General features: G+C 70.6%; 52 protein-coding genes, 1 tRNA gene and 1 pseudogene (1 of these 54 running past the window's edge). 23 read left to right on the top strand and 31 right to left on the bottom strand.

The window, feature by feature from the left end; all coding sequences use genetic code 11:
- Positions 1-353 carry the 5' portion of a transcriptional regulator gene (locus tag OG948_RS12270; protein WP_406296162.1) on the bottom strand. 94 nt of this gene lie to the left of the window's left edge, so the window shows 353 of its 447 coding nt (coding positions 1-353); it begins with the start codon at positions 351-353; its stop codon lies off the left edge, out of view.
- Between the two features lie 267 nt (positions 354-620).
- Here OG948_RS12270 and OG948_RS12275 point away from each other — a divergent pair, with 267 nt between their 5' ends.
- The 18 genes from OG948_RS12275 to OG948_RS12360 all read left to right on the top strand — a co-directional run bounded on the left by OG948_RS12275 (position 621) and on the right by OG948_RS12360 (position 13,837).
- Entirely contained in the window at positions 621-929 is a 309-nt protein-coding gene (locus OG948_RS12275; RefSeq protein WP_406296163.1) for a hypothetical protein, read from the top strand.
- Positions 926-1,714 (top strand): hypothetical protein, encoded by a 789-nt coding sequence (locus tag OG948_RS12280; RefSeq protein WP_406296164.1) that lies wholly within the window; start codon positions 926-928, stop codon positions 1,712-1,714. Before OG948_RS12275 ends, OG948_RS12280 begins: the two co-directional genes overlap by 4 nt.
- Positions 1,711-1,935 (top strand): hypothetical protein, encoded by a 225-nt coding sequence (locus OG948_RS12285; protein WP_406296166.1) that lies wholly within the window; start codon positions 1,711-1,713, stop codon positions 1,933-1,935. Before OG948_RS12280 ends, OG948_RS12285 begins: the two co-directional genes overlap by 4 nt.
- A gap of 468 nt (positions 1,936-2,403) precedes the next feature.
- Positions 2,404-2,811: a hypothetical protein gene (locus tag OG948_RS12290; RefSeq protein ID WP_406296167.1), complete on the top strand. Its 408-nt coding sequence runs from the start codon at positions 2,404-2,406 to the stop codon at positions 2,809-2,811.
- A 94-nt stretch (positions 2,812-2,905) separates the two neighbouring features.
- Positions 2,906-3,487 (top strand): phage tail protein, encoded by a 582-nt coding sequence (locus OG948_RS12295; protein WP_406296169.1) that lies wholly within the window; start codon positions 2,906-2,908, stop codon positions 3,485-3,487.
- 88 nt (positions 3,488-3,575) lie between these two features.
- On the top strand, positions 3,576-3,866 hold the full coding sequence (locus OG948_RS12300) for a hypothetical protein (protein ID WP_406296171.1): 291 nt from the start codon (positions 3,576-3,578) through the stop codon (positions 3,864-3,866).
- Positions 3,867-3,982: 116 nt separating this feature from the next.
- Complete coding sequence (locus OG948_RS12305) at positions 3,983-4,273, top strand: hypothetical protein (RefSeq protein WP_406296173.1); 291 nt, start codon at positions 3,983-3,985, stop codon at positions 4,271-4,273.
- 25 nt (positions 4,274-4,298) lie between these two features.
- Entirely contained in the window at positions 4,299-4,814 is a 516-nt protein-coding gene (locus tag OG948_RS12310; RefSeq protein WP_406296174.1) for a hypothetical protein, read from the top strand.
- Positions 4,815-4,827: 13 nt separating this feature from the next.
- Positions 4,828-6,108 carry a hypothetical protein gene (locus OG948_RS12315; RefSeq protein ID WP_406296176.1) on the top strand — a complete coding sequence of 427 codons (1,281 nt, stop codon included), beginning with the start codon at positions 4,828-4,830 and terminating at the stop codon, positions 6,106-6,108.
- Positions 6,105-7,001 carry a phage tail protein gene (locus OG948_RS12320; protein WP_406296178.1) on the top strand — a complete coding sequence of 299 codons (897 nt, stop codon included), beginning with the start codon at positions 6,105-6,107 and terminating at the stop codon, positions 6,999-7,001. The genes OG948_RS12315 and OG948_RS12320 overlap by 4 nt, the downstream gene beginning before the upstream one ends.
- Positions 7,002-7,099: 98 nt before the next feature.
- Positions 7,100-8,176, top strand: coding sequence for a hypothetical protein (locus OG948_RS12325; RefSeq protein WP_406296180.1), 1,077 nt, complete (start codon positions 7,100-7,102; stop codon positions 8,174-8,176).
- A complete protein-coding gene (locus OG948_RS12330; protein ID WP_406296182.1) occupies positions 8,173-9,084 on the top strand; it encodes a phage distal tail protein in 912 nt (303 codons plus the stop codon). The genes OG948_RS12325 and OG948_RS12330 overlap by 4 nt, the downstream gene beginning before the upstream one ends.
- A gap of 159 nt (positions 9,085-9,243) precedes the next feature.
- Positions 9,244-10,323, top strand: a complete 1,080-nt coding sequence (locus OG948_RS12335; protein WP_406296184.1) for a hypothetical protein — start codon at positions 9,244-9,246, stop codon at positions 10,321-10,323.
- The gene (locus OG948_RS12340) at positions 10,320-11,426 is read left to right on the top strand and encodes a hypothetical protein (protein WP_406296186.1); all 1,107 of its coding nucleotides are present in this window, start codon (positions 10,320-10,322) and stop codon (positions 11,424-11,426) included. Before OG948_RS12335 ends, OG948_RS12340 begins: the two co-directional genes overlap by 4 nt.
- Positions 11,426-12,160, top strand: coding sequence for a hypothetical protein (locus OG948_RS12345; protein WP_406296188.1), 735 nt, complete (start codon positions 11,426-11,428; stop codon positions 12,158-12,160). Before OG948_RS12340 ends, OG948_RS12345 begins: the two co-directional genes overlap by 1 nt.
- Before the next feature lie 302 nt (positions 12,161-12,462).
- On the top strand, positions 12,463-13,248 hold the full coding sequence (locus OG948_RS12350) for a peptidoglycan-binding protein (protein ID WP_406296190.1): 786 nt from the start codon (positions 12,463-12,465) through the stop codon (positions 13,246-13,248).
- An 11-nt stretch (positions 13,249-13,259) separates the two neighbouring features.
- The gene (locus OG948_RS12355) at positions 13,260-13,571 is read left to right on the top strand and encodes a hypothetical protein (protein ID WP_406296192.1); all 312 of its coding nucleotides are present in this window, start codon (positions 13,260-13,262) and stop codon (positions 13,569-13,571) included.
- A complete protein-coding gene (locus OG948_RS12360) occupies positions 13,568-13,837 on the top strand; it encodes a hypothetical protein (RefSeq protein WP_406296194.1) in 270 nt (89 codons plus the stop codon). Before OG948_RS12355 ends, OG948_RS12360 begins: the two co-directional genes overlap by 4 nt.
- Positions 13,838-13,959: 122 nt before the next feature.
- Here OG948_RS12360 and OG948_RS12365 read toward each other — a convergent pair whose 3' ends face one another.
- Together OG948_RS12365 and OG948_RS12370 are read right to left on the bottom strand one after the other, a co-directional pair.
- Complete coding sequence (locus OG948_RS12365; RefSeq protein ID WP_406296196.1) at positions 13,960-15,360, bottom strand: TerD family protein; 1,401 nt, start codon at positions 15,358-15,360, stop codon at positions 13,960-13,962.
- Between the two features lie 138 nt (positions 15,361-15,498).
- Positions 15,499-15,648, bottom strand: a complete 150-nt coding sequence (locus OG948_RS12370; protein WP_406296197.1) for a hypothetical protein — start codon at positions 15,646-15,648, stop codon at positions 15,499-15,501.
- A 159-nt stretch (positions 15,649-15,807) separates the two neighbouring features.
- Here OG948_RS12370 and OG948_RS12375 point away from each other — a divergent pair, with 159 nt between their 5' ends.
- Positions 15,808-16,878: a M48 family metallopeptidase gene (locus OG948_RS12375; RefSeq protein ID WP_406296198.1), complete on the top strand. Its 1,071-nt coding sequence runs from the start codon at positions 15,808-15,810 to the stop codon at positions 16,876-16,878.
- A 7-nt stretch (positions 16,879-16,885) separates the two neighbouring features.
- Here the strand turns inward: OG948_RS12375 and OG948_RS12380 are convergent, their stop codons facing one another.
- From OG948_RS12380 to OG948_RS12390, 3 genes are all read right to left on the bottom strand, one after another.
- Complete coding sequence (locus tag OG948_RS12380; protein ID WP_406296199.1) at positions 16,886-17,935, bottom strand: hypothetical protein; 1,050 nt, start codon at positions 17,933-17,935, stop codon at positions 16,886-16,888.
- A 65-nt stretch (positions 17,936-18,000) separates the two neighbouring features.
- Entirely contained in the window at positions 18,001-18,663 is a 663-nt protein-coding gene (locus OG948_RS12385; RefSeq protein ID WP_406296201.1) for a hypothetical protein, read from the bottom strand.
- 204 nt (positions 18,664-18,867) lie between these two features.
- Positions 18,868-20,130, bottom strand: coding sequence for a glutamate-5-semialdehyde dehydrogenase (locus OG948_RS12390; RefSeq protein WP_406296203.1), 1,263 nt, complete (start codon positions 20,128-20,130; stop codon positions 18,868-18,870).
- 127 nt (positions 20,131-20,257) lie between these two features.
- On the opposite strand from OG948_RS12390, the gene OG948_RS12395 reads away from it, so the two are divergent.
- Complete coding sequence (locus OG948_RS12395) at positions 20,258-21,808, top strand: fatty acyl-CoA synthetase (RefSeq protein ID WP_406296205.1); 1,551 nt, start codon at positions 20,258-20,260, stop codon at positions 21,806-21,808.
- Between the two features lie 256 nt (positions 21,809-22,064).
- Here the strand turns inward: OG948_RS12395 and OG948_RS12400 are convergent, their stop codons facing one another.
- The 10 genes from OG948_RS12400 to OG948_RS12445 form a co-directional block, all read right to left on the bottom strand.
- Positions 22,065-23,804, bottom strand: a complete 1,740-nt coding sequence (locus tag OG948_RS12400; RefSeq protein WP_406296206.1) for an ABC transporter ATP-binding protein — start codon at positions 23,802-23,804, stop codon at positions 22,065-22,067.
- Positions 23,801-25,513 carry an ABC transporter transmembrane domain-containing protein gene (locus OG948_RS12405; RefSeq protein ID WP_406296208.1) on the bottom strand — a complete coding sequence of 571 codons (1,713 nt, stop codon included), beginning with the start codon at positions 25,511-25,513 and terminating at the stop codon, positions 23,801-23,803. The genes OG948_RS12400 and OG948_RS12405 overlap by 4 nt, the downstream gene beginning before the upstream one ends.
- Before the next feature lie 151 nt (positions 25,514-25,664).
- On the bottom strand, positions 25,665-25,994 hold the full coding sequence (locus OG948_RS12410) for a hypothetical protein (RefSeq protein WP_406296210.1): 330 nt from the start codon (positions 25,992-25,994) through the stop codon (positions 25,665-25,667).
- A gap of 117 nt (positions 25,995-26,111) precedes the next feature.
- The gene (gene proB, locus OG948_RS12415) at positions 26,112-27,215 is read right to left on the bottom strand and encodes a glutamate 5-kinase (protein ID WP_406300241.1); all 1,104 of its coding nucleotides are present in this window, start codon (positions 27,213-27,215) and stop codon (positions 26,112-26,114) included.
- Positions 27,216-27,333: 118 nt separating this feature from the next.
- Positions 27,334-28,776 (bottom strand): GTPase ObgE, encoded by a 1,443-nt coding sequence (gene obgE, locus OG948_RS12420; protein WP_395862898.1) that lies wholly within the window; start codon positions 28,774-28,776, stop codon positions 27,334-27,336.
- Positions 28,777-28,887: 111 nt separating this feature from the next.
- Positions 28,888-29,142: a 50S ribosomal protein L27 gene (gene rpmA / locus OG948_RS12425; protein ID WP_020550744.1), complete on the bottom strand. Its 255-nt coding sequence runs from the start codon at positions 29,140-29,142 to the stop codon at positions 28,888-28,890.
- Positions 29,143-29,153: 11 nt separating this feature from the next.
- Positions 29,154-29,468 carry a 50S ribosomal protein L21 gene (gene rplU, locus OG948_RS12430; RefSeq protein WP_406296212.1) on the bottom strand — a complete coding sequence of 105 codons (315 nt, stop codon included), beginning with the start codon at positions 29,466-29,468 and terminating at the stop codon, positions 29,154-29,156.
- A 209-nt stretch (positions 29,469-29,677) separates the two neighbouring features.
- Positions 29,678-33,226, bottom strand: a complete 3,549-nt coding sequence (locus OG948_RS12435; protein ID WP_406296214.1) for an Rne/Rng family ribonuclease — start codon at positions 33,224-33,226, stop codon at positions 29,678-29,680.
- 203 nt (positions 33,227-33,429) lie between these two features.
- On the bottom strand, positions 33,430-34,302 hold the full coding sequence (locus OG948_RS12440; RefSeq protein WP_406300242.1) for a TIGR03936 family radical SAM-associated protein: 873 nt from the start codon (positions 34,300-34,302) through the stop codon (positions 33,430-33,432).
- 71 nt (positions 34,303-34,373) lie between these two features.
- Entirely contained in the window at positions 34,374-35,192 is an 819-nt protein-coding gene (locus tag OG948_RS12445) for a hypothetical protein (RefSeq protein ID WP_406296215.1), read from the bottom strand.
- A 257-nt stretch (positions 35,193-35,449) separates the two neighbouring features.
- Between OG948_RS12445 and OG948_RS12450 the strand changes: the two genes are divergently transcribed.
- Positions 35,450-36,079: a hypothetical protein gene (locus OG948_RS12450; RefSeq protein WP_406296217.1), complete on the top strand. Its 630-nt coding sequence runs from the start codon at positions 35,450-35,452 to the stop codon at positions 36,077-36,079.
- Between the two features lie 122 nt (positions 36,080-36,201).
- On the opposite strand, the gene OG948_RS12455 is transcribed toward OG948_RS12450, so the two are convergent.
- From OG948_RS12455 to OG948_RS12500, 10 genes and pseudogenes are all read right to left on the bottom strand, one after another.
- On the bottom strand, positions 36,202-38,142 hold the full coding sequence (locus tag OG948_RS12455; protein ID WP_406296219.1) for a TIGR03960 family B12-binding radical SAM protein: 1,941 nt from the start codon (positions 38,140-38,142) through the stop codon (positions 36,202-36,204).
- A 143-nt stretch (positions 38,143-38,285) separates the two neighbouring features.
- Positions 38,286-39,536: a rod shape-determining protein RodA gene (rodA, locus tag OG948_RS12460; protein WP_406296221.1), complete on the bottom strand. Its 1,251-nt coding sequence runs from the start codon at positions 39,534-39,536 to the stop codon at positions 38,286-38,288.
- Positions 39,533-41,767, bottom strand: a complete 2,235-nt coding sequence (gene mrdA / locus OG948_RS12465) for a penicillin-binding protein 2 (protein ID WP_406300243.1) — start codon at positions 41,765-41,767, stop codon at positions 39,533-39,535. Before mrdA ends, rodA begins: the two co-directional genes overlap by 4 nt.
- 49 nt (positions 41,768-41,816) lie before the next feature.
- Positions 41,817-42,323 (bottom strand): annotated as a pseudogene (gene mreD, locus OG948_RS12470) (rod shape-determining protein MreD); the annotation flags it as partial.
- A gap of 4 nt (positions 42,324-42,327) precedes the next feature.
- Entirely contained in the window at positions 42,328-43,377 is a 1,050-nt protein-coding gene (mreC, locus tag OG948_RS12475) for a rod shape-determining protein MreC (protein WP_406296223.1), read from the bottom strand.
- A 123-nt stretch (positions 43,378-43,500) separates the two neighbouring features.
- Positions 43,501-44,520, bottom strand: a complete 1,020-nt coding sequence (locus tag OG948_RS12480) for a rod shape-determining protein (RefSeq protein ID WP_026218256.1) — start codon at positions 44,518-44,520, stop codon at positions 43,501-43,503.
- Between the two features lie 452 nt (positions 44,521-44,972).
- Entirely contained in the window at positions 44,973-45,383 is a 411-nt protein-coding gene (gene ndk / locus OG948_RS12485; RefSeq protein ID WP_020550731.1) for a nucleoside-diphosphate kinase, read from the bottom strand.
- A 119-nt stretch (positions 45,384-45,502) separates the two neighbouring features.
- Positions 45,503-45,838: a DUF4233 domain-containing protein gene (locus tag OG948_RS12490; protein WP_406296225.1), complete on the bottom strand. Its 336-nt coding sequence runs from the start codon at positions 45,836-45,838 to the stop codon at positions 45,503-45,505.
- A 2-nt stretch (positions 45,839-45,840) separates the two neighbouring features.
- Positions 45,841-47,370 carry a bifunctional folylpolyglutamate synthase/dihydrofolate synthase gene (locus OG948_RS12495; RefSeq protein WP_406300244.1) on the bottom strand — a complete coding sequence of 510 codons (1,530 nt, stop codon included), beginning with the start codon at positions 47,368-47,370 and terminating at the stop codon, positions 45,841-45,843.
- Positions 47,367-50,000 carry a valine--tRNA ligase gene (locus OG948_RS12500; RefSeq protein ID WP_406296226.1) on the bottom strand — a complete coding sequence of 878 codons (2,634 nt, stop codon included), beginning with the start codon at positions 49,998-50,000 and terminating at the stop codon, positions 47,367-47,369. The genes OG948_RS12495 and OG948_RS12500 overlap by 4 nt, the downstream gene beginning before the upstream one ends.
- Positions 50,001-50,331: 331 nt before the next feature.
- On the opposite strand from OG948_RS12500, the gene OG948_RS12505 reads away from it, so the two are divergent.
- Both OG948_RS12505 and OG948_RS12510 read left to right on the top strand, forming a co-directional pair.
- Complete coding sequence (locus OG948_RS12505; RefSeq protein ID WP_406296228.1) at positions 50,332-51,057, top strand: hypothetical protein; 726 nt, start codon at positions 50,332-50,334, stop codon at positions 51,055-51,057.
- Positions 51,058-51,185: 128 nt separating this feature from the next.
- Entirely contained in the window at positions 51,186-51,848 is a 663-nt protein-coding gene (locus OG948_RS12510) for a hypothetical protein (protein ID WP_406296230.1), read from the top strand.
- An 86-nt stretch (positions 51,849-51,934) separates the two neighbouring features.
- On the opposite strand, the gene clpX is transcribed toward OG948_RS12510, so the two are convergent.
- The 5 genes from clpX to OG948_RS12535 all read right to left on the bottom strand — a co-directional run bounded on the left by clpX (position 51,935) and on the right by OG948_RS12535 (position 57,642).
- Positions 51,935-53,215, bottom strand: a complete 1,281-nt coding sequence (gene clpX, locus OG948_RS12515; RefSeq protein WP_360304477.1) for an ATP-dependent Clp protease ATP-binding subunit ClpX — start codon at positions 53,213-53,215, stop codon at positions 51,935-51,937.
- 152 nt (positions 53,216-53,367) lie between these two features.
- Positions 53,368-54,030, bottom strand: a complete 663-nt coding sequence (locus tag OG948_RS12520) for an ATP-dependent Clp protease proteolytic subunit (RefSeq protein WP_395862922.1) — start codon at positions 54,028-54,030, stop codon at positions 53,368-53,370.
- A 141-nt stretch (positions 54,031-54,171) separates the two neighbouring features.
- Complete coding sequence (locus tag OG948_RS12525) at positions 54,172-54,813, bottom strand: ATP-dependent Clp protease proteolytic subunit (protein ID WP_371863129.1); 642 nt, start codon at positions 54,811-54,813, stop codon at positions 54,172-54,174.
- 1,213 nt (positions 54,814-56,026) lie between these two features.
- Complete coding sequence (gene tig, locus OG948_RS12530; protein WP_406296233.1) at positions 56,027-57,451, bottom strand: trigger factor; 1,425 nt, start codon at positions 57,449-57,451, stop codon at positions 56,027-56,029.
- A 115-nt stretch (positions 57,452-57,566) separates the two neighbouring features.
- A tRNA-Pro gene (locus OG948_RS12535) sits at positions 57,567-57,642 on the bottom strand.
- Positions 57,643-57,671 lie beyond the last annotated feature (29 nt).

Consider the following 57,671-nt stretch of genomic DNA (forward strand, 5'->3'; position numbering starts at 1 on the left):
TCCGGTACCCCCAATAGTTCCGCCGCCTCGGCAGCGGACATGTTCCCGGCGGTCACTCTACGCGGACGCGCCGACGGGACCGTTGGTACCGGAAGGTCTTCCTCCGCCATCCGCCCGGAATGAATCAGCATGTCCCGCATGCCCACGCCCAATGCCGGGGCCAGGGCACGCATGGTCACGATGTCCGGCATGCTCTTTCGCTGCAACAGCCGTGTGATCGCGGCCCGATGAACGCCGGCTTCTGCGGCAAGTCTGGTCCTGCCTCCTCCTCGGGGGCTCTCGATGTCGTATCCGCGGGCGCGCATCAGATCCTCGATCCACTGCGCGAAGGACTCGATGTCCCTCTCATCCATGTCGGCTCTCCCCTCCGGACGCGCCGAGAATAACGCGCGCACACGCATCAACCAATGCGACGTGCGCCGGCGCAACATACCCACAACAGCACGGATTGCCGCAGATTGGCGCCAACTCCCGCCAAACGAGCGGAGTTTTTAATGGAACAAGAGGCAACGAGCAGCATCACACGCCACTTTGTTGCGACCGCGCACGCAATCACCTAGCGTTTTGGCGCGTCACACCACGGCTCACGCGTTCTCCCCGAACACGCCGTCAGGAGCGCCATGCCCATCCGCAGGAAGCCTTCGCCGGCGGCCCTCGCGCCGCTCCCCGATCCGACCGAGGACAGTCGCGACTGGCGTCTGTCCGCAGCCTGTATCGGCCTGCCGGAACACGCCGTTCTGGGCACCGACCGCACCGCGGCGCTGCCCGCGCTCGCCGCGTGCGAACACTGTCCGATAATCGCCCCCTGCCTCGCCATCGTCGACCCCGAGCACACCTGGTTCGACGGTGTCAGCGGTGGCCGGCTGTGGCGCAACGGACGTGAGGTCGCCGTCCGTTCCCGCATCGACACCCTCGAGGAGCAGTCGTGAACGTCACCTTGGCCCTGGACCACGCCACCGCGCTGACGCCGGCCGACCCCAACCGCGCGGCCCGCCGGGACACCCGCCGGGCGCATCGGTTCCTGACCGTGCTGCGGGATCGTTTCCCGAGCCTGGCACACGAGTTGCCGGCGGGCAGAAGGACGGCCGGAACCGGTACGGCCGCACCTCCGGGCGCCGCCGCGCTGGAGCGGCAGGCCGCTCGCGTGCTCGCGGATCGGGCCGGCGCCTACTGGAACGAGCGACGAGGGCTGTCCGGTACCGCACCGATGGCGGCCCCGGTGAACCTCTACGTCTCGGACACCATCCGCGACATCACCGACGGCGTCCTCGAACTGGAGGACGCCGTACGGGCGAAACTCGGCCTGCCTCGCGCCCGGGGTGCCGCGGTACCGACCCGGCTGGAGCGACTGTCGACGTGCCTCGACCGGATCGCCGAGCACCCGGTGCTGGCCCGACACGTGGCCGACGAGGCCCGTCGCATGGCGCGCCGCTGCCTCGGCGCACTGGGCGAGGCCGAGTCGCTGGTGCGGGTCCCCGGTCGTTGCCCGCACTGCGCGTCGGTGTCGCTGCGGGTCGCCCCGTTCGTGGGAGTGGTGTTGTGCGTGAATCCCGGCTGCCACTGCGACCTGCCCGAATGTGCGTGCGCCGCCGACGACGCCTATCGGCATCAGTGGACCGAGGGGCAATGGGCCGGCCGCGACGGCGCCCTTCCCGACGACGAGCCCGTGCGGGCCGCGTTCGACGGGCCACACAACGGGCCGGCCGTGCGATGACCGACCCGGCGCGCCGTCCGGCGCTGCCCGCCTCGGCGCTGCTGACCACCGCGATGGCGGCGATCGAGGCCGGCGTGGTGCCGGCGACCGTCCGCAAGTGGGTGCAACTCGGCCACCTGGCCCCGGCCGGCAAGTCGAGTCGCACACTGCTCTTCCACCTGGAGGACGTGTTCGCCGCCGAGCGCGCGGCCCGAGGCGGGCAGCGAGCCGGCGGGCCCTGACCGACGCCGACTCCTTCCCTTCCTCCCTCCTGCGCAACTCCCCCGTACGGCCCTGTGGACGCTTTTGTCCACAGGGCCGTACGCGTGTGTCGGGAAGGTGGGTGTGCGCGGCCGGCGGGCGGGAGTACGTGGATCGGGCGACCGGGCGGGCGGGCCTCCGGGGCCGATCCGGGGTGGTCCGAGAGCGGCTCCGAGGGCGCTCGGGCCAAGGCCTGGGAGGCTGATCTCACTTGCGTGGCCCGCGAGTTGCGGGATCGGCGAGGGTCGATCACACTTGGTGCAGCGGCGGAGCTGTGCCCGAGACGACGGGCCGGGCTTCCGCCGCTTTCGCGTGCGGGCCATCGCCCGCCGGGCCACCCCCTCCTCCCCTCCGGGGTGGCCCATGTGCCCTGGCCCGCACGTTCCATCCCCGTTGCGACGGATTCCGCCGTTCCCACCGCGCGGGACCACACAGGAAGGAGTTCCCATGTGAGCGACCCACCGATCGTCTTCCCCGATATCGAACGGCTCCTCGTCGACTACCTGAAGAACCGCCCGGAACTCGCGGGCGCCACGGTCGACAACCGCCCACCGCCGGGCTTCGACGGCACCCAGCAAGTCGTGCTGATCTCCCGGGTCGGCGGCGTCTGGATCGACGACCGGCACCTGGACGCCCCACTGGTCGACATCGAGGTGTACGGACCGACCAAGACGGCCGCCCACGGGGTCGCGCTGGCGGCTCGTACCTGCCTGCACCAGGCCCGATCCGCCGCGCATGCCGGCGCGGTGGTCACCGACGTGGTGGAGGAGGACGGGCCGCGCTGGTTGCCCGACTACAACCACCCGACGGGCAATCGCTACCTCAGCACCATCCGGCTGTCGATCCGGCCGAGCTGAGCCCCACCGCGACACCGCACCACCGATCGCACACCACACCGCACTTTGGGCCCCTCACCGCGAGGGGCCTTCTTCGTATCCGGAGGCAACACACATGTCTGGTCTGAACCCGAACGAGATCCGCGTCGCCGGCACCGGGCGTGTCCTGGTCGCCAAGCTCGGCAGCACGGTCCCCGCCGACACCACCGCCGGCTGGGGCGCGAGCTGGGTCGACCTGGGCTACACCTCGACCGACGGCATCAAGTTCACCAAGAAGGACAAGATCGACCCGGTGGACACCTGGCAGTCGGTCAGCGCGGCCCGCTTCGTCTACTCGGACCGCGACCTCACCCTGAAGTTCGCGCTCATGCAGCTCAACGAGGACACCCTGCCGTTCTTCTTCGGCGGCGACCACGTCACCGAGACCTCGGCCGGCTCGAAGGTCTACAAGTACGAGGTCGGCTCGACCCCCAAGGTCGACGAGCGCATGCTCGGCATCGAGTTCGCCGACGGCGACGCGATCAAGTACCGCTTCGTGATCCACCGGGGCCAGGTCACCGAGACCGACGAGCTCGCGCTGACCCGCACCGCCGCGATCAAGCTCGGCGTCACCTTCACGGCGCTCGCCAAGGACGACACGGCGCCGCTGGCCACCCTCCTGATGTCGGACCCGGCGTACACCACCGCCGCGGTCTGACCCCCATGCGGGGCGCCGGGACCCTCTCCCCTCCCGGCGCCCCGCGCCCCCGCCACGCCTGTCCCCACTCTCATCCCCAGGAGCACCCATGTCCGGATTCGACGTCGACGCCGCCCGCGCCCAGCGCCTGGAAGCCCACGGCCGCCAATGGCGGTTCGAGGTCGGCGACAGCGAGTACACGCTCCCGACCGAACTGCCGCGCAGGCAACTGAAGGCGCTCCAAGCGCTCGACGACAACGACATCGACGGCCTGCTCGCGCTCCTGCTCGGCGAGGAGCAATACGCGCGCTTCGCCGACGAGGACGTCACCATGCAGGACGTCGCGGCCATCCTGGGCGCCTACGGCAGCGAGACGGGGATGGGCCTGGGGGAAGGCTGAGCCTCGCCGCGTTCGTCGAAGAACACGCCGAGGCCCTCGAAGCCGATCTCCTGCGCCACTACGCCACCGACCTCCTCGACTGGCACCGAGGCACCCTCTCCTCCCGACGGCTCGGGGTGCTGATCCGCCACCTTCCCGCCGGCGACTCGGCGGTACTGCGCGCGTTGCACGGCGAAGGCGCCGATTGGTCCGTCACGGATCACCTACTGGCCAACGCGGTCGACTATCTCGCCGCAGCAAACTGGATGTTCGCGACGGTCAACAGCGACCCGGATGCGGCAGCGATCGACTTTCCGGACCCGACACCGCGTCCCGGAGCCGGCACTCCTGTATCCGCATCCGCATCGATTACCGAGCCGGATCCGTCCGAGGACCACCGCATCCGTTTGTTCTTCGGTGATTCCTGAAGTCTCCTCACTATAAGGAGTCGATGTGCCCGTCGAGAACGATATAGAGAATATCAAGCGCGATCTGAGCGCGCTGACGGCAATCCTTTCAAAGAAGGAGGACACTGCCTCGGTCGCTAATCTGCGGGAGCGGATCGGCACCATCGAGCAAGCACAAAGCGAGAAGATGCAGGCCTACGATTACAAGGGGGAAATGGGTGGCGCAAAAACAGATCTCGCCCTTCTGAACAGTGCCGGCGCGGCAACGAAAATGGAGGCCACCGGTCTCGCGGTCAACGCGTCCGCCTTCAAACTCGACTTCGGCATCGACATCATGGACGAGTTGGAGAAACGTCGATTGCGTTTGCTGCAACTCGACCCGGAGGGACTCGCCCAAAGAAGCAGAGACGCCCATTCTCTTGCCGGAATGGCATTCGACATGGCACAGGATGCAAAGAAAGTTGTCGACGACCTCCGGACGGTGGCCAGATCGGCTGCGGCGAGTACAGGGAACCTGACGACCACGATGACCGAACTCATCAATGTGCTTCGGACGACCTGACGAGGACTGACGCATGATCATTCAGTTGAACGATGCCGCCAAGGGCATGGAACGTCTCCGTGATTCGGCTGCGCGCGCGGGGAGCACACTCGGGGGCCTCAAAGGCAATGTCAGCAGTGCCTCGTCCGCAGTAGGGACCATCAAGAACGCCGCGAGCCAGGCCACCCCCGGCATCGAACGTCTCAATTCGTCCGCAAACAAGCTCGGCAGGACGGTTGGCAGTTTCAAGAACAACGGGAAACAAGCCGCAAGCGGCATCGACGGCATCAAGAAATCCGCCGCCGGCGCCGACAGTGCCGTCACCAAGGCCTCGAGCCAGTCGAACCGCTTCAGAGAGGCCCTGGACAAACTCAAGAAGAAAGCCGGTGAGGTCAAGGACTCGCTGAAGAACGTCCAGGACAGGACGGATGACACCGCCAAGTCGATGGGCAAGGCGAACAAGAACGCCAGCGACGGCGGCGGAATGTTCAACCGACTCAAGAGCGGACTGGTCGGAGCCGAGGGTGCGCAAAAGGGCTTGAATGGCGCAATGAAGGCGAACTTGTTCGGCTTGCTGATGACGATCCTGGCACCGTTCATCGCCAAGATCGTCGAAATGGTGATGCAGTCCAAGACGGCCCGCGAAGTGATGTCCAAGGTATTCGAGGTCATCGCGTCGGTCATCAAATCGTCCATCAGCACCGCCAAATCGGTGATCGAAGGGCTGAGCGACCTGCCGAGAAAGTTCGGCGAGTGGTTCGGAAATGCCAAACGCGCCGTCACCGATAAATTCAACGAAACAGTTGATTTCCTCACCGGTTTCCCGCGCAAGGTCACCGATGCCCTCGGTGACCTCGGCCGACTGCTTTTCGGCAAGGGCACGGACATTGTCCAGGGTTTGATCGACGGTATCCAGCACAAGTTCTCCGAGGTGGGCGACCTGGCGGGACGTCTCGCCGGCAGCATCAAGGACAAGCTCGCCGACGTCCTGAAAATCTGGTCGCCGTCGCGCGTCATGCGCGACATGGGCGTGAACATCGGCGAGGGCCTGGTACTCGGCATCGAGGCGACCCAGTCGCCCGTCGACAACGCCATGGGCCAACTCGTGACCGTGCCCGACGGAGGCAAGCTACGCGACGCGGTGCGTCGGGTCGGCTCGGCCATGACGGCGTCGACGGATTCGCCAGGGAACATCGCCGGCAATGCCGCCGGCTCCGGCGGCGGCTTCCACATCGAGAACTACTTCGAGTCGAACAGTGGCAGCGCTCGCCAGACGGCCGAGCAGTTGATGTTCCTGGCCAAGGCGCGCGGATGACCGGGACAGGCATTGCTCCCGGATCGCTCATCACCGCTGAAGGCCAGGTGCAGTGGGGCGAGTTGTTGATCGGGCCGGGGACCCCGTTGCACCTCGCGGCGGAGGGGCTCACCGGCTGGTTCGACCTGCCCGAGTTGGACAGTTCCGACGCGCCCCGACCGTGGCAGCACGGCTCCTGGACGGGAGCACGCTGGGCGCAGCCGCGCGTCATCGGCGCGAGTGTGTGGCTGCTCGGCGAGGATCGGGACGACACCGCCCGTGCGCTCGACCTGTTCGCGCGGGCCACCGCCCCCGGCCGGGACGAGCAGTGGCTCGCCGTCCGGATCCACGGCCGAACCCACATCGCCAAGGCCCGGTTGCACCAGCGCGCGCTTCCCGCCGATCGCCAACTGGTCGTCGGCAACGTCGCGAAGGCCGCCGTCCAGTGGATCTGCGCGGACCCGCACCGCTACGAACTCGCCGAACAATCGGCCACCACCCCGTTGCCCCGGCGCGGCGCCGGCATGACGTATCCGCTGAACTATCCGCTCGTCTACGGCGGCACCACCGTCACCGGATCCGTCCTGGCGGTGAACTCCGGCAACACCCCGGCCTGGTCCGCGATCACGATCACCGGGCCGGTCCGACAACCGCGGCTGGTCAATCGCACCACCGGGCTGACGCTGGAGTACGACCTGATCCTCGGTCCGGGCGAGCGCTTGGCCGTCGACACGAGCGAGGGCACCGTCGTACTCGCCGATGACCGCTCGTCGCGGCTGCACACCGCCACCTCGCGCAGCATTCCCGAACAGTCCTGGGTGCTCGCACCCGGAGACAACCTGATCGACTTCCGCGCCGCCGACGCCGAGCCCGCCGCGCGCCTCGACCTCGCCTGGCGCTCCGCCTTTCTCTAGATCCGCGGGGACCGAAACCGGGCCGTTCCGGCCCATCCACCCGCCGTGCGCGATCCGGCAGTGCCCTTCCGCTCGCGGCCCGTCCTCCAGGAGGACACATGGCAGTACGTGTACGCGCAGGACGACTCACCAGCGGCATGACGGCGGAGGACCACCGGCTGGCCGCGGGCGTCTTCATGTCCCCCGAACCACAGTTCCCGATCTCGGCCCGAGGCGGCTGCGTGCCCGGTGGTCTGGACCTGAGCCGCGGTACGCCGATGAGCGCGCGCGTCTCGCCCGGACAGGCCTGGATCCGCGGCGAACACGCCGCCGCCCAGGGCGGATACGCGGTCACCGTCGACGCCGCGACCGAACTGACCTTCGGCAACGGCGACCCGCTGTTGCCCCGCGTCGACCTCGTGGTGCTGCGGGTGTTCGACCACACGTACGACGCGTCCGGTCGGACCGAGGCCGTGCTGGACGTGCTCGCCGGCACGCCCGCCGCGACCCCCGTGCCACCGGCCGTGCCCAAGACCTGCGAGGTGCTCCACCAGGTGGCGATCCCTGCCGGCGTATCCGCGGGCACCGGCGGCATCGCCTGGGAGACCGCCGTCACCTCCAAGCGGCGCCACACCGTGGGCCTGGGCGGCATCCTGCCCGCCGCGGGCGTCGGGAACGGTGCCTACGTGGGCCAATACCGCGACAACGCGGGCGTGTTGGAGCGTTGGAGCGACAACGGCTGGGTCGCCTACCAGGCCCCGGAGCCGCCGTTCATCCGGCTGGGGGTTGCCGACAAGCCGGTCTTCCCGGCCTCCGCCGAGGTCATGCTGCCGTGGCAGCAGATCGTGGCGGGCAACACCGCGGGCGCGGGCATGTGGTCGCCCGCGCAACCGACCCGGATCCTGCTCCCGTCCCCCGGTGTCTACGCCGTCGCCGGCCAGTGGAACTGGCCCGGCGCGATGGGGGCAAACGAGGGTCGGATCTGGTCCGTGCAAAGCCCCGCGGGTCCCGGCGTCGTCGCCAATACGATCCGCGGCAGCTCGGGCAACTCGACGAGCGTCGCGTCCGGCACGGTGGTGGCCAAGACCGCCGGGACCTTCCTGGAGTTTCGCGCCCACGGCGGAGCTGGGGGCTACGCCCTGAACTCCGGCGAGGTCTCCGTGTGGAAGATCGGCAACGCGGTGGGGTCGGCATGAGTACCACCGCCGCCACCGAGATCCACCCCGGCTCGCTGATCACCGGCGACGGCCAGGTGCAGTTCGCCGGCCTGCTGTTCGGCCCTGGTACCCCGTTCCGGATCGCGAGCGAAGGCCTGGGCGGCTGGGAGGAGTTGCCCGCGATCGACACGGGCGACGCCGCCCGTCCGGCCGGCCACGGCTCGTGGCCGGGCGCGCTGTGGGCCGGGCCGCGCACGATCACCGCGCAGGTGTGGGTGATGCCCGACCCCGGCGCCGGCGCGGACGAGATCCGCGAGCACGTACGCGCCCTGCGGCGGGCCACCGCCGTCGACCACCGGGAGCAGTGGCTGGCCGTCCGGCTGCACGGCGAGACGCTCGCGTGCAAGGCCCGGGTCCTGCAGCGGGTCGTCCCGACGGATCAGCGGTTCGTCGGCCAGGGCGTCGCGAAGGCCACCGTCCAGTGGCAGGCCACCGACCCGCGGCGCTACGAGCCCGAGGAGCAACTGCTGGGCACCGAACTGCCCAGTCGCGAGAACGGCCTGACCTGGCCACTCGTCTGGCCGCTGGCCTGGGGTCGGGCCGGCTCCACGGGGGATCTGACGGTCACCCATCACGGCAGTGCGCCGATCGCCCCGCTGATCACCTTCCGCGGACCGTGCGATCGACCGAGCCTGCGCCTTCCCGCCACCGGCGTCGCGCTGTCCTACGACATCGAACTCGCGCAGGGAGACGAACTGACCGTCGACACCTCCGACGGATCGGTACTTCTGAACGGGACCGCCTCGCGCAAGGAAACGGCCGAGTCGGGCAGCGCGCCCGAGGAGCTGTTCACCTTCGACCCCGGGGACACGCTGCTCTCCTTCCGCGCCGCGTCCGGCGGCCCGGGAGCCCGTGCCGAAGTGCGCTGGCGCACCGCGCACTGGTGAGCCCGACCCGACCGTCCCGCACCGGAACCTTGTCCGAATCCAGCTCGAAACAGCTCGAATCAGCCTGAATCAAGCCCGAATCGAGGTCGATTCAAGCTCGATTCAAGCTCGAATCAAGCTCGACTCCCACTCGAATCACGCTCGAACCCGGAGACCGTCATGACAGTACGCAGTGCCTGGTTGCTCGAAAGCGGGCAGACGCGCGAGGACACGCGCCTCGCCCCGCTCGGCGCCATGACCCCCGCCGACGCGCTGACCAGCCGATCGGGCGTCCTCCCCGGCGGCACCCCGTTCGCCGCGAGCGGCGCCTCGGCGATGCAGCTTCGGATCACCCCCGGCCGCGCGATCGTCCAGGGCACCGCCCTGCAGGGCGCCTACCCCGTCGCCCTGAGCGAGGCCGAGACCCTGACCTTCGCCGACGGCGACCCGCAGTTCGGCCGGATCGACCTGGTCGTACTGCGGGTCAAGGACAAGGTGTACGACGCCTCGGCGGTCAGCGGCGCGGCTCTGGAGATCATCAAGGGCACGCCGACGGCCACCCCGGCGGCGCCCGCCGTACCGGCCACGGCGCTGCCGCTGTGGCGCGTGCGCGTCCCGACCAAGGCGTCCGCCGGCACCGGCGGGATCACCTGGGCGAGCGCCCTGGACGACCTGCGCACCTACACCGTGGCCGTCGGCGGCATCCTGCCCGCGAGCGACCTCGCGGACGGCGGGCACGTCGGCCAGGTCCGGGTGTCCGCCGGCCGCCTCCAGCAATGGACCGGAGCCGCCTGGCAGGAGTTCGACCTGCCCGGCACGATCGCCCCGAGCACGTGGGGGGCCTGGAGCGAGGTCACCCCGGCCTGGCGGTCGACCGACGGCACAGCCTCGATCGGCAACGGCAAGCTGAAACTGCGCTATGCCCGGATCGGCCGCACCGTCTTCGGCAACCTGCGACTGACCATCGGCAGCGGGACGAACCCGGGTACCGGGTCCGCCGGTTGGTTCTGGAAGCTGCCGATCCCGCCCTACCCCGCGCCGGAGACCGCCGACTTCGCCGCCGGATCGGCCAGTGCCTTCCGCAGTGGGGTCGCGGCGTACACGGGCGTCGCGCAGATCACGCACGCGACCGGCGAGGTGTACGTCGAGAAGGACAGCCACGGTTTCGTCTGGGGCAATCTCGGCGACGTGCCCTTCCCGAACGGCCCCAGGGCCGGCGACTTCCTGACCATCTCGTTCTGCTACGAGGCCGCTTCGTGAGTCCGACCTACCGCGCCCTGTTCTGCGATCTGCGTTCCGACCAGGTCATCGACGCCCTGCCGCTGACCGGCCTGACCTTCGACGACTACATCGGCAAGCCCGGATCGCTCTCCGGCACGATCCCGGTCCCGAACGAGGAGTTGGCCCGGCGGGCGCTGAAGGTGGTGCCCGCCCGGACCGCGGTGTGGCTCGAACGCGACGGCGACATCTGGTGGGGCGGCATCGTGTGGACCGCGACCCGCACCGGCCCCGCGCGCGGCGGCCCGGCCGGGCTGGAGATCCAGGCGGCCACGTGGGACAGCTATCTCGATCACCGGATCGTGTTCGAGACGCAGACCTTCACCGACCGGGACCAGTTCGACGTCGTGCGCGACGTCGTCACGTGGGCCCAGACCCAGGCGGGCGGCCACCTCGACATCGTGCTCGACTGGTCGAAGCTCAGCGGGGTCCGTCGCGATCTCAAGATCGATCACCACGACCTGCCCCGGGTGGGCGAGTTGCTGACTCGCTTCGCCGAGATGGACGACGGGTTCGAGTGGCGGATGGCCAGTTACCGCGATCCGACCACGGGACGTCGGATCAAGGAACTGCAACTGGGCCACCCCCGCATCGTCGGCGGCTCCGCCGACATCGTGCTGGACTTCCCGGGCTCGGTGCTGTCCTACAGCTATCCCGAGGACGGCACCGGACGGGCCACCCACTGGCAGTCCCGGGGAGCTTCCCTCAACGAGAACCAGGCCGAGGTCTCCTACCCGCAGATGTCCGAACTGCACACCGTGCCCGACGGCATCGGCGCGGGCTGGCCCCGGCTGGACGGTTCGTCGGACCACTCGACCGTGGAGAACTCCGTCACGCTCGAGGCACACGCGATCGCCGACCTGAACCGGGCCTGGACCCAGCACACGATCCCCGAGGTGACCGTACGGCTCGACGGCCGGATCACCCCGGCCCTCCTCGGCGCGCGCGTGCGCCTGCGCGTGCGCGACGTCTGGTATCCGGGCGGATTCGACCGCGGCTACCGCATCGTCGGCATGTCCGTGACCCCACCCGACCGCGGTCAGGCCGAGACCGCTCGGCTGTTCCTGGAAGAAGAGGTCGGCTGATGGCGGCTATTCCGCAGGATCTCCTGGACCGACTGCGCACGCTGGAGAACCAGGTGCGCGAACTGGCCGGCCGGGCCAACATCCGACCGGCCATGAACAAGGTGTTCAACGGGGACTTCACCATCGGCGAGGGCGGCCGGCTGATGGTCGGCAGCCAAGGCCCGGATCCCATCCTGTGGTCCGGCTGGATCGTGCCGAGGCATCCGGACGGCAGCCCGCAGCGTGGCACCTTCCTGGCCCGCGAGAAGGGCGGCGTCGCCTTGGCCCTGTTCACCGGCGGCGACTCTCCGCAGGATCTCGTGCTGTTCGACACGCGCGGTTACCACGTGGTCAAGACGACGGAGGCGGGCCTGGGCCGGCCCTATCTGCCGGTGCCGATGAAGGCGTCGTTTCCCGGGGGTTGGGATCGTTGGCCATTCGTGTCCGGGACCACGCAGAAGACGCTGGTGACGGGCCTGTTCTACAAGCAGCAGCCGCAGATCTCGGTGGCCGCGCAGGCGTCGACCGACACCGACGGCACCTTCGGTGAAATCCGGGTCCTGCTCGACGGCGTGGCCCAGGGTTCGGCCCAACCGGTGAAGTTCTACGCGGACGAATACCGGTTCGGCCCCTTCGACCTGCCCGGCGGGCACATGTCGGAGGTACGCGTCGAACTCGTCGGTCGCATGACCGGCAGCACCGGCGCCCTCCGCGCGGACGTCATCGGCGCCTGGACCCACGAGAAGCTGACCTAGGAGTACGTCGTGTCCGAACTCCCGCCGGCCGCACCCCGATCGACGACCCCCCTGTTGCCCGTGCCACCGGCACCGGATCCCGAGCGTGAACCGCCGACGCACGCGCCGTACGACCCGGGGCCGAGCTCCGCGCGTTCCGCCGAAGCCGACCCCAACGCCTCCGCCGGGTCGGCTTCCCCCTCCGGCGACACCGGCCTCGCCGCGCGTGTGGAGGCGGCCGGCACGCCCTGACCCGATCGACGTTCCCACCCCGACCCGCGGCCCCGTGTCCGCGGGTTTTTCGTTGCCCGAGGAGGGCACCCATGCAACTCGTCCCCCGCGCCCAATGGGGCGCCCGCTCCTATCGCACCCCCAACGGGGCGACCCCCTACCGCGCCGCCCGACTGGGCGTCAAGGTGCACTACCTGGGCACCGCCTACACGTTCGGCGAGCACGAGAGCTGCGCCGGCTACGTGCGGCGGCTGCAGGATTCGCACATGGACGGCAACGGCTGGTCCGACATCGGCTACAGCTTCGTCGTCTGCGAGCACGGCCGAGTGTTCGAAGGGCGCGGCCTGGAACGACGCAACTCCGCGAACGGGACCACGTCCCTGAACGAACGGCACTACGCCGTGTGCGCGCTGGTCGGATCCTCCGGATCGACCACGCCCACCGACGCGCAACTGCACGGGCTGCGCGACGCGATCGAGCACTGCCGGGCGCACGGCCCGGCAGGCGACGAGATCAAGGGCCACCGTGACGGCTACGCGACCGACTGCCCCGGCGGCCCGCTCTCCGCGTGGGTGGGTCGGGGCGCGCCTCGGCCGGGCGAGGACATCCCGCCGCCGCCCACCGGCGGGGTGCCGTCCTTCCCCGGGCGATCCGCGTTCCGGCTGGACGTCGCGAACCCGGCGGTGACCGAACTCGACCGCCGGCTGATCACGAAGGGTTTCACCCGCCACAACGACGGCGACGGCTACCAGCCCGGCCCCGTCTTCACCGAGTACACCCGGCGCAACGTCGCCGACTTCCAGCGGGCCCAGGGCTGGACCGGATCGGACGCGGACGGATACCCCGGGCCGGAATCCTGGCGCCGGCTGTGGAGCTGAGAGGGCAGGCCATGAAGGAATCGACCACCCGAACCCTGCGCACGCTCGTCCAGGGCGCGGTGGCGCTCGCCGCGGCGGCCCCGATGTTGCTGACCGCCGCCGGGGTCCCCGAACACACGGCGGGCGTCGCGATCTTTCTCGCGGTGGCCGGCGCGATCACCCGGATCATGGCGCTCCCGATGATCGACACGCTGCTGCCGGGCTGGTTGCGCTCGCGCGATCCCGGCCCGGACGCGGACCCCGCCCCGGATCCCTCGTCCGGTCCAATCGGCATCCGGACCGCTGGGCCGACACCGGGGACCGACTCCCGGGAGGCTTCGTGACGGTACATCAACCGAGTGACGGCACCACGACCGTCGCGCTCGAACTCGTGGAACTGCGGCGCAGCGTGGACGTCGGGTTCGCGACCACTCGCGGCGATCTGGCGCTGCTGCTGCAACGCGCCGATCAGACGGACAAGGTCGTCGCGGAGCACGACGACCGCATCGCCGCCCTGGAACGGGCCCGGTGGCCGCTGCCGTCACTGGCCGCGATGAGCGGGCTGGCCGGTCTGGGTGTCGCGCTGTGGCAGGCGTCCGGCAAGTCCTGAGCGGGCGGGCGACCATGCCCGGGTCGCCCGTCTCCGGAATCGGAGACGGGCGGCCCGGGCTTTCGGCGGTTGGGGGGTGAGCCGGTTCGGGGTCGGGGGCTCGGCGTGTCGCGAAGGAGCGCTCAGTCGAGGACCGGGGTCAGCGTCCAGTCGCCGTCGGCCTCGAGTTCGATCAGGCAGGGGCCCTTGGGCAGGATCGACTCGCCCTCGTAGTCGCCGATCGCGTTGGCCAGGGTGCCGAGATAGGACTCGTCGCCGCCGTGGTCGGCGAAGGTGCCGACGATGAAGTTTCCGGTACCCCGATGCGTCATCGCGAGCACCGTGCGCGGACCGGCCCAGCGCACCGTCTCCGGGCCGGTGCCGGTCAGCCTCTCGGTCAGCGGCCGGGCGGCGTCCGGGCCGAACAGCCGCACGGTCCACGCGCCGTCGGCCTCGATCTTCAGGCGCGAGGTGCGGCTGCTGCGTTCGTCCACCAACGCCCGACCCCGGTAGGCGCCGATCGCGTTGGCCAGCAGTTTGTCCGTCTCAAGGTCGGCGTCCAGCGTCCACACCACGAAGTTGTCGGTGCCGCGTCCCTCGAGCTCGACCAGGAAGGGACCGGCCTCGACCGGGCGGGTGATCGACAGGACCTTGTCGCCGCGTCCCTCGTAGACACCGGCGGGCGGGGTCTCGCCGGTGGCGGGCGCCGGCAACGGCTCGGGGGCGGGCGCCGGTTCGTGCTCCGCCGAGGAGGGCGCGGCCGGTTCGTCGACCGCTTCGACCACCGCTTCGGCCACCGGCTCGGAAGCGATCGACGCGACCGGCTCCGGTTCCGCTCCCGCCGCCGCGGCGTCGCCGGGCCGCACGTCCTCGGGCCGCACGTCCTCGGGCGGGGCATCGGCGGGCTTCGCGTCCTCGGGCTCCCGGTCCTCGGGCGTCGCCTCCCCGGGCGCCGCGCCCTCGGGCCCCGGATCGCCGACGGGCGGGTGTACCGCCGCGTCCGTCGCCGGCTCCACCGCCTCCACCACGTCCTCGTGCGCCATCACCGCGGCCACGATCAGCGTCTGTTCGGGATCCGCGCCCAGATCGCGCACGAGTTGGTCCACGCCCGCCTCGTAGCCCTGGCCCACCGCGCCGAAGCGCCAGCCGTCCCGCCGGTAGATCTCGGCCAGGATCAGCGCACGTTCGCGGGTCAGCTCCGCGACCGGCAGCACGAAGCGTCCGATCTCGCCGTCCGCGCCGAGCAGCCGAAGCAGCGACCCGGCGCCGAACCCCGGCGCCTGCGCACCGACCGCGAACACCAGGCGGTCCACCGCGTCGTCCACGGCGGACAGGTCCACATGGAACTCGGCCGTCCCGGTGCCCCCGGCCACCAGCGCGACCGCACTGATCAGCGAGGCCGGCCGGGCCGTACAGACCACGTCCAGGTCCGCCGTGCCCAGGCTGAAGCAGTACGCGGCCAGGCCCTCGCCCGACACGTCGAACTCCACCCTGATGGCCGAATCGTCCAGCCTCGTCTTTTCGCCCATCGCGAATGTGCGCATCGGGTCCTCCCCCAGCCTCCCCTGACCTGGCGTCACCTTAACGCGCACGGCAAACCGCCGGGACGGCAACGGCCGGCTCGGCGATCACGGGAGGTATCGGTGATCCGGACCCCGGGATCCGGATCGGACGACAGGTGCTCAGCGGTCCTTGTTGAACCGCGTCACCACGAACAGCAGAATCAGGAGCACGGCCAGCGCACCGATGCCGGCACCCACCGGGCTCAGGTTTTCGTGCTTGCCGCTCTCGTTGGCCAGCGTGGTGAGGACGGTCGTCGCGTGCGGGGTCATCCGTGGTCAGCCCTTGCGTAGTTTTTGCCGACGTGTGCGCACGACATCGTACGGGCGCCGAGAGCGGGTCGCGCGGCCAGGTTCCGGGGACGACCCTCGGCCCGGGGCGGCGGACGCGCCTAGTCTGGGGGCAGATTGGTCGAGGCTAGGGGGCTGGGTATGCCGGACGACAAGACGATCGAGACCTTCGAGGGGCGCAGGCGATTCCCCGGAATCTCCTCCCGGGCGTACGAACATCCCGCCGACCGCACCGCCCTGGTGGCGATGCGCCGGCTGAGCGGGTTCGACACGGTGCTCAAGCAGATGTCGGGCATGGTGTCCGAACGGGCCATCCGACTCGCCTTCCTCGCAGGCTCGGTGCGCGCGGGCGAGCAGCAGTTCCGCCGGTTGCACGAGATGGTCCGCGAGTCCGCGTACATCCTGGACCTGCCCGGCGTGCCCGAGTTGTACATCACCCAGGACCCGCAGCCGAACGCGATGGCGATCGGCATGGACAAGCCGTTCATCGTGGTCACCTCGGGCCTGGTCGAGTTGCTCGACGACGACGAGATGCGCACCGTGATCGGGCACGAGACCGGGCACATCCTGTCCGGGCACGCGGTGTACCGCACGATGTTGCTGATCCTGACCCGGTTCGCCTCCGCGCTGTCCGGGATTCCGCTCGGCTCGCTGGGCGTGCACGCGATCATCACCGCGTTGCAGGAGTGGTTCCGCAAGTCCGAACTGTCCTGCGACCGTGCGGGTCTGCTGGTCGGGCAGGACCCCGAGGTGTCGATGCGCGCGCTGATGAAGGTGGCCGGCGGCTCGCAGCTGCACGAGATGAGCACGGACGCGTTCCTGGAGCAGGCCGCCGAGTACGAGGGCGCCGGCGACCTGCGCGACAGTGTGCTCAAGTTGATGAACCTGCTGGGCCGTTCGCACCCGTTCCCGGTGGTCCGGGTTGCCGCGCTGCGCAAGTGGGCGGACGGCGAGGAGTACGCGCGAATACTCGCGGGCGAGTACCCGCGTCGTGCGGACGACCCGAACGCGTCGGTGCGCGAGGAGGCCAAGGCCTCGGCGAACGCCTACCGCGAGTCGGTACGCACCACCACGGACCCGCTGTTCGGCCTGCTCCGCGACCTCGCCGACGGCGCTGCGGACGCGGGCGGCAAGCTGCGCGACAAGTTCACCGGCCGCCGCGAGGAACCGGGCGCGGCCTCGGCGAACAACAGTGGTGGCGGCGGCGCCTGATCATCCGTCAGGGCAGCCCGACCAGCCGGGCGCATGTGCCGGCCGGGGCCGAGCGGAACGGATCCACCCGCTCGGCCGCCGGCGGCGCGTCGGTCGGCGCCGGACCGGTGAACGCGGGCCGGAACCACAGCGAACCGTCCACGTCACAACCCTGCGGGCCGGCCACGGTCAGGATCCGCCGCACCTGGAGCAGGCCGTCGCGCAACATCGACTCGTCCAGGTGGAAGTCCCACACCCGGTGCAGCACGAAGCGGGTCCACCCCGGGCCACCGACCTGGGCCACCGCGTAGACGAACACCACGTCGGCGGTGACCACCAGATCCGCGCGCGCGTGTTCGGCGGCGGCGAGCGTGCCCTTGACCCGTATCGGCGCGTCCACAACCTTGACCGCGGTCGGATCGAATCGGGTGATCCACCCGGTGGGCGCGAACGTGTCGTCGTCGCGCGGGGCGATCAGCGCCGCGCCGAGCTGATCGCGCTGCTCGGCGCGCAGCAGCGGCAGCGCGGCCCACGGCCGACCGCCCGCGAGCACGGTCGGGTCGAGTTGGGTGCCCACCACGAACTCGCGGACCAGGTTCAGGGCCTGTCCCACCCGCGTGGCCGAGAAGTGCGCCGTCGCGCGGGGTTCGCCGACCACGATCCCGGCCGCGCCCTGCGCCCAACTCGCGGCCGGGCCGGCCGACATCGGGTCGGCGGGCAGCGGACCCGGCGCGTAACCCACCGGCGGCAGCAGCGCGACCCGATGCAGCACCGCCGGACCGATCTCCAACCGCGGCCCGGGCACGGCGGCCCGCCGTGCGCCCAGAAAGCTCGCGCCGCCGATCACCGACAACACGAGTAACGCACCCAGAGCGCCGCGCAGCGTGCGCACCCGCACGCCGAACACCCGACGCTGCCGGTGTGGTCGCTTGCCCCCGTGGATCCGCTCGCGTGCCGACGGCTCGTGCAGTCCCGCCGCGCGCACGAAGGTCGCGTCGAAGACGACGGCGCTGAACTCGTCCTCGCCGTCGGGCCCACCCCGGTTCGGGCCTTCGGGGGGCACTCCCCGTCCGGACATACTCCCAGCTTAGGTCGCCCGCGAGCGGGTGCATACGTACCCGGAGAAGGGGTTGCGACCGGGGCTCAGCCGGGCCCCGAACGGGCCGCGGCGGGCACCGAGGGCACCGGTGCGGACCTGTCCGCGGCGCCGGAGTCACCGGGCGGAACGGTGATCCGCACCTGTGACGTGTCCTGTCCGGGCAGCGGCGCGAACACCGGGTTGTTGTCCGTCGTCGCGCTCCGGCCCGAGTCCACCGACGGTTGCCGGGGAGCGGTGGGGCCCTGTGAGGATCCGCTGCGGTAGACGGCGGTCACCGCCATCGCCACCACGCCGACGCCCATCAGCAGGGCCAGCACCCAGGCCACTCCGCGCCGCCAGCGTGCGCCCCGCGCCCGGGCCCACGGCTCGCCCGCGAACCAGGTCGGCACGTGCGGCAACATCGGGCCGGGGTCGGAGGAGGAGACGGTGCGGGCCCGCCACGGGTCCTCGCCGTCGGGTGGATACGTCCCGTCGTCGAACCAGTCGGAACGCTCGGCCTGTTCGGCCTTCTTGTCGGTCCGCTCGGGCGCGGCCGGTGTGGGTGTCGGCGCAGGATCGACCGCCGCACCACGCTCGTTCGCCGAGGGCTCGTGCACGCGGGCGGCGCGCACGAACGACTCGTCGAAGACGACGGAGGAGAGCTCGTCCTCCGAGAACTCGGGAAAGTCTGGGCCGTCCGGGAACTCTGGCCCTGGTGATTCGGGCACTCCTAGACAGTATTACCGCAGGCACCCCGATGGATACCGAATCATCGGACCGGTCGGCGGCCCGAGGACGATCGAAGTCGCCCCGGGCCTGCCGATCCCGGATCGGGGAGCGCACCCGACCGTCGCCGCGGCGACAACTCGGGAGCGCACGTGACCGTGGCCGGCGACCGCTCGGGAGCGCCTGTGGCCGTCGCCGGCGACCACTCAGGAGCGCACGTGGCCGTCGCCGGTGACCACGTACTTCGTGCTGGTCAGCTCGGGCAGGCCCATCGGGCCGCGCGCGTGCAGCTTCTGTGTGGAGATGCCGATCTCCGCGCCGAAGCCGAACTGGCCGCCGTCGGTGAACCGGGTCGACGCGTTGACCATGACCGCGGTCGAGTCGACCAGGCTGACGAACTCGCGGGCCGCGGCCTGCGACGTGGTGACGATCGCCTCGGTGTGCCCGGAGCTGTGCCGGCGGATGTGCGCGACCGCGTCGTGCAGCGAGGGCACCACGGCGGCGGCGATGTCGTACGACAGGTATTCGGTGTCCCAGTCGGCGTCGACGGCGGGCACCACGTCGGCCGAGTACCCCTGCACCGCGGCGTCGCCGTGCACGGTGACGCCGGCGTCCTCGAGGGCGGCCAGCGCGAGCGGCACGAACGCGTCCGCCACGTCCCGGTGCACCAACAGCGTCTCGGCCGAGTTGCACACGCTGACCCGGTGCGCCTTGGAGTTGACCAGGATGTTCACCGCCATCTCCAGGTCCGTCTGCGCGTCGACGTAGACGTGGCAGTTGCCCACGCCGGTCTCGATCACCGGCACGGTGGAGCCCTCGACCACGGTCCGGATCAGGCCGGCCCCGCCGCGCGGGATCAGCACGTCCACCAGGCCGCGCGCGGTCATCAGTTCCTTCACCGAGTCGTGCGTCTCGCCCGGCACCAACTGGATCGCGTCGGCGGGCAGCCCGGCCGCGACGATCGCGTCCCGCATCACCGCGACGATCGCGGTGTTCGACCGGTAGGCGGACGAGGAGCCGCGCAGGAGCACCGCGTTGCCCGACTTCAGGCACAGCGCGGCGCCGTCCACGGTGACGTTGGGGCGGGCCTCGTAGATGATCCCGACCACGCCGAGCGGCACCCGCACCTGGCGCAGCTCGAGACCGTTGGGCAGGGTCGAGCCGCGCAGCACCTCGCCGACCGGGTCCGGCAGGCCGACCACGTCGCGCACGTCGGAGGCGATCGCGGCGATCCGCTCGTCGGTCAGGGTCAACCGGTCGATCATCGCCTCGCCGGTGCCGTTGGCCCGGGCCCGCTCGACGTCCTCGGTGTTGGCGACCACGATCTCGGCCGAGCGGGCCACGAGCGCGTCGGCGAGCGCGAGCAGCGCGTCGTCCTTGGCCCGGCGGGTCAGTGGCGCGAGGACGGCGGCGGCCTCCCGGGCGCGACGGGCGGTGTCGAGGACTGCGGAGGCTTCGCTGCTGGTCATACCGGCAAGCCTACCTAGGCGCATCGATGATCAACACGAGGATTTCAGCGGTCGAGACGCTTCCGCCCGGCGGCCGTGCCGGACACAATGACGCCTTCACGTGCTGCACAGAGGCAAGGAGCCATCCGTGACCGCTGTACAGGCCCGCCGGCACGGCGTCGCCGACCTGCTCGCGCGAACCGCCGCCCGCCTCCCGCATCGGCTCGCGATCGTGGCGGGCGAGCTGCGCCAGACCTACGCCGAATTCGACGACACCGTCTCGAAGGCCGCCGGAGCGCTCGCCGCGCGCGGCATCGGCAAGGGCGACCGGGTGGTCCTGCTCGCCCGCAACTCGCACGGCTTCGCGGTCGCGTACTTCGCGCTGGCCCGGCTCGGCGCGATCTCGGTCCCGGTCAACTTCATGCTCACCGCGCCCGAGGTCGGCTACGTCCTGGAGCACGCGGGCGCGACCGCCGTTCTGGCCGGCCCCGAGCTGACCGACACCGCCGACGCCGCGTTGGCCGGCCGCGACGCGCTGCGCGTGGTGTTCGGTCCGGCGGCCCCGGGCTGGGAACCGTTCGCGGCACTGCTCGCCGAGGGCGGCCCGGTGCCGGAGCTCGAACTGGACGACGACGATCCGGTGCAGATCATGTACACCTCCGGCACCGAGTCCCGCCCCAAGGGCGCGGTGATGACCAGCCGCAATCTGATCGCCCAGTACGCGACCGCGATCATCGACGGCGGGATGGCCGCCGACGATGTGGAGATCCACGCGCTGCCGCTCTACCACTGCGCTCAACTGCACTGCTTCCTGACCCCGGACGTCTACCTCGGCGCGACCTCGATCATCCTGCCCGCGCCGGATCCGGCCACGCTGCTCGCCACCGTCGAACGCGAGCGGGTGACCAAGCTGTTCTGCCCGCCGACCGTGTGGATCGCGCTGCTGCGACACTCCGACTTCGACACGCGCGACCTGTCCAGCCTGCGCAAGGGCTACTACGGCGCGGCCGCGATGCCGGTCGAGGTGCTGGCGGAACTGCGGCGCCGGCTACCCGAGTTGCGGCTGTACAACTTCTACGGCCAGACCGAGATGTCGCCGGTCGCCACCATCCTGGGCCCGGACGAGCAGGAGCGGAAGGCCGGATCGGCCGGGCGCGCGGGGCTGAACGTACAGACCATCGTGGTCGACGAACAGGACCGGCCGGTGCCGCCCGGCGAGGTCGGCGAGATCGTGCACCGGGGCCCGCACACCATGCTGGGCTACTGGAACGACCCCGAGCGTACCGCCGAGGCCTTCCGCGGCGGCTGGTTCCACAGCGGCGACCTCGGCGTACTCGACGACGAGGGCTACCTCACCGTCGTCGACCGCAAAAAGGACATGGTCAAGACCGGCGGCGAAAACGTGGCGGGCCGCGAAGTGGAAGAAACCATCCACACCCACCCCGCCGTAGCCGAAGCCGCGGTCTTCGGCGTCCCCCACCCCTACTGGATCGAAGCCGTAACCGCCGTAGTGGTCCCCCGCCCCGGCGAAGCGATCACCCAAGACCAGGTGATCACCCACTGCAAAGCCCACCTGGCAGGCTTCAAGGTCCCCAAATACGTGGTAATCGCCGAGTCCCTCCCCAAAAACCCAAGCGGCAAAATCCTCAAACGCCAACTCCGCGAACAACACGCAACCCTGTCCACCACCAACCCCTGACCCACCCCACAAACACCACCGAAGCACCCAGCCACTAAGCCCGGCCGGCGTTTGAGGCCAAGCAGCCCGTGCGGCGCTTGAGCACACCAGCCCGGCCGGCGTTTGAGGCCAAGCAGCCCGTGCGGCGCTTGAGCACACCAGCCCGGCCGGCGCTTGAGGCCAAGTAGCCCGGCCGGCGCATGAGGCCACCCAGCCCGTGCGGCGCATGAGCACACCAGCCCGGCCGGCGCATGAGGCCAACCCAGCCCAAACCGGCTCACCCATGCCAAGAGCGCCAAAGCGCAGCATACGCACCGTCCGCCGCGATCAACTCCCGGTGACTCCCCAGCTCGGTGATCCGCCCGCCCTCCACCACCGCAACCCGATCCGCGTCATGCGCCGTATACAACCGGTGCGCGATGGCAATCACCGTCCGCCCCGAGATCACCGCGCCCAACGACCGCTCCAGATGCCGCGCCGCCCGAGGATCGATCAGCGAGGTCGCCTCATCCAGCACCAACGTGTGCGGATCGGCCAACACCAACCGGGCCAGCGCCAACTGTTGCGCCTGCGGCGCGGTCAACTCATGCCCCTTCGGCCCGACTTCGGTGTCCACCCCGGCCGGCAACCCCGCCACCCAGTCCGCGTCGACCGCACGCAACGCGGCCACCACCTCGTCGTCGGAGGCGGTCTCGCGGGCCAACAGCAGGTTGTCCCGCAACGTGCCCCGGAACACGTGGTGCTCCTGCGTCACCAACGCGACCCGGCCGCGCAGTTCGTCCAGCGGCAGGCCCACCAGCGGCACCCCGCCCACCCGGACGTCGCCGGAGGTCGGCGCGTTGACCCCGGCCAACAACCGGCCCAGCGTGGACTTCCCGGCCCCGCTGGGCCCCACCACCGCGATCCGCTCGCCGGGCTCGATGGTCAGGTCGATCCCGTGCAGCACCTCACGGCCCGCCGAGTACGCGAACCGCACGTCGCGCGCGGTCAGCGTCTCGTCCACCGGCTTCGTGTCGGTGGGTTCGCGATCCGTGGGCACGTCCGCCACGCCCAGCAGCCGGGCCAGCGAGGCCGCCGAGATCTGCACCTCGTCCAGCCAGTTCAGCAACTCGTCCATCGGGCCGATGATCAGTTGCACGTACAGCACCGCGGTCGCCACCTCGCCGAGCGAGGCCCACCCGTGCAGGTACGCCCAGCCGCCGAAGGCCGTGGTGGCCACCACCGGCAACACGTAGCCGAAGTCGACCGCCGGGAACCAGATCGTGCGCAACCACAGCGTGTACCGCTCGGCCGCGTACGCCTGCGCGACGTCCTCGTCACCACGCCGCCGGCGCCGGTCGGCCAGCCGCAGCGCCTCGACCGTGCGCGCACCCTCGACCGTCTCCGCGAGCGAGTCGGTCACCTGCGCCCACGCCGCGTTCTCGCGCAGGTAGCCGGCCGGCGCGCGGCGCAGATACCAGTACGTGACCGGGATCAGCAGCGGCACCGTGATCAGTAGCGGCAGCACCAGCAGCGGGTTGAGCAGCAACAACCCCACCAGGGTCAGCACGATCGTCACCGCCGCGACCAGCACCGACGGCACCGCCCGCCGCGCGGACCGCGACATCGCGGCCACGTCCCGGTTGGCCCGCCCGAGCAGGTCGCCGGAGCCGGCCCGCTCGACGGTGGACAGCGGCAGGTCCAGGATGCGGTCCACGAACTCCTCGCGCACCTGCGCGAGCAGCCCCTCGCCGAGCCGCGCCGCGGCCACCGCGGCCTGCCGCACGATCAGGACCTGGAGCAACAGCGCGCCGGCTATGCCCAAGCCCAGCAGGTCGATCGTGCGGGTCGGGCTGTCCGCGCGGACCTTCTCGATCAACACCCCGAGCAGCCGGGGCGCGACCAGACCGGCCACCGCGGCGAGCGCGTAGAACAGCACGGTCAGGATCAGATCCCGACGCCGCTCGCGCAGCAGCCGCACCGCGTGCCGGCCCACCTCGGCGGCCGGCGCGATCGGCAGCAGTTCCCGCGCGCTCACGCGTCCTCCAACTCTTCGTCGTCGACCCGGGTGACCAGTGCGGCGTACCTCGGTTCGCCGGCCAGCAGTTCACGATGCGGACCGACCGCCATGACCTTCCCGTCCTCCATATAGGCGACCTCGTCCAGCGTGTCCAGGACGAGCGGGCTGGTGGTCGCGACCACCGTGGTGCGACCGCGGCGATGGGCGGCGAGCCGGTCCGCGATCCGCGCCTCGGTGTGCGCGTCCACCGCGCTGGTCGGCTCGATCAGCACCAGCGTCTGCGGATCCGCGACCAACACCCGTACCAGCCGCAGGCGTTGCACCTGGCCGCCGGAGAACTCCCGGCCGCGCGCCGCGATCTCGGTGTCCAACCCCTCATCCAGCGCGTCGATCACGTCCTCGGCGCAGGCCACCCGCACCGCCGCCGCGAGATCACCCGTTTCGCCGTCGCCCGGCGTCAGTTCGCGACGCAACGGACCGGAGAACAGGCCCGCGTCGTGGTGCGCGACCAGGATCCGCGCACGCACGTCGGCGAGCGCGAGGTCGGCCAGCGGCACGTCCCCGTAGAGCACGTCGGCGTCCTTGTAGCGGCCGAGCCGATCGGCGAGCGCCGGCGCGTCCTGCGGGTCCTCGCAGGCGATGCCCAGCAGCGCGCCGGGCCGGACCACCAGGCCCGAGCGCCGGTCCACCAGGTCGCCGGGCGGCGGCCACGCGACGGGTTCGGCGGCGTCGCTCACGCCCGGTTCCAGGGCCAGCACACGAGTGACCCGCCGGGCCGCGACATGGCCGCGCACGATCCGGTCGGCGGCCTCGGTGAGGGTGGAGAGCGGCACGGTCAGGAACGCCGCGTAGCCGTAGAAGGACACCATCTGACCGACCGTCAGTCGACCGTCCAGCGCGAACCGGGCGGCCAGCCAGGTGCCGAACGCGACGAAGAAACCGGGCACCAGGAACTGCGCCGCCTCCAGCAGGGATTCGACCCGGGCGGTACGCACGCCGGCCACCCGCAATTGTTGCGACTCGCGCCGGTAGCGGGCGCCGAAGGTGCGCTCGCCGCCGATCCCGCGCAGCACCCGCAGGCCGGAGGCGATGTCCACGGCCCGATCGGCCAGGCCGGTCTGCAGCTCGCGGTAGTCGTTCTGACGTCGGTGCAGCGGACGCAGCAGCAGCGAGACCAGGCCCATCAGCAGCGGCACGCCGATCAGCACGAGCAGGCCCAGCGGCACCGACATGTTCAGCAGCACCACCGCGACCACGCCGAGCGTGACCACCGACGCGCAGCCGCGGGCGGTGATGTCCAGCATCGAGCCGATCGCGTCCACGTCCGAGGTGCCCACGCCGACCACCTCGCCGGAGGCGATCCGGCGTTGGAGCGCGGCACCGAGCCGGGACGCGTGCCGGGTCACCAGTTGGATCGTACGAAACGCGCCGTCCAGGAAGTTGGCGACCGCGTTGCGGTGGCGCATGATCCCGGTGAAGCCGATCAGGACCGCGATGCCCAACAGCGCGCCGGACCACCCGAGCAGTCCCCGCTCGTCGCGCTCCTCGATCGCGTCGATCGCACGGCCGACCGCGGCGGGCATCAGCGCCTGCGCGACCATCCACACCGACGCCCACAGGATGCCCATGGTGATCGTCCGGCGACAACGAGCGGCGAGCCAGATCAGGAATCGGCCCGCCGACCGGATATCGGGATCGCCGGGGTCGGCGACGGGAAACTTACGCATTGTCCCGCGACGCTAACGCGCGAGAGTTTTTCGGGCCACGCATTATTCACCGACACCCACGCCGGCGCGCGGCCCGCGACGGCCCGAAACCGGCCCGGGACGAGATCCGGCCCCGCCGCCGGACGCAGGCCGAACGCGGCCGGTACCGGCGCTAGAAGGGCTGCACCCGGCCCGGTTGCACCGGCAGCGGAGCCGGCGCGCCGGCCCGCGTCTGGTACGTCTGGCGGTCCACCACCTCCAGGCCGATCAGCTCCCAGGGCGGCAGTCCCGCGCTCTGTCGATGCTCGCCCCACAGCCGCATCGCGATCGCCGCCGCGTCGTGCAGGTTGGGCGCCTCCTCCCAGTACCGCACCTCCGCGTGGTCGGCCGCGTAGCGTCCGGCGAGCAGGAACGGGTGCTCGTGGGCGAGCCGTTCCAGCGCCCGCCGCACGTCCTCGGGATCACCCGGCTTGCCGGCGAGGGTGAGCGTAATGTGCCACATGCGGCCCGCGCCGTCGTCGGCCTCCGCCCTCGTGTTGGGCTGTCCCCAGGGGCGGTCCCCACGCTCCGGCACGGCCGGCCTCCCGTCGGCGAGCTGCTGATCTTCCGTGGTCGTCGCTCAGCGGCGCAGCAGCACCAGATCGTCGCGATGGACGACCTCGCGCTCGTAGGCCGGACCCAACTCCCGGGCCAACTCTCGGGTCGATCGCCCGAACAGGCCCGGCAGTTCCTTCGCATCAAAGTTGACCAGTCCGCGGGCCACGATGTGACCGTTTTCGTCAACCAGGTCCACCGGATCGCCGGCGACGAAACCGCCCTGGACACCGGTGATCCCGGCGGGCAGCAGCGAGCTGCGCCGCTCGACGACGGCCCTCACCGCACCGGGGTCGAGGGTGAGTCGACCGCGCGCGGTGCTCGCGTGGGCCAGCCACAGCAGTCGGTCGGCGGTGCGAACTCCGGTGCGGTGGAAGAGCGTTCCGGTGTCCTTGCCGGCCAGCGCGTCGGACGCGAAGCGGGCCGCGGTGAGCACCACGGGGATACCCGCCGAGGTCGCGATGCCCGCCGCCTCGACCTTGGTCACCATGCCGCCGGTACCCACACCGGCCTTGCCGGCCTTGCCGATCTCGATGCCCTCGAGATCCTCGGGGCCGTGCACGAACGGAACCCGCGAGGAGGTGGACTTGGCCGGGTCGCCGTCGTAGAGCCCGTCCACGTCGGAGAGCAGCACGAGCAGATCGGCGTGCACGACGTGGGCGACCAGCGCGGCGAGTCGGTCGTTGTCGCCGAACCGGATCTCCTCGGTGGCCACCGTGTCGTTCTCGTTGACCACGGGCACCGCGCCCATCGCCAGCAGCTTGTCCAGCGTGTTGTAGGCGTTGCGGTAGTGCGCGCGCCGGGTGACGTCGTCGACGGTCAGCAACACCTGGCCCACCCGCAGGCCGTAGCGCGCGAACGACGCGGTGTAGCGGGCCACCAGCAGCCCCTGGCCCACGCTCGCGGCGGCCTGCTGGGTGGCCAGGTCGCGTGGTCGGCGGGCCAGTCCGAGCGGGGCCAACCCGGCGGCGATCGCGCCGGAGGAGACCAGGACGACCTGGACCCCCTCGGCCTGCTTGGCCGCTATCACGTCCACGAGGGCGTCGACACGATCCGCGTCCAGGCCCCCCTGGGCGGTCGTCAACGAGGACGAACCGACCTTGACCACGATGCGGCGCGCGGAGGTCACGTCCTCGCGCGCCGCGCCGGCCCCAGTGAGCACTTCAGGCCCTGCCTTCCCCGTTCGAAAGCATCCGGAATCACCCGGAATCTTCAGGAATCACCATCATCCGAGGAGCGCCCGCCGGTCACGAGTCCGAGAACGGGTCGAACTCCTCGTACTGCGTCTCGATCGCCTCGCGCTCGCGTCGCCGGTCCACCGCCGGGCGGTGGGTCTGCAGGCGGTGGTCCTCGCCGCGTCGGCCCAGCATCTCCGCGCCGGCCGCCACGGTGGGCTCCCAGTCGAAGACCACGCCGGTGACGTCGTCGCCGATGACGACCTCGGCACCGGGGACGGCGCCGGCCGACCACAGCGCCTCCTCGACACCGAGTCGGGCGAGCCGGTCGGCGAGGTAGCCCACCGCCTCGTCGTTGCTGAAGTCGGTCTGGCGCACCCAGCGTTCGGGCTTGGCCCCGCGCACGATGAAGGCCTCGTCGCGCCGGGTGACGGTGAAGCCGCTGTCGTCGACCGCGGTCGGCCGGAGCACGATCCGGGTGGCCTCCGGCGCCGGCGCGGCGTCGCGCGCGCCCTGCACCTGCGCGGCCATCGCGAAGGACAACTCGCGCAGGCCCGCCCGGCTGACCGCGGAGACCGCGAACACCTGGAGCCCGCGCCCCTCCAACTCGGCCTTGACCATGTCGGCGAGGTCGTTGCCGTCGGGCACGTCGATCTTGTTCAGCGCGACCATCCGCGGCCGGTCCTCCAGGCCGCCGTACGCCTTCAGTTCGGCCTCGATCGTGTCGAGGTCGCTGATCGGGTCGCGGCCGGGCTCCAGCGTCGCGCAGTCCAGCACGTGGACGAGCGCCTTGCACCGCTCGACGTGCCGCAGGAACTCCAGGCCCAGCCCCTTGCCCTCGCTCGCGCCGGGGATCAGCCCGGGCACGTCGGCGACGGTGTAGACCACGTCGCCGGCGGTGACCACGCCCAGGTTCGGCACCAGGGTGGTGAACGGGTAGTCGGCGATCTTGGGGCGCGCCGCGCTGAGCGTGGCGATCAGCGAGGACTTGCCGGCGCTCGGGTAACCCACGAGCGCGACGTCCGCGACGGTCTTGAGTTCCAGGACGAAGTCGCCGGCCTCGCCGGGCTCGCCGAGCAGCGCGAAGCCGGGGGCCTTGCGGCGCGGGGAGGCCAGCGCCGCGTTGCCCAGGCCGCCGCGACCGCCCTGGGCGATCACGTAGCTGGCGCCGTTGCCGACCAGGTCCTCGACGAATTCCTCGTCGCCGTTGGGGAGCAGTCGCTTGACCACGGTGCCGTCCGGCACGGGCAGGATCACGTCGGCGCCGTTGGGACCGGTGCGGTTGGCACCGGCGCCGGGCTTGCCGTTGGTGGCCTTGCGGTGCGGGTGGTGGTGGTACTCGAGCAGTGTGGTGGTGTTGGCGTCCACGACCAGCGTGACATCGCCGCCCCGCCCGCCGTTCCCACCGTCGGGGCCGCCGAGCGGCTTGAACTTCTCCCGGTGGACGGAGGCCACGCCGTGGCCCCCGTTACCCGCCGCGACATGCAGCACGACGCGGTCGACGAAGGTCGTCACGTAGATTCCTCCTCGGCTCCCCGAGCGGGGAGCGAAACACTGTGGACAAACACCCGAGGGCGGACCGCATGGGGTCCGCCCTCGGGTGTCAAAGCGAATGCCGCGGCGTGATTATTCCGCCGGGACGATGTTCACGACGCGACGACCGCGCGCGGTGCCGAACTGCACGGCGCCGGCCGACAGCGCGAACAGCGTGTCGTCGCCACCGCGGCCGACGTTGGTGCCGGGGTGGAAGTGCGTACCGCGCTGGCGGACGATGATCTCGCCGGCGTTGACGACCTGGCCGCCGAAGCGCTTGACGCCGAGACGCTGAGCGTTCGAGTCACGGCCGTTCCGGGTGGAAGATGCACCCTTCTTGTGTGCCATGTCGCTTCTCCCTACTTCCCGGAGTTGATGCCGGTGATCTTGAGCTGGGTGTGCTGCTGGCGGTGACCCATGCGCTTGCGGTAACCGGTCTTGTTCTTGTACTTCAGAATGTCGATCTTCTTGCCCTTGAGGTGATCGACGACCTCGGCCGTCACCTTCACACCCGCGAGGACCCACGGGTCACTCGTCACGGCTTCACCGTCTACGACGAGGATGGCCTGAAGCTCAACTGCCGTGCCCGCCGCACCGCGAATGCGGTCGACCTGGACGACGTCACCGACGGCAACCTTGTGCTGCCTGCCACCGGCGCGAACGATCGCGTACACCGTGGATCTCTCTCTCTGCAGGGTCCGAGCCCCTGAAGCCAGCCACACCGAACAGAAATCGGGGGCCTCCTCCGAAGCTTGCGATCCGGAGGGTGGTTGCTCAGGAGCCTGTGCCTAAGCACACCAAGGGCAAAGGTTACAGGATGCCCGGGGGCGAAGGCCAAACGGGTCCGTCCCGGGGTTCGCCCCCGGGACGGACCCGTCGTGACTCAGCTTCCGCTCGCCGCCGAAACCGGTTCGGCGCCGTCCACGGCACCCTCCGGCGGACCGGCGGGCCGGGTCGCCCGCCGCGACGTCTTGCGCGGCTTGGCGGCGGCCTTCGCGGGCTTGGCCGGCTCGACCTCGGCCGGGGCCTCGGCGGCCTGCGCCTTGGCCTTGGCCGCGGCCTTCGTGGCCCTGGTCCCCTTCGCGGCAGGCTCCGGCGTCGGCTCGGCGACCGGCTGTTCGGCCGGCGCCTCGCTCGCCGCCGCGGCCTCGGCGGCCTCGGCGGCGACCTTCTTGGCCGACTTCCGAGGCGTCTTGGCTGCGGCGGTCTTCTTCGCCGGCGCGGTCTTGGCCGCGGCCTTCTTGGCGACCGTCTTCTTGGCGGCGGTCTTGCGTACCCGCTTGGCCGGCGCGGGGGTCTCCTCGGCCTCCTCGGCGGCCTCGGCTGCCTCCACGACGTCGACCTCGACCGGCTCGGCCTCGATCACCGGCGCCTCGGCCACGACCTCGGCGGTCGGCTCAGCCTCGACCGGCGGGGCCGGCTCCGGCTCGACGACAACCTCGGCGGCTTCGGCCGTCTCGGCGGTCTCCACAGCCTCGATCGCCTCGGCGACCTCGACCGGCTCGACCGAGCCGAGCGCGGCGACCTCGGGCAGTTCGGTGTCCACCGCGACGTCGTCGAGCTCCGGGCCGTCCAGGTCGGTCGACTCGTCGGTGTCGACGATCTCGGTGATCGGACCGCTGCCGTTCTTGTCGGCGTTGCCGCCCTTGTTGCGCTTGCGCCGCCCGGAACCGGCGGAGGCCCCGTTGCCGTTGCCGCCGTGGTTGTGGCCGCTGTTGCCGTGCCCCTTGGTCTCCGGCGCGTCCATGTGCACGATCACGCCGCGCCCGTTGCACCGCTCGCAGTTCTCCGAGAAGGCCTCGAGCAGACCCTGGCCGACCCGCTTGCGGGTCATCTGGACCAAGCCGAGCGAGGTCACCTCGGCGACCTGGTGCTTGGTCCGGTCCCGGCCCAGGCACTCCATCAGGCGCCGCAGCACGAGGTCGCGGTTGCCCTCCAGAACCATGTCGATGAAGTCGACGACGATGATCCCGCCGAGGTCGCGCAGCCGGAGCTGGCGGACGATCTCCTCGGCCGCCTCCAGGTTGTTGCGGGTGACCGTCTCCTCGAGGTTGCCGCCCTGACCGGTGAACTTCCCGGTGTTGACGTCGACCACGACCATCGCCTCGGTGCGGTCGATCACCAGCGAGCCGCCGCTGGGCAGCCAGACCTTGCGGTCCAGCGCCTTCATCAGCTGCTCGTCGATGCGGTACGTCGCGAAGACGTCCACCTCGCTGGTCCACCGCGACAACCGCGGGGCCAGGTCGGGGGCCACGTGGCCGACGTAGTCGTGGACGACGTCCCACGCCTCGTCGCCCGAGACGATCAGCTTGGAGAAGTCCTCGTTGAAGATGTCGCGGATGACCCGAACCGTCATGTCCGGCTCGCCGTACAGCAGCGAGGGCGAACTGGTCGTGATCATCTTGGACTTCTTCTTGATCTCTTCCCACTGCGCCTGCAGCCGCGTCACGTCGCGGGTCAGGTCCTCCTCGGTCGCGCCCTCGGCGGCGGTGCGCACGATGACGCCCGCGTTCTCCGGCACGATCTTCTTGAGGATGGTCTTCAGCCGCGCCCGCTCGGTGTCCGGGAGCTTGCGGCTGATCCCGGTCATGGTGCCCTCGGGCACGTAGACCAGGTACCGACCGGGCAGCGAGACTTGGCTGGTCAGCCGGGCGCCCTTGTGGCCGATCGGGTCCTTGGTGACCTGTACCAGGACCGACTGGCCGGGCTTGAGCACGGCCTCGATCCGGCGCGGGCCGCTGAAGCCCGCCGCCTCGAAGTTGACCTCGCCGGCGTACAGCACCGCGTTGCGGCCCTTGCCGATGTCGACGAAGGCGGCCTCCATCGACGGCAGCACGTTCTGGACCTTGCCCAGGTAGACGTTGCCGACGTACGCGGACTGGTTGTCCTGGCTGCGGCTGACGTAGTGCTCGACGAGCACGTCGTCCTCGAGCACGCCGATCTGGGTGCGCTCGCCGTTCTGCCGGACGACCATCACCCGCTCGACCGCCTCGCGGCGAGCCAGGAACTCCGACTCGGTGATGATCGGCACCCGCCGACGGCCCTGCTCGCGCCCCTCGCGGCGGCGCTGCTTCTTGGCCTCCAGGCGGGTCGAGCCCTTGACGCCCTGCACCTCGTCGGTGGGGCTCTCGCTGAGCGCCTCGCGCTTGCGCGGCTCGCGCACCTTGACCACGGTGCGCTCGGGGTCGTCCTGCGGCTCGGCCGCGACGTCGTCGGCCGCACCGTCACGACGGCGGCGCCGACGCCGGCGCCGGCTGCTCGTGGTCGCCCCGGGGTCGCCCGGCTCGTCGGTGTCCTCGTCGTCGTCGGGACCGTCGCCGACGCCCTCGGCCTGCTGCTCGCCGTCCTCGTCGGAGCCGTGCTCCTCGGCACCGTCGTCGCCGCGACCGCGGCGACGACGACCGCCGCGCCGACGGCGACGGGTCGGGCGGTCGCCCTCGGTGTCGTCCTCGTGCGCTTCGGAGCCCTCCGGCTCCTGCGCGGCCTCGGGCTGCTCGGTCGCGGTGACCGCGCGGCCCACGTGCCGCTCCTGCTCGTCCTGGTAGCGCGAGTCCTGCGGCTCGGCCTCGGCCGCCGTGTGCACCTCGTCCACCGGCAGCGCACGGCGCCGGCGACGCCGACCACGCGGCTCGTCCGACTCGGTGCGGGTCTCGGTCTCGGGCTCGGCGGCGGGCGCCGGAGTCGGCTCGGCCGCGCGCTGGGGCTCGGCGAAGACGGCCGCCTGCGGGGCCTGGAACAGCGGCTGGAACACCGGCGGCGGCGTCTTGCGACCACTGCGGGTACGCGGCTCGGGCGCGGCCTCGGGCTCCGGCTCGGGCGCGGCCTCGACGACCGGCTCGGCCTCGACGACGGGGGTCTCCTCGATCGCCTCGGCGGCGGGCACCGCCCGCTTGCGGGTACGCCGGGTGCGCCGCGGCGCCTCCTCGGCCGGCTCGGCCTCGGTCTCCGGCTGCCCGGACTCGGCCCGGGCCGGCTCGGGAGCGGGCTCGGGCACGACCTCGTCCGGGGTCGCCTCGGGAGCGACCGCCGCCCGCTTGCGGGTACGCCGGACCCGCCGGGGTGCCTCCTCGGGCTCCGGCTCGACCTCGGCCGGCGCGGCCTCGACGGCCTCCGCCGGTGCGGCCGCGGCCTCGGCCGTGTCGGTCACCGGCGCGGTCACCCGCTTGCGGGTGCGCCGCGCACGTCGCGGGGCCTCCGGCTCGGGCTCGGGTTCGGGCTCGACCACCGCGGCCTCCTCGGCCTCCGGCTCCTCCTCGTAGGAGGGCTCGGCAACCTCGGGTGTCACGGCAGCCGGAACCGGCGCGGCCTCGGCAGAGGGCACGCTCGGTGGTCCTGCGGGTCGACTGGCGGCCCTGCGACGGCGGCGGGGTGCCGGCGTCGTGGCCGTGTCGTCCTTTGTGCTGTTGTCGTTGTCGGAAGTACCGGAGTTCACAACCCCGGGTGTACCTGATGTCTCAGGCGTGTCGTTGGGCTCGGTGTCGAGCATGCGGGTCTGTCTCCCGTCACGCTTCCGGGCGCTCCAACGCAGGGCGCCGCGCGGAAGCTTCTCTCTCACTCGCCGGTCCCGGCCTTGCGGCCGTGACCGGGCGATAAGTCTGTCGGAAATTCAAGCCTTGGGCCTCGTGTACCCGGTCGTCACCGATTCGAGGCTTCGACGACGGGTTCTGCACCGCCCTGCGGGCCGGTCCGGAGTACCTCGTCCCCCTGCGAGGTGTGCTCCACCGCCGATGCTGCTGCGCGGTCGGGCGCGAGCGGGTCGGTCACCGAATCGGTCGCGGTGTCGAGCGGCCCCTGCGCCAGGCGGGTGACCGCGGCGGCGGTGGGCGTAACAAGTTCGGCGACCATGCGAAGACCGGACAGAACGTCGTCGGGTCGAACGGCGGGTGTGGTGTGCCGGACAACCAGTCGCAGTATCGCACAAGGTGCGGCACTACCCGCATCGACACCCGGGTGACCTGCGTCGTTCCCGTCGGGGGTGGTGACGGTCAGCGCGATCACCGCCTCGCGGGCGTCGAATGTGCGCATTCCGTTCTTGCTCATCCGCTGGACCTCGACGGTCTCCGCGGCCAGGAACACGCCGACCGCCCGCTCGGCCTCCTCGTGGGTGACCCCGGCGAGAAGCAGCTCCCAGACCGACGCCTCGAGGCGTTCGGGCAGGTTGCCGCCGTGTGCCTCGACGATCTCGAGCACGTCGAGACCGCTCGGCAGCGACGCGTCGAGCAGGTCTCGCAGTCGAGCCGGGTCACAGTGCGTGGCCACGCCGATCTCGAGGTACTCGGCCTCGCTGGCGACGCCGGTGGGCGCCGCTCCCGCGTAGGACACCTTGGGGTGGGGGGTGAAACCGGCGGAGTAGGCCATCGGCACTTCCGCCCGACGCAGGGCCCGCTCGAACGCGCGCTGAAAATCCCGGTGGCTGGTGAACCGGAGGCGGCCGCGCTTGGTGTACCGGAGGCGCAGTCGCTGGACCGTCGGCGCGGGCGGCGGTCCCTCGGGCGTACGTCGTGCCAGTTTCGCTCAGTCCTTGGCTCAAGTGGGTGGGCAGAAGTCGATCCAAGCGTACGGCCATCGGACGGGTCGGGTCAGCGGCCCCCGATTCCCATGGCCCGCAGCACCTCCGCGGTGGCCCGGCCGATCGGCCGCAGGATGGTGCGGCCGACCCAGCGCAGCGGTGCCACGACGACGAATCGCCACACCGCGCGGATGGCCCTGCCGATCGGCGTGAGCACGTTGCGCCACGCCCAGGACACCGGCAGTACCACGAGGTGGTGCCAGACCACGGCGATGCCGCGACCGATCGGGACCAGTACGGCCCGCCACAACCAGGACAGCGGCCGCACGATCAGGAAGTTCAGGACGGCGGTGGACACGTCCCACGCGAACCGCAGCGCCTGGAGCGTGGCGCGTCCGACCGGACGCAGCACGTACCGCCACAGCCACGTCGCGGGCTTGAGCAGCACGTACCTGAACAGGAAGACGAGCGGGCGGATCAGCAGGTGGGTCACCAGCCACGCGATCGCGTTGCCGATCGGGACCAGGATGTAGCGGCCGACGAAGCTGAGCACCGGGTACAGGAACCAGTCCCACAGCAGAATCTTCAGACCCTTGAGGATCGGCCACAGGAACCAGGTCCAGAGCAGGAACTTGATGCCCCGGCCGATCAGGCACAGCAGCTCCCACAGCAGCCGCAGCGGGACCACGATGATCAGCGCGATGATCCGGGCCGGCCAGCGAACCACCGCGTACAGGCACCCCTCGCCCGGTTCGGGGCCGCCGCCGGTGCGCGTGCCTTCGGCGCGCTGCTGCCAGGTCGGTTCGGCCCGGGTCGGCGGCCCCGGTGGGTGATTGCTCGTCGACGGCGTCCACGGCGCCGGTTCCGGTTGCTCCCCGTTTGCATTCACCCGGGAAGATTAGTGGCCCTGCCACCGACAAGGAGGCGGGACCACCATTGCTGCTTCGGGTGACCATGCGACTACTCGATGGCGCGCACCGGCAGCCCGGCTCGACCGCGCGTCGACCCGCGCCGCCGCCTCGGTGCCGCCGGCGAGGCCGGCTGGGTCCGAAGGGCTGGGAAGCTTCCGCCGGTTGGTGCAAGGTGTAGCCGAAAGAGTCCTGCACTCTCGCAACGACTTCGTGAAGGCGGTGCACAGTGGCGAAGATGAACGAGATCCCGAACATCTTCCGAATCGGGGTCAAGCAGTTCGGCGCCAAGGCCACCAAAGGGAAGGTCGCCAAAAGGGCGGCCACCGAGGGGGAGATCGCAGCATCGGTGAAAGAGTCGGTCGGCGAGGCTTTGACGCGCGTCTCGGGCAACCCGGACGGGAGGATGAGAAAGGCGCAACAGCCGGCCGCCGCCGCGCACAACCAGCGGTGGTTCCCCCCGGGATCCACATCGAGGCTGGGCGCGAGGGTGCAGCCCGCGAAACTGGCGCCCCCACAGCCTGAACCATCCGTAGCCGAGGTTGCGGCAGCCATGCGTGAGAGCCTCCGCGCGGACGCCGACGCCTTCAGGGACGCGGAGTTGCTCGGGAAGCCCGGCTCCGAGGCCGCAGCCAGGCGACGGGCCGGCGTGGTCAAGGAGACGCCCGCGCCGACCCCGGTCAGGACGCAGGTCGCCAACGAGTCCGTGGCGAAGAGCGCGGCCACGGGCTTCGTGCCCGCCGCGGGTGGCGGAGCGTCCGGCCGTTCGTCCGCCGCCGTGGAGGTCAACCGCCACGAACCGTCGCGCACCCTCGGCGTGAGCAGGGTCGGCGCCGGGGCGGAGCTGAAGCAGGACCTCGGCAAGTAACGCGGCATCCCGCACCGCATCGCCCGCCGCGGCACCCCGCGCGGAAACGAAAAGCGGCCGGACTCGTCGCCCGACCGCCTGTTCGTTCCGAGCCCTCGGAGGACCCGCCCCTCGTCCCGGTCCTAGCCCTGTGTGGCCGGTTGCTTGACCGACAGCGGCAGCAACTTCTGGCCCGTGGGGCCGATTTGGATCTCCGTCCCCATTTGCGGACATACGCCGCAGTCGAAGCAGGGGCTCCAGCGGCAGTCGTCGACCTCGGTTTCGTCGAGGGCGTCCTGCCAGTCCTCCCACAGCCAGTCCTTGTCCAGGCCGGAGTCGAGGTGGTCCCACGGGAGCACCTCGTTCCACTCGCGTTCGCGGGTGGTGTACCAGTTCAGGTCCACCGGCTCGTCGGACAGCGCCTTGTCGGCGCAGCGCACCCAGCGGTCGTAGCTGAAGTGTTCGCTCCAGCCGTCGAATCGGCCGCCGTCCTCCCAGACCGCGCGGATGATCCGGCCCACCCGGCGGTCGCCGCGCGAGAGCAGGCCCTCGATCGCGCCCGGCTTGCCGTCGTGGTAGCGGAAGCCGATCGACTTGCCGTACTGCCGATCCGCGCGGATCGCGTCGCGCAACTTGTGCAGTCGCGCGTCGGTGGCGGCGGGGTCGAGCTGCGGGGCCCACTGGAACGGGGTGTGCGGCTTGGGCACGAACCCGCCGATCGACACCGTGCAGCGGATGTCCCGGCTCCCGGAGACCTCGCGGCCCTTCTGGATGACCTTTTTGGCCATGTCCGCGATCTGCAGCACGTCCTCGTCGGTCTCGGTGGGCAGACCGACCATGAAGTAGAGCTTCACCTGGCGCCAGCCGTTGCCGTACGCGGTGGCGACCGTGCGGATGAGGTCCTCCTCGGACACCATCTTGTTGATCACCTTGCGCAGCCGCTCGCTGCCGCCCTCGGGGGCGAAGGTCAGACCCGAGCGGCGACCGTTGCGGGTCAGCTCGTTGGCCAGGTCGATGTTGAACGCGTCCACCCGGGTGGACGGCAGCGACAGGCCGATCTTGTCGTCGGTGTAGCGGTCCGCGAGGCCCTTGGCCACCTCGGCGATCTCGGTGTGGTCGGCGGAGGACAACGACAGCAGGCCGACCTCCTCGAAGCCGGTCGCCTTCAGGCCCTTGTCGACCATCTCGCCGATGCCCTTGATGCTGCGCTCGCGCACCGGCCGGGTGATCATGCCGGCCTGGCAGAACCGGCAACCGCGGGTGCAGCCGCGGAAGATCTCCACCGACATGCGCTCGTGCACCGTCTCGGCGAGCGGGACCAGCGGCTGCTTGGGGTACGGCCACTCGTCGAGGTCCATCACGGTGTGCTTGGACACCCGCCACGGCACGCCCGAGCGGTTCGGCGCGACCCGCTGGATCCGGCCGTCGTCGAGGTAGTCCACGTCGTAGAAGCGCGGCACGTAGACGTTGCCGGTGACCGCGAGGCGGAACAGCAGTTCGTCCCGACCGCCCGGCCGGCCCTCGGCCTTCCAGGCCCGGATGATGTCGGTGATCTGGAGCACGGCCTGCTCGCCGTCGCCGACCACGGCGCAGTCGATGAAGTCCGCGATCGGCTCGGGGTTGAACGCGGCGTGTCCGCCGGCGAGCACGATCGGGTGGTCCTCGGTGCGGTCCTTGGCCTCGATCGGGATCCCGGCCAGGTCGAGCGCGTTGAGCATGTTCGTGTAGCCCAGCTCGGTGGAGAAGCTCAGCCCGAACACGTCGAACGCGCCGACGGGCCGGTGGCCGTCCACGGTGAACTGCGGCACGTCGTGCTCGCGCATCAGCTTTTCCAGGTCGCCCCACACCGCGTAGGTGCGCTCCGCGAGCACGTCGGCGACCTCGTTGAGGACCTCGTACAGGATCATCACGCCCTGGTTGGGCAGGCCGACCTCGTACGCGTCCGGGTACATCAGGGCCCAGCGGACCGTACACGCGTCCCAGTCCTTGACGGTCGAGTTGAGCTCGCCACCGACGTACTGGATGGGCTTCTGCACCTGGGGCAGAAGCGGCTCCAGACGCGGGAACAGGGACTCGACGGGCATGGCGGTCCTTCCGATGGGGCTGGGAGGGGGATCGACCTCCCAGCCTAACGCGATCCGGGCGGACCCCCTACCGGGTTGTCCGATGGGGGTCCGCCCGCGACGGGTGGCCGGCAGCCTGTGCGAGGCCGAGGCGCCGGCTCGGCTCAGGCCGACTTGAAGGCGCCGGCGTGCCGCATGTGCACCGACTGCAACAGCCCTATCCCCATCCAGATCGCGAACATCGAGGATCCGCCGTAGGAGACGAACGGCAGCGGCAACCCGGCCACCGGCATGATGCCCAGGTTCATCCCGACGTTCTCGAACGCTTGGAAGGCGAACCAGGCGACCACGCCGGCCGCGACGATCGTGCCGTACAGGTCGTCGGCGTGCAGCGCGATCCGGATCCCGCGCCACAGCAGGATCCCGAACAGCGCGATGATCACACAGCAGCCGATGAAGCCCAGCTCCTCGCCCGCCACCGAGAAGACGAAGTCGGTCTGCTGTTCGGGCACGTACTGGCCGCTGGTCTGCTCGCCGTGGAACAGTCCCTTGCCGGTGAGCCCGCCCGAGCCGATCGCCAGCCGGGCCATCACGGTGTTGTAGCCGACGCCGCCCGGATCGAAGTCCGGATTGGCGAAGGCCCGGAACCGGTCGATCTGGTACTCGCTGAGCAGCCCGAGGCGCACGACCGCGACCGCGCCGGCCACGGCCATCATGATCAGCGCGACCATCCAGCGCGCCCGCGCACCGGACGCGAGCAGCACACCGAGCACGATCATCGCCAGCACCATGACCGAACCGAGGTCGGGCATCAGCATGATCACCGCCATCGGCAGCGCCGCCACCACCAGCGCCCAGAACACCGCCTTGTCGCCCGGTCTGGCCAGGTCCCCGGTGTCCACCCGTTCGGACAGGATCATCGCCATGCACAGGATGATCGCGATCTTGGCCAACTCGGCGGGCTGCACCGAGAAGCCCGCGCCCAGTTGGATCCAGGCCCGCTGACCGTTGATCGTGCTGCCCAGCGGGCTGAGCGCGGCCATCAACCCGAGCACGGCGACGATCCCGACGAACGGCGCGAAGGCCCTTATCCGACGGTGACCGATTATCGCCACCACTGTCGCCAGGACCAGCCCGATCGCCAGGTTGAGCAGGTGCCGCTTGAAGAAGAACTGCGGATCGCCGCCGGTGAGTCCGCGCCGATTACGGGTCGCGGACCACACCAGTAGCGAGCCCACCAAGGACAGCGCGAGCGCCGGGCCCAGGAGTATCCAGTCCAGCCGACGCACCGGGGCGTCGCGCTGGATGATCTGTCGGGTGAGCGACCGGCGCGGGGTGAACACCGGCGCGAGTCGGCCCAGGTCCGGCGTACCGAATCCGGCCACCCGCGAGGCGGGTCGCAGTTTCAGGCTCATGTCCCTCTCCCCGTCCGGTAGACCACGCGATCGGGCGGCAGTGCCCCGGGCGCGGACATCGCGGTAGTGGTGGGAGCGTTGTTCCCGCCCGGGCGCGGCGGGAGCAGATGGGCGGCCGGCACGACGCTGCCGTCCTCCTTGACGTGCGGCAGCCCCGTGGGCGGGGCGGGCAGCAGCGCCTTGGCCGGGTCGATCGCGCCCTTCTCGTCGACGCCGAGCAGCGCCTCGTAGATCTTGCGGACGGAGGGACCCGAGGTGCCGGAGCCGGTGCCGCCCTGGCTGACCATCATCACCACGGCGTACTGCGGGCCGTCCTTGGACCCGCCGTAGGTGGCGAACCAGGACGTGCTCTGCTTTCCGTACACCGAGCCGGTGCCGGTCTTGGCCGCTATCGGCATCTGCGCGTTCGGCCAGTTGGCGAACACGCCGGCCGCGGTGCCGTTCATCTCGACGCCGATCAGCGCGTTCTGCAGGTACTTCACCGTCGCGTCGCTTATCGGCAGCTTGGCCGCCGCCTGTGGCTGGATCTCGCGCACGAGCCTGCCGTCCGGACTGACCACGGCCTTGCCGATGGACGGCTTCCACAACGTGCCGCCGTTGGCGATGGCCGCGTACACCCGGGCCATCTGCAACGGGGTGACCGTGGTGTCGCCCTGGCCGATCGCGAAGTTGATCGCGTCACCGGCGCGGAACTGCCACCCGTCGACGCAGTTCTCCTTGGCGATCTTGTCCACGTACTCGTTGCCGGTGTTGCCCTGCTTGCACCACGCGTCCTTGTTCTGCTCCCAGTTGCGCTTCTTCCAGGCCCGGTCGGCGATCCGTCCGCCGGACTCGCCGGGCAGGTCGATCCCGGTGGGGGCGCCCAGGCCGTAGTTCTTGGCCATGGTGACCATCGGGTCCTTGGGGTTCTTGCCGAAGATCCCGCCGTCCTTGAGCCACATGTCGTAGCCGATGCCGTAGAAGACGGTGTTGCAGGAGACCTCCAGCGCGCGCTGGAGCGAGATCGGGCCGTAGCCCCTGGACTCCAGGTTGTTGAAGGTCGTGCCGCCGACCGTGATGCTGGGCGAGCAGTCGTAGTTGGCCTTGGTGGAGTAGCCCGACTCGGCGGCGGCCGAGGTGGAGATCACCTTGAAGATCGAGCCCGGCGCGAACTGACCCTGTATGGCCCGGGCCACCAGTGGCACGCCGGCCTTCTCGTCGGTGAGCGCCTTGTAGTCCTCCGGCGAGATGCCGCCCACCCACACCGACGGGTCGTAGCTGGGCGCGCTGGCCATCGCGATCACCCGGCCGGTCTTGATGTCCATCACCACGGCCGCGCCCGCGTCGGCGACGAAGTTCTTGTGCGTGTTGCCCGCGTCGAAGGTCCCCCGGGCCCGCTTCATCGCCTCGTCCAACTGCTGCTCGGTGATCGCCTGGATCTTCGCGTCGATGCTGGTCACCAGGTGGTTCCCGGGCACCGGCGCGGTCTCCGAGACGGTGCCGGTGACCCGGCCGAGGTGGTCCACGGACAGCCCGGTGACCCCGGACTTGCCGCGCAGGTCCGCGTCGTAGGTGCGCTCCAGACCGCTGCGGCCGACCTCGTCGGCGCGCTGGAGGTCCTTCTTGCCCTCGGCCTTCTGCTTGCTCAACTCGTCGTCGGAGACCGGCGAGAGGTAGCCCACGAGGTGTGCGCCGTTGGCCCCCTCGGGCGCCGGGTACTGCCGCACGGCGGTGGGCTCGGCGGTCACCCCGGGGAATTCCTCGCGGTGCTCCATGATGGTCAGCGCCTGCTCGGTGGTGGCGTTGTCGGTGACCGGGATCGGCTGGTACGGCGAGCCGTTCCAGCACGGCTTGGGCACGTTGCGCTCGCACAGCCGGGTGCGTGCCTTGACCTCGTCGGCGGGCAGTTGCAGTACCTCGGCGAGCCGGGTCAGCACGGCGGCGCCGGAGTCGGGCATCCGCAGCAGTTCGGTGCGGCTGACCGAGACCACCAGCGCGGTGCGGTTGTTGACCAGCGGGAGGCCCTTGTCGTCGAGGATCTGCCCGCGCACGGCCGGGGTCACCACGTCCCGGACCTGGTTCTGCGACGCGGCCGCGGCGTAGTGGTCACCCTCGCGGATCTGCAGGTACCACAGCCGGCCGAAGAGGGTGATCATCAGCGACAGGACCAGGATCTGCAGGATCACCATGCGGGCCCGCACGCGGTGCGCGCCGTCTCCCCTGGAGCGGCCGGCGTTGAGCAGGCTGGGCATGCGTTTACGCATCTTGGGCGTTCACCCCTTACCGGGACAGGCCCGAGAGCATCGGTTTGGGATCCACCTTGCGGGCCAGCGCCATCACCCACGGCACCACGAACGGCGCCAGGATCGCGTCGTAGACCACCGCGGTCAGCAGCAGCTTGGTCAGCCCCACCTGGCGCACCGCGCCGTCGCCGACCAGCGCGCCGACCGCCGCGTACAGCACGGTGGTGCCCGCCGCGGCGACCGCGACCACGGCGATCGGTGTGAGAACCGAGCGTCTGGGGCTGCGCGAGACGAACAGGCCGGCGACGTACCCGGCCAGGCACAACACGAAGGCGTACCGGCCCGCCGCGTGGTCGGCGGGCGGCGCGAGGTCGGCGCACAGTCCGGCCGCGAAGCCGATCACGCAGCCGGCGGTGGGCCCGTACGTCAGCGCGAGCCCGACCACCACCAGGAGCAGCAGGTCCGGCACCGCACCGGGCAGACCGAGCCGGGCGAGCACGCTCACCTGGACCACGAGCGCGACGACGATCAGCAGCGCGGCATAGAACACGCGGGAGATCCGCACCGTCTCAGTCCCTTCCGGTCGGTGGGGTCGCGCCGCCGGGCGGCGGCCGGCGGCGCGCGTCGGCGGCGTTGGCGTTGTTGGTCCGGGTCCCGCCGGCGGGCGGCTTCGCGGCCGAGGCGCCCTTGGGCGGCTCGGTGCTCGCGGGCGGTGCCGGCGGCACGGGCGGCGTACTCGGCGGCGCGGCCGCCTCCTGGATCGGCGGTGGCAGCACCGCGTCGCGCGGGTCGGTGCGCGGCGGTTCGATCACCACGCCCACCGTGTCCAGGCCGGAGAAGCGCACGTACGACCGCACCTCGACGCTGCGGGTGAGTTCGCCCGGGGTGTTGCGCACCTCGGCGACCTCGCCCACCGGCACGCCCGGCACGAACGGCTTGCCGCCCTGCGAGCCGAAGGTGACCAGCCGGTCGCCCTTCTTGACCCGGGCCTGCCCGTTGAGCAGCTTGAGGTTCATCGGCTTGTCGCCGCGTCCCGAGGTGATCCCTATCTCCATCGACCCGGCCAGGCGCGTGCCGACCGCGAATCCGGGGTCGGTGGCGAGCAGCACGGTCGAGGTCATCGGACCCACCTGGGTCACCCGGCCGACCAGACCGTCACCGTTGATCACGGTCATGTCCGGTTTGATGCCGTCGCCCGCGCCCGCGTCGAGGGTGACCGTCCAGGAGAAGCCCTGGGCGGGCCCGATGGCGACCACGCGCGCGGGCTTGATCTTGTACTGCCCGGCCGAGGAGACCTTGAGCAGTTTGTCCAATTCGGCCGCGCGATTGCGGTCGAACTCGATGTTGTCCACCTGTTGACGAAGCTTGGCGTTCTCGTCCTGCAGGCGCTTCTTCTCGCTCTCGTGGGATCCCGCGTCCTTGACCGCGTTCACGGCCCGGCCGACGGGGTCCACTGCGGCGGACACGCCGCGTTCGGCGGGGCCGAACACGGCCGAGGCCCAGTCGCGGACATTCGCGATGGGCGAGTTCCGGCCACCGCGGATGTCCACGGTGATGAGGGCGAAAGAGATCGCTAGCAGCAGCACGAGGACCAGCCGACCGTGCCGGGAGTCCCTCACGATGCGCGCCCGCCCCTTTCGTACGTTGCGGCGCTTGTGGGCAGTTGTGGGCAGTTGTGGTGTGTGGCCGCGCCGGACCGGATCCGGGGGCGGTGGGCCGGCCGAGCACCCCCGCGTCCCGGGTCAGCGGCGTGGTTGGGCGTCCAGTACCTGCTGGAGCTTCTCGTACTCCTCGACGCACTTGCCCGCGCCCAGGGCCACCGAGTCCAGCGGGTTGTCGGCGATGTGGATCGGCATTCCGGTCTCGGTCCGCAGCCGCTCGTCGAGGCCGCGCAGCAGGGCGCCGCCTCCGGTGAGCACGATGCCGCGATCCATCACGTCGCCGGCCAGTTCGGGCGGACACTGGTCCAGCGTGCTCTTGACCGCGTCCACGATGGTGTTGACCGGTTCCTCGATGGCCTTGCGGACCTCGGAGGTGGAGATCACGATCGTCTTGGGCAGGCCGCTGACCAGGTCGCGGCCGCGAATCTCGCTGTGCTCGTCCTCGCCGAGGTCGAAGGCCGAGCCGATCGACATCTTGATTTCCTCGGCACTGCGCTCGCCCAGGAGCAGCGAGTATTCCTTCTTCACGTAGGCGATGATCGCGTTGTCCAACTCGTCGCCGGCCACCCGGATCGACTGCGCGGTGACGATGCCGCCGAGCGAGATGACCGCGACCTCGGTGGTGCCGCCGCCGATGTCGACGACCATGTTGCCGGTCGCCTCGTGCACCGGCAGACCGGCGCCGATCGCGGCGGCCATCGGTTCCTCGATGATGTGCACGCTGCGCGCGCCGGCCTGGCTGGACGCCTCGACCACCGCGCGGCGCTCGACGCCGGTGATGCCCGAGGGCACGCAGATCACCACGCGCGGACGGGCCAGGTACCGGCGGCGGTGCACCTTGAGGATGAAGTAGCGCAACATCCGCTCGGTGATCTCGAAGTCGGCGATCACGCCGTCCTTGAGCGGTCGGATCGCCACGATGTTGCCGGGCGTGCGCCCGATCATCTTCTTCGCCTCGGCGCCGACCGCCAGGATGCCCCCGGTAGTGGTGTTCTTGGCGACCACCGACGGCTCGTTCAATACGATGCCGCGGCCTCTGACGTACACCAGCGTGTTGGCCGTACCGAGGTCGACCGCCATGTCACGACCGATGAACGACAAGTTGTTCGCCATATAAAGAACCTAGGGCCTTCCCGAGCTCGTAGCCATGAGGACATGAGCCGGCCGAGGGACGTCGCACCGACGACACCGGATCGACCGACCAACATCGTAGGCACGGGTGTACCGGCGGCAGAACCGCGACGTACCGGGGCACGGCTGCACCCTCCATCCACCATGACGTGATCACGGGGTGAGGGGTTGCGTGCCACGCGCGGCAAGTGGAGGGATTTCCCTCTAACAGCGCACGGTCGGCGCCCGATCGGCGTCCCGGCAGGTCGTGCGGAGGTCCGCACGGCGTGGTCACGAAAAAAATCGATCTCCCGCGCGGCCCGCGCGCGTCGCGCGGCCTTCGCCCTTCATCGCGACGCGTGCGTCACGGCGGGAATCGACACGGCACGGGTCCGGCACGACGCGTGGGGTCGTCCAACACCCCGGGCGCCGCGACCGGACGCTCAGGCGTGCTCGGGGAAGAAGTTCTTGATCTCGCGCTCGGCGGACTCCGGCGAGTCGGAGCCGTGCACGATGTTCTCCCGGGTGATCGTGGCGAAGTCGCCGCGAATGGTGCCCGGCAGGGCCTTGATCGGGTCGGTGACGCCGGCGAGTACGCGGAAGGACTCGATCACCCGCTCGCCCTCGACGATCAGCGCCACGGACGGGGCCGAGGTCATGAACTCCACGAGCGGGGCGTAGAACGGCTTGCCCTCGTGCTCGGCGTAGTGCCGCTCGATCGTCTCGCGGTCCATCACCCGCAGATCGAGCGCGGCCAGGGTGAAGCCCTTGCGCTCGATACGGCCGATGACCTCACCGACGAGACCACGCCGGACTCCGTCCGGCTTGACCAGGACGAGCGTGCGCTCGGACACGTTGGCTCCTTGCTTCCTCGAAAAGGGGGGTACGGGCACAGACCTTGCGGCCCGACGAACGGTCAACGCCCAGAGCCTATCCGGGGTAACGCATCAACCTTTCGGCCGTACGCCTTCAGTCACTCGGCGGTAGCCATCCGGGCCGCCTTGGCGGCGTCGATGATCCGCCCGACCCGGATGCAGCCGTACCAGATGGCCGCGAACACCACGCCGATCAGGAACATCATCGGGACCACGAAACCGGTCACGAACAGACCCAGTTGCAGCACCCAGCCGGCGCTGATCGCCCACGGTTCCTTGAGCTTGGCGCACAGCAGCACACAAAAGAGAGCGGACGGCCCGGCGACCGCCCACAACACGCCGGTGGAGATGTCGGTGAGCCGCATCGCGACCAGCGCGGCGAGGCAGATCACCATGGCCTGGCCGATCAGGTGGGTCGAACACAGCGCGCGCATGCTCAGGCGTCCCTTCCGTTGCGATGGCCGGCTCCCCCGGTGTCGGCGCCCTTGAGGAGCACCCGGGCCTCGCCGACGGTGACCACGGAGCCGGTGATCAGCACGCCCGCGCCGCCGAGGTCGCCCTCCTCCTCGGCCAGCGTGACGGCGGCCTCGATCGCGTCCGGCAGGGCCGGCTGCACGTCGACCCGGTCCGCGCCGAACACCTCGACCGCGAGCGCGGCGAGTTCGTCGACCGGCATCGCGCGTGGTTGCGAGTTCTGCGTCACCACGACCTCGGCGAGCACCGGTTCGAGCGCCTCCAGCACGCCTCGCACGTCCTTGTCGCCCATCACGCCGACCACGCCGACCAGATGCCGGAAGTCGAACGAGTCGGTCATCGCCTGCGCGACGGCCCGGGCGCCGGCGGGGTTGTGCGCGGCGTCGATCAGCACGGTGGGGCTGCGCCGGACGATCTCGAGTCGGCCCGGCGAGGTGACCGACGCGAACGCCTCGCGGACCAGGTCCGCGTTCAGCGCGCCACCGCTGGTGAGCCCGGGTCGATCGGCCACCCCGACACCCATGAACGCCTCCACCGCGGCCAGCGCGACCGCCGCGTTGTGCGCCTGATGGCTGCCGTGCAGCGGCAGGAAGACGTCCTCGTACTCCCCCGCCAGGCCGCGCAGGGTGAGCAACTGGCCGCCGACCGCGAGGTCGCGCCGGACCACGCCGAACTCCATGCCCTCACGGGCCACCGTCGCGTCCACCTCGACCGCGCGTCGGATCAGTGCCTCGGCCGCGTCCACCGGTTGTTGCGCCAGCACGACCAGGCTGTCCTTCTTGATGATCCCGGCCTTCTCCACCGCGATCTCGCCGGGCGTGACACCGAGCCGGGCGACGTGGTCCAGCGCGATCGGGGTGACCACGGCGACCGTGCCGTCCACCACGTTGGTCGCGTCCCAGGTGCCGCCCATGCCGACCTCGACCACCGCGACGTCCACCGGCGCGTCGGCGAACGCGGCGTACGCCATCGCGGTGATCACCTCGAAGAAGGACAGTCGGTACGGCTGCGCGGCGTCCACGATGTCGATGTAGGGCAGGATGTCGCGGTAGGTCTCCACGAACCGCTCGGCGCTGATCGGCTCGCCGTCCAGGCTGATCCGCTCGGTCATCGACTCGACGTGCGGGCTGGTGAAGCGGCCGGTGCGCAGTTGGAACGCGCGCAGCAGCGCCTCGATCATCCGAGCCGTGCTGGTCTTGCCGTTGGTGCCGGTGATGTGGATGACCGGGTACGCCCGCTGGGGTTCGCCGAGCACGTCCATCAGCGCGACCACGCGGTCGGTGGACGGGTCGAGCTTGGTCTCGGGCCAGCGCCCGATCAGCTCGGCCTCCACGGCGCGCTGTGCGGCCGCTGCCTCGGCGGGGTCTGTCACTGGTGTCACCGGTTCCGATCGAGTTCTTCGGGGGTTCGGGTCCGAGCCGGGGGTGGCGGCTCGCCGATCGTCCGCGCGGCCCGGGCGGGTGTGCCCGGGCCGCGCGGCCGGTCGGATCAGGCGGTGGGCAGCCGGTCGAGCTGGCCCTTGATGCGTTCGATGTCGGCTTCGGCTCCGGTCAGCTTGTCCCGGACCTTGTCCACCACGTCGGCGGCGGCCTTGGCCAGGAAGCCGGCGTTGCCGAGCTTCTTGGTGTTCACGTCGCGGACCTTCTCCGCCTCGGCCAGGTCCTTGGTCAGCCGCTTGCGCTCGGCGGCGAAGTCGATCGCGCCGGACAGGTCCAGCTCGATCACCGCGCCCGCGACCGGGAAGGACGTGGTCGCCGCGAAGCCCTCGCCGGCCGGTGTGCAGCGGGCGAGTTGCCGCAGCGCCGCCTCGTGCGCGGCGATCGCGGTGCCCGCGAGCGAGATGTTGGCCGGCACCCGCTGGCCGGGCTTGAGGCCCTGGTCCGAGCGGAACCGGCGAACCTCGGTGATCACCTGCCGGAGCGTGGTGATCTCGGCCTCGGCGGCCGGGTCGGCGAACCCGCTCGGGGTGGGCCACTCGGCGGGCACGAGCGACTCGCCGCCGGTGAGCGTGGTCCACAACTCCTCGGTCACGAACGGCACGATCGGGTGCAGCAGCCGCAGCGTCACGTCCAGGACATGGCCCAGGACGCGCCGGGTGGCCTGCGCGGCGGCCTCGTCCTCGCCGTTGAGCGGCAGCTTGGCCAGCTCGACGTACCAGTCGAAGACCTCGTCCCAGGCGAAGTGGAAGAGCGTGTCCGAGAGCTTCGCGAACTGGTAGTCCTCGTAGTACGCGTCCACCTCGGCCACGACCGCGTCCAGCCGGGACAGGATCCAGCGGTCGGCCGCCGCGAGCTGTTCGGCGGCCGGCATCGGGCCCTCGACGGTCGCGCCGTTCATCAGCGCGAACCGGGTCGCGTTCCAGATCTTGTTGCAGAAGTTGCGCGAGCCCTGGACCCAGTCCTCGCCGATCGGCACGTCCGTGCCGGGGTTGGCGCCGCGGGCCAGGGTGAAGCGCAGCGCGTCGGTGCCGTACGCGTCCATCCAGTCGATCGGGTCGACCACGTTGCCGAACGACTTGGACATCTTCTTGCCGAACTGGTCGCGGACCAGGCCGGTGAGCGCGATGGTGTGGAAGGGCGCCTGCCCGTCCATCGCGTACAGGCCGAACATCATCATCCGGGCGACCCAGAAGAAGATGATGTCGTGCCCGGTGAGCAGCACGTCGGTCGGATAGAACTTGGCCAGGTCGGCGGTCTGCTCGGGCCAGCCCAGCGTGGAGAACGGCCACAGCGCGGAGGAGAACCACGTGTCGAGCACGTCGGTGTCCTGCGTCCAGCCCTCGCCGGTGGGCGCCTCGTCATTCGGGCCCACGCAGACCGTTTCGCCGTTCGGGCCGTACCAGACCGGGATCCGGTGGCCCCACCACAACTGGCGCGAGATGCACCAGTCGTGCATGTTGTCGACCCAGCCGAAGTAGCGCCCGGCCAGCTCCTGCGGGTGGATGGTCACCCGGCCGTCGCGCACCGCGTCGCCGGCGGCCTTGGCCAGCGGCTCGACCCTGACCCACCACTGCATGGACAGGCGCGGCTCGACGGTGGTCTTGCAGCGCGAGCAATGCCCGACCGCGTGCGTGTACGGGCGCTTCTCGGCGACGATCCGACCCTGCTCGCGCAGCGCGGCCACGATCGCGAAGCGCGCCTCGTAGCGGTCCAGGCCCTCGAACGGGCCGTGCACGGTGACGATCGCCCGCTCGTTCATGATCGAGGGCATCGGCAGGTTGTGCCGGCGGCCGATCTCGAAGTCGTTCGGGTCGTGCGCCGGGGTCACCTTGACCGCGCCGGTGCCGAACTCGGGGTCCACGTGCTCGTCGGCCACGATCGGGATCCGCCGCCCGGTGAGCGGCAGTTCGATCTCGGTGCCGACCAGGTGCGCGTACCGCTCGTCGCCGGGGTGCACCGCGACGGCGGTGTCGCCGAGCATGGTCTCGGCGCGCGTGGTGGCCACCACGATCGCGGCGTCGCCGTCGCCGTAGCGGATCGAGACCAGCTCGCCCTCGTCGTCCTGGTGCTCGACCTCGATGTCGGAGATCGCGGTCAAGCAGCGCGGACACCAGTTGATGATGCGCTCGGCGCGGTAGATCAACTTGTCGTCGTAGAGCCGCTTGAAGATGGTCTGCACGGCCTGGGACAGGCCCTCGTCCATGGTGAAGCGCTCCCGCGACCAGTCGACGCCGTCGCCGAGGCGACGCATCTGGCCGAGGATCTTCCCGCCGTACTCTTCCTTCCACTGCCAGACCCGGTCCACGAACTCCTCGCGGCCCAGGTCGTGCCGGGACTTGCCCTCTTTGGCCAGCTCGCGCTCGACCACGTTCTGGGTGGCGATGCCGGCGTGGTCCATGCCGGGCAGCCACAACGCCTCGAAGCCCTGCATGCGCTTGCGGCGGGTGAGCGCGTCCATCAGCGTGTGCTGGAACGCGTGGCCCAGGTGCAGTTGTCCGGTGACGTTCGGCGGCGGGATGACGATCGTGTACGGGGGCTTGTCACTCTTCGCGTCGGCCTCGAACCAACCCGCGGCTACCCAGCGCTCGTACAGCTTCCCCTCTACCTCGGCGGGGGTGTACTGGGAGGGAAGGGCCTGCGGCTGCTCGGTGGCAGCGGCTGCGGGAATGGTGTTCTCGGTCACCGCCCCAGTCTACGGAAGGCGCGCGGGCGCCTTCGACGCGGCGGCGGTGGGGCGGCGGCATGGCGGTGACGCGGCGGGCGGGCGGCGGCGGTGCGACGGCGGGGTGGTGGTGACGCGGCCGTCGAGGAGGCGGGCTCGGAGGCGGGCTCGGGGGTCGGTTTCGCGCCGGAGGCGTCCCGCCCTTGTCACCGTGCTGTCACCGCGACCCCGCCGGTCGCCGGGCACCGCTAGCTTGCGCCGTGGGCGGTATCCGGTTTCGACGATGGGGGCATCGGTCGGAGCGTCGGGAGCCGGCCCGACAACCGTGAATTCGTGAATCCGGGGGGATTTCGTGCGCACTCGCACCTCGACATTGCTCACCACCATCACCGCCGTCACCGTCTCGGTGCTCGGGGCATCCGTGCTGACGGGTTGTCAGGCCAAGGACGACAAGGCCGACAAGAGCGGCCCGGCGGTCGCCACGCCGGACCGGCCGGCCGACGCCGGGGCGACCGCGACCTCGGCCGTGACGCGGCCGGCGGAGCTGCCGAGCGGCAAGGCCCAGCCGACCGCGCCCTCGACATCGGTCCCGTCCGGCCGGCCGTCGACGCCGGCCGGTGTGCGCGGGCTCCAGCCCGCCGCCCGCGCGGGCGGCCTGGCTCGGCTGACCGACGGGCCCACCGACGTTCCGGTCGACCCGGGCGAGGTGCGCGACCGCGTCAACAACGTGGTGGTCGCGGCGTACGGCGCGACCGGGGCCGGCCCGCGTGCGGTGCTGTTCGTGGGCGTGGACGGGATGACCGGGGTCGAGGGCAAGCGGTTGGAGCACATGCTGCGCGGCATGGTCGAGTACGTGAACGGCAGCGGCGGCAGCGTCCCGGACGGGGTCACGATGAAGTCCTACGACGCCGGTCCGCTGGGCGGCACGCTGGAGTGCATGCCCGGTTCGGCCGCGGGGCCCGCGGCGATCTGCGGGTGGGCGGACCGGTACACGACGGCCGTGGCCTACTTCGACCAGGCGTCGGCGGATCAGGCCGCGGCGAAGTTCAAGGCGATGCGCGCGGATCTGGAGAAGTAGCGGCGGGGCGGCCTCGGACGCGCCGGCGGGGCCGCGGCGGAACGCGCGTTCGTGCGTCGCCTCGCGGCCCTACCGTCGTTGTACCGGGTACCGATGACGTACGGCCGAGCCACGAGGTGGTGGGGGCAATGAGCGACGGGTACGGCGGCCGGCAGGAGTCCGGGACGAGTGGCGCGGGGTACCCGAGCGGCCCACCGACGGGCGCTCCGCCGCCGAGCGACCGCTCCCGGGACCGGGCCGCGCTGCTCGTGGGCGTCCTGGGCAGCGTGGCGGTGGTCGTGGCCGCGGTGGTGGTCGTCGTACTGCTGCTCGACTCGGGCGGCAGCGGCGGCGGTCCGAGTCGGCCGCGTGGCCTGCCGACCGCGCCGGCCGGCGTACGGATCGCCGGACCGCTCGTGATGCCGGCCACGATCGAGGCCCGAGGCCCGGTCCCACACCGGGAGTTGCCCGGCACGGTCGGCGAACTCGACGCGACGATCGGGCGGACCTTCACGGACGTCCGGACCGAGGTCTTCGGCGGCGGCCGGATCGGCGAGACGGTGCTGCTGACGCTGGCGACCAGGCGGGACACGGCGCCGGCGGCGTACGTCCGGGACTTCGTGCCGGCGGTGTCGCTGACCGAGGACCCGCCTGTACCCGGCCCGCCGGGGTTGCTCCGCTGCTGGAGCAACCCCACCACGGCGATGTGTCTGTGGGGCGACGAGCACGATCTCGTCCACGTCAGCGACGGTGCCGGTGTCGCACACGCTCGGCTGGTGATCGCGAACGTGTACGCGGGCACCGCCCGATAACCGTCCTGGGTGCCTTCGGCCGCCGTCCCGGGCGCTTTCCGGCTGCCCTCGGCTTCCGTTCGGCTGCGCCGGTCAAAGGGTTCGGCTCAGGCGCTCTTGTCGCGCCGCTCGCGCTTGACCACGTCGCGCGGCACGAGCGTGGGATTGACGTGCTTGAGCACCACCTGGTCGGTGACCACGACGCGGGCCACGTCCTTGCGGGACGGGACCTCGTACATCACCGACTGGAGCACCTCTTCGAGGATCGCCCGCAGGCCGCGCGCACCGGTGCCGCGCATGATCGCCTGGTCGGCGATCGCCTCCAGCGCCTCCATCTCGAAGTCCAGCTCGACCCCGTCGAGTTCGAACAGCCGGCGATACTGCTTCACCAGCGCGTTCTTGGGCTCGGTCAGGATCTGGATGAGCGCCTCGCGGTCCAGGTTGTGCACCGAGGTGAGCACCGGGAGCCGGCCGATGAACTCCGGGATCATGCCGAACTTGAGCAGGTCCTCGGGCATCACGTCGGCGAACGAGTCGGCGCTCTCCACATCGCGCTTGGAGCGGATCTGCGCGCCGAAGCCGATGCCCTTGCGGCCGACCCGGCCCTCGATGATCTTCTCCAGGCCGGCGAACGCGCCGCCCACGATGAACAGCACGTTCGTCGTGTCGATCTGGATGAACTCCTGGTGCGGGTGCTTGCGCCCGCCCTGCGGCGGCACACTCGCGGTGGTGCCCTCGATGATCTTCAGCAACGCCTGCTGCACGCCCTCACCGGACACGTCGCGGGTGATCGACGGGTTCTCGCTCTTGCGAGCGATCTTGTCGACCTCGTCGATGTAGATGATCCCGGTCTCGGCCTTCTTGACGTCGTAGTCGGCCGCCTGGATCAGCTTCAGCAGGATGTTCTCGACATCCTCGCCGACATAGCCCGCCTCGGTGAGCGCGGTCGCGTCGGCGATGGCGAACGGCACGTTGAGCATCCGGGCCAGGGTCTGGGCCAGCAGCGTCTTGCCACAGCCGGTCGGCCCGAGCAGCAGGATGTTCGACTTGGCCAGTTCGACGCCGTCGTCCCGGGAGGCCTTGGCGGACTCACCCGCCTGGACCCGCTTGTAGTGGTTGTACACCGCCACCGAGAGCGCCTTCTTGGCGACTTCCTGCCCGACCACGTAGCCGTCGAGGAACTCGTAGATCTCCCGCGGCTTGGGGAGCTCCTCGAACTTCAACTCGGAGGACTCGGAGAGCTCCTCCTCGATGATCTCGTTGCACAGGTCGATGCACTCGTCACAGATGTAGACACCCGGACCGGCAATGAGCTTCTTCACCTGCTTCTGGCTCTTTCCGCAGAACGAGCACTTGAGCAGGTCGCCACCGTCACCGATGCGTGCCACGAGGTGCATCTCCTTCGCCTGGGCCCCGGATGTCCCGGACCTGGTGCCTGGTCTTTCGACGGTACCCCGCCGGAATCTCCGATCCCCCGGTTTTGACCATCAACCGGTCACCGTTGTCCGGTCGGCGGCAAGCCGCCGACCGGGCGGGGACACTAGCCGACGACCTTCCGAGGTGCGGTGATCTCGTCGATGAGGCCGTACGCAAGCGCCTCTTCGGCCGTCAGAATCTTGTCGCGCTCGATGTCGTCGCGAACCTGCTCGATCGGCCTCGTGCTGTGCTGCGCGAGCATCGTTTCCAGCATGGTGCGCATGCGCTGGATCTCACGAGCCTGGATCTCCAGGTCGCTGACTTGCGCGCGCCCTGTTTCACTGTACGGCTGGTGGATGAGGATGCGGGAGTTCGGCAGCGCCATTCGCTTGCCCGGAGTTCCCGCGGCGAGCAGAACTGCGGCGGCGGAGGCCGCCTGGCCCATGCACACCGTCTGGATGTCGGGGCGCACGAACTGCATCGTGTCGTAGATGGCGGTAAGCGCCGTGAAGGAACCGCCGGGCGAGTTGATGTAGATCGAGATGTCCCGATCGGGGTCCATCGACTCGAGCGTCAGGAGCTGCGCCATCACGTCGTTCGCGGAGGCGTCGTCGACCTGGACACCCAGGAAGATGATCCGCTCCTCGAACAGCTTGGTGTACGGGTCCTGCTCGCGGAAACCCTGCGACGTGCGCTCGATGAAACGCGGCAGGACGTAACGGCTCTCGGCGCTGCGCGAGGCCAACGGTGCCAGGCCCTCGGGCCGGTGGAACAGATTGTCATTCATGGAAATCTCAGCCCTCCGGGACTGCGGACTCGACTCAGTGGCTGGGCGACCGGAGGCCGACTCATGCTGTTTCCCAGCCGGGTTCGGCCGGTGTGGATCAGCTGTCGGTCAGCCGGGTTCAGCTGTGTACAGCCGCCGGTATCAGCTCGTGCTGCCGGTGTTGGGAACCTCGGCCGCACTGCGAACCACGTGGTCCACCAGGCCGTATTCCTTGGCCTCCTCGGCGGAGAACCAGCGGTCGCGGTCCGAGTCGTGCTCGATCTTCTCGGGGGTCTGCCCGGAATGGTGCGCGATCAGGCGAGTCATCTTGCGCTTGGTGCGCAGGAGCTGCTCGGCCTGGATCTTGATGTCCGACGCCGAGCCACCGAGACCGGCGGACGGCTGGTGCATCAGGATCTCGGAGTTGGCCAGCGCGATGCGCTTGCCGGGGGCCCCCGCGGTCAACAGGAACTGGCCCATGGAGGCGGCCAGGCCCATCGCGACGGTCGCGACATCGTTGCTGATCCACTGCATCGTGTCGTAGATCGCCATGCCGGCGGTGATGGAGCCACCGGGCGAGTTGACGTAGAGCCAGATGTCCTTTTCCGGGTCCTCTGCGTTCAGCAACAGGAGCTGGGCGGAGATCGCGTTGGCGATCTGGTCCTCGACCACCGAGCCGAGGAAGATGATCCGCTCGCGCAGCAACCGGTTGTAGACCTGGTCGTCGAGCCCCATCCCACCCGGCTGAGATGCACGCGAAGTGGGCACCGCGAGCCCCGGAGTCACGATCTGCGGATTCGTCACGTATCCACCTGCTCGTTTCCGACGGCAATCCCGAGCCGTCACGAAGTCGACCTTGGGAGGCACCTGCGTTCGTGGCGGGTGACCCCCTTCGTACAGCGACCCTAACGCGCGGATCGTCGCAGGCCATCCCAGACTCAGGACTGTTCGCCCAGAGCGCAGCAAGGCGGCATCCGGGCGGTATCGGGGTAGTCGCGCGCGGATCGAGCGAGGCCGGGACAACCTTCCGGTGTCGGTCCCGCGGCCCCCGAGTCCCGCGTCGGCTCCGGCCCGACCGCGCCGACTGCCCGCCGCACCCCCGGTCCGGTCCCGCGGCCCCGGCCCCCCTCAAGCCCCACGTCGGCCCTTGGCTCGACCCGCCCCGACCCGACTCACGCCCGCCGACGCGCCCCGCACACCCACCACCCCGTTTCGCCGCGCCCCGTTTCGCCGCACGCGCGCATCGGGTCGGCGGCGAGCGGAACTCGGGGTGGCGAAACCGGGACAGGGGAACGCGGCGGGTAACCGGCGGGGGCCTCCGGCGCCGTGGGCCCGTGTCCGCGGAGCTCGGAGTTGTGAAACCTGAGCCGGGGCCGGGACCGGGGCTCGGCGGTTGGCCGGCACGAGGCCCTCCCACGCCGTGGACCCATGTCCTCCGCGGCGCGGGGGGCAAGCGGGTCGGCGGCGAGGGCGGGAACGGCTCCACGGGCCACCGGTCGGACGAACCCGATACCGGACACCGAGTCGACTCGCGCAGAGGCTCCTCGGGGCCGTCGAAGGCGTCTTCGAGGTCGCCGGCGAGCAGCCGACGTGCGCGCACCATACGAATGGGCGCGACACGTATCGCGAGCCCGACTCCGTTCGTGGTTCCCCGCGCGAACGCATCTCCACCACCGCCGCCAGAGCGCGCACCTGCCGCACGCGCCGAGCGGACCCGGTCTCCGTAACCACGGCTGCGCGGCCCCGGGTCCACACCGACCGTGCGACCGCCGTGCGACCGGCTCCAGGCGTACTCCGGGCGCGCGAGCCCTCCCGCTCCCCAGCCCGAACCCACCCGCGCGCTCCGCGCCCGAAACGCACTTCGGGCCCGGTCTCCGCCGAAGCGGGGACCGGGCCCGAAGCGTCGGGTCCTACTCCTACACGTACTACGTCCTACACGTACTGCGTGCGCCGTGGGTCACCCCGGCCGGCCATCGCGAGTCGCGCGGGCGTCGCGAGGGTGTCGCGCGGGTGTGGATCAGGCCTCGGCCTTCTCCTCCGAGGCCGCGTCCGACGCGGGAGCGGCCTCTTCGGTCTCCGCGTGGTCGTGGCCCTCGTGGTTGTCCGCGTCGTCCGCGTGCAGGTCGACTCCGAGGCTGACCTCGTTGCCGGACGCGTCCTTGGCCTTGGCGCCCTTGGCGATGACCTCGAGGGCCTTGCCGCGAGCGACCTCGCCGACCAGGACCGGCACGTAGCCGGACTGCATGACCTGCTGCGCGAACTGGTCCGGGCTCATGCCGGACTGCTGCGCCCGCTGGATGAGGTGCTGGGTCAGCTCTTCCTGGTTGACGGAGAGCTGCTCCTTCTTCACCACCTCGTCGAGCACGAACTGGGCGCGCATGCCCTTGCGGACGCTGTCCTGGAGCTCGGTCTCGTACTCCTCGGCGGTCTGGCCCTGGATCTCCAGCCACTTGCCCAGGTCCATGCCCATCATGCCGAGCTGCTGCTCGAGCTGACCGCGACGCTGCTCGATCTCCTCGGTGACGATGCTCTCCGGCAGCGGCACCTCGATCTGCTCGAGCAGGGCTTCCAGAACCTTGTCCCGACCCTCGTTCTGCTGGTCGTGCAGCTTCTGGTGGTCGAGCTTCTCGCGCAGGTCCGCCTTCAGCTCGTCCAGCGTGTCGAACTCGCTGGCGAGCTGCGCGAAGTCGTCGTCGAGCTCGGGGAGCTCCTTGGCCTTGACGGTGGTCACCTGGACCGAGACCTCGGCGGTCTCGCCGGCGGCGCTGCCACCCTGGAGCTCGGTCTCGAAGGTCTTGGTCTCGCCGGCCGACGCGCCGATGACGGCGGCGTCGAGGCCGTCCAGCATCGTGTCGCCGCCGATCTGGTACGACATCGCCTTCGCGACGCCGTCCTCCAGCACCTCGCCGTTGACCTTGGCCTCGATGTCGATGACGACCGTGTCGCCCTCGGCCGCGGCCCGCTCGACGGTGTTCAGCGCACCGAAGCGGTCACGCAGCTCTTCGATCTTCTCGGCGACGTCCTCGTCGGTGACGGTGATGTCATCGACCTCGACCTCGATGCCGGAGTAGTCCGGCAGCTCGATCTCGGGACGGGTGTCGACCTCTGCGGTGAACTTCAGATCGGCACCGCCGGCCAGCTCGGTCACGTCGGTGACCTCGGTGACCTCGGGCTGGCCCAGGACGCGCAGCTCGTTCTCCTCGACGGCCTTGCCGTACGAGGAGGAGAGGATCTCATCGAACGCCTCGACGAAAACGGCCTCGCGGCCGAAGCGCTGGTCGATGATGCGAGCCGGGATCTTGCCCTTGCGGAAGCCCGGGACCGTCACCTGCTTGCCGATCTTCTTGTACGCCGCGTCGAGGCTGGGCTTCAGCTCCTCGGAGGGAACCTCGACGGTGAGCCGAACCCGGGTCGGGTTCAGCGTCTCGACGGCGCTCTTCACGGTAAGGGTCTCCTTGCTGCGGGCTGTTCTTCCGGGCCTGTGCATCTTGCCTGACGGCACACTGAAGGTTCAGAACCGGCGTACCGATCCATCCTGCAGCGAATCCATGATGTGGTGGTCGGGGCGGGGAGACTCGAACTCCCGATCTCCTGCTCCCAAAGCAGGCGCGCTAGCCACTACGCTACGCCCCGTGGCGCCCGATGAAGTCTAGAGGACGACA

The organism is Embleya sp. NBC_00888 (assembly GCF_045207655.1).
Lineage (GTDB): Bacteria > Actinomycetota > Actinomycetes > Streptomycetales > Streptomycetaceae > Embleya.

What these genes read in the sequence shown, in the direction of transcription:
- OG948_RS12275 (WP_406296163.1), top strand. Translation starts at nt 621, where the DNA reads ATGCCCATCCGCAGGAAGCCTTCGCCGGCGGCCCTCGCGCCGCTCCCC.
- OG948_RS12285 (WP_406296166.1), top strand. Translation starts at nt 1,711, where the DNA reads ATGACCGACCCGGCGCGCCGTCCGGCGCTGCCCGCCTCGGCGCTGCTG.
- OG948_RS12295 (WP_406296169.1), top strand. Translation starts at nt 2,906, where the DNA reads ATGTCTGGTCTGAACCCGAACGAGATCCGCGTCGCCGGCACCGGGCGT.
- OG948_RS12300 (WP_406296171.1), top strand. Translation starts at nt 3,576, where the DNA reads ATGTCCGGATTCGACGTCGACGCCGCCCGCGCCCAGCGCCTGGAAGCC.
- OG948_RS12315 (WP_406296176.1), top strand. Translation starts at nt 4,828, where the DNA reads ATGATCATTCAGTTGAACGATGCCGCCAAGGGCATGGAACGTCTCCGT.
- OG948_RS12320 (WP_406296178.1), top strand. Translation starts at nt 6,105, where the DNA reads ATGACCGGGACAGGCATTGCTCCCGGATCGCTCATCACCGCTGAAGGC.
- OG948_RS12325 (WP_406296180.1), top strand. Translation starts at nt 7,100, where the DNA reads ATGGCAGTACGTGTACGCGCAGGACGACTCACCAGCGGCATGACGGCG.
- OG948_RS12330 (WP_406296182.1), top strand. Translation starts at nt 8,173, where the DNA reads ATGAGTACCACCGCCGCCACCGAGATCCACCCCGGCTCGCTGATCACC.
- OG948_RS12335 (WP_406296184.1), top strand. Translation starts at nt 9,244, where the DNA reads ATGACAGTACGCAGTGCCTGGTTGCTCGAAAGCGGGCAGACGCGCGAG.
- OG948_RS12345 (WP_406296188.1), top strand. Translation starts at nt 11,426, where the DNA reads ATGGCGGCTATTCCGCAGGATCTCCTGGACCGACTGCGCACGCTGGAG.
- OG948_RS12350 (WP_406296190.1), top strand. Translation starts at nt 12,463, where the DNA reads ATGCAACTCGTCCCCCGCGCCCAATGGGGCGCCCGCTCCTATCGCACC.
- OG948_RS12355 (WP_406296192.1), top strand. Translation starts at nt 13,260, where the DNA reads ATGAAGGAATCGACCACCCGAACCCTGCGCACGCTCGTCCAGGGCGCG.
- OG948_RS12365 (WP_406296196.1), bottom strand. Translation starts at nt 15,360, where the DNA reads ATGCGCACATTCGCGATGGGCGAAAAGACGAGGCTGGACGATTCGGCC.
- OG948_RS12370 (WP_406296197.1), bottom strand. Translation starts at nt 15,648, where the DNA reads ATGACCCCGCACGCGACGACCGTCCTCACCACGCTGGCCAACGAGAGC.
- OG948_RS12375 (WP_406296198.1), top strand. Translation starts at nt 15,808, where the DNA reads ATGCCGGACGACAAGACGATCGAGACCTTCGAGGGGCGCAGGCGATTC.
- OG948_RS12380 (WP_406296199.1), bottom strand. Translation starts at nt 17,935, where the DNA reads ATGTCCGGACGGGGAGTGCCCCCCGAAGGCCCGAACCGGGGTGGGCCC.
- OG948_RS12390 (WP_406296203.1), bottom strand. Translation starts at nt 20,130, where the DNA reads ATGACCAGCAGCGAAGCCTCCGCAGTCCTCGACACCGCCCGTCGCGCC.
- OG948_RS12405 (WP_406296208.1), bottom strand. Translation starts at nt 25,513, where the DNA reads ATGCGTAAGTTTCCCGTCGCCGACCCCGGCGATCCCGATATCCGGTCG.
- OG948_RS12410 (WP_406296210.1), bottom strand. Translation starts at nt 25,994, where the DNA reads ATGTGGCACATTACGCTCACCCTCGCCGGCAAGCCGGGTGATCCCGAG.
- rpmA (WP_020550744.1), bottom strand. Translation starts at nt 29,142, where the DNA reads ATGGCACACAAGAAGGGTGCATCTTCCACCCGGAACGGCCGTGACTCG.
- OG948_RS12450 (WP_406296217.1), top strand. Translation starts at nt 35,450, where the DNA reads ATGAACGAGATCCCGAACATCTTCCGAATCGGGGTCAAGCAGTTCGGC.
- OG948_RS12455 (WP_406296219.1), bottom strand. Translation starts at nt 38,142, where the DNA reads ATGCCCGTCGAGTCCCTGTTCCCGCGTCTGGAGCCGCTTCTGCCCCAG.
- rodA (WP_406296221.1), bottom strand. Translation starts at nt 39,536, where the DNA reads ATGAGCCTGAAACTGCGACCCGCCTCGCGGGTGGCCGGATTCGGTACG.
- mrdA (WP_406300243.1), bottom strand. Translation starts at nt 41,767, where the DNA reads ATGCCCAGCCTGCTCAACGCCGGCCGCTCCAGGGGAGACGGCGCGCAC.
- OG948_RS12490 (WP_406296225.1), bottom strand. Translation starts at nt 45,838, where the DNA reads ATGCGCGCGCTGTGTTCGACCCACCTGATCGGCCAGGCCATGGTGATC.
- OG948_RS12510 (WP_406296230.1), top strand. Translation starts at nt 51,186, where the DNA reads ATGAGCGACGGGTACGGCGGCCGGCAGGAGTCCGGGACGAGTGGCGCG.
- OG948_RS12520 (WP_395862922.1), bottom strand. Translation starts at nt 54,030, where the DNA reads ATGAATGACAATCTGTTCCACCGGCCCGAGGGCCTGGCACCGTTGGCC.